Source organism: Actinoplanes sp. NPDC049548, assembly GCF_040676695.1.
In the GTDB taxonomy this organism is placed as follows: Bacteria; Actinomycetota; Actinomycetes; order Mycobacteriales; family Micromonosporaceae; genus Actinoplanes.
Genome location: NZ_JBFAPM010000005.1, coordinates 1 through 57,671, shown reverse-complemented (window position 1 = coordinate 57,671; position 57,671 = coordinate 1). Strand labels below are relative to the sequence as shown.

The 57,671-nt window shown below is 69.6% G+C and carries 42 protein-coding genes and 1 pseudogene (1 of these 43 running past the window's edge); 22 read left to right on the top strand and 21 right to left on the bottom strand.

Going from position 1 to position 57,671, the window contains the following annotated elements; translation table 11 throughout:
• The 6 genes from pglW to AB0J80_RS12110 all read left to right on the top strand — a co-directional run.
• Nucleotides 1–3,096, top strand: the 3' portion of a protein-coding gene (gene pglW / locus AB0J80_RS12135) for a BREX system serine/threonine kinase PglW (protein ID WP_364703842.1). The gene continues 1,044 nt to the left of window position 1, outside the view; the window shows 3,096 of its 4,140 coding nt (coding positions 1,045–4,140); its start codon lies beyond the left edge, outside the window; the stop codon is at nt 3,094–3,096.
• Nucleotides 3,093–6,629 carry a BREX-2 system adenine-specific DNA-methyltransferase PglX gene (pglX, locus tag AB0J80_RS12130; RefSeq protein WP_364703840.1) on the top strand — a complete coding sequence of 1,179 codons (3,537 nt, stop codon included), beginning with the start codon at nt 3,093–3,095 and terminating at the stop codon, nt 6,627–6,629. Before pglW ends, pglX begins: the two co-directional genes overlap by 4 nt.
• A 97-nt stretch (nt 6,630–6,726) precedes the next feature.
• Nucleotides 6,727–10,416, top strand: a complete 3,690-nt coding sequence (locus tag AB0J80_RS12125) for a phage resistance protein (RefSeq protein ID WP_364703837.1) — start codon at nt 6,727–6,729, stop codon at nt 10,414–10,416.
• Nucleotides 10,413–13,085 (top strand): BREX-2 system phosphatase PglZ, encoded by a 2,673-nt coding sequence (pglZ, locus tag AB0J80_RS12120; RefSeq protein WP_364703834.1) that lies wholly within the window; start codon nt 10,413–10,415, stop codon nt 13,083–13,085. The genes AB0J80_RS12125 and pglZ overlap by 4 nt, the downstream gene beginning before the upstream one ends.
• Nucleotides 13,082–14,383 carry a BREX system ATP-binding protein BrxD gene (gene brxD / locus AB0J80_RS12115; RefSeq protein ID WP_364703832.1) on the top strand — a complete coding sequence of 434 codons (1,302 nt, stop codon included), beginning with the start codon at nt 13,082–13,084 and terminating at the stop codon, nt 14,381–14,383. Before pglZ ends, brxD begins: the two co-directional genes overlap by 4 nt.
• Nucleotides 14,384–14,392: 9 nt before the next feature.
• Nucleotides 14,393–16,507: a DEAD/DEAH box helicase gene (locus tag AB0J80_RS12110; protein WP_364703829.1), complete on the top strand. Its 2,115-nt coding sequence runs from the start codon at nt 14,393–14,395 to the stop codon at nt 16,505–16,507.
• Nucleotides 16,508–16,557: 50 nt separating this feature from the next.
• Here AB0J80_RS12110 and AB0J80_RS12105 read toward each other — a convergent pair whose 3' ends face one another.
• Nucleotides 16,558–16,854 (bottom strand): hypothetical protein, encoded by a 297-nt coding sequence (locus tag AB0J80_RS12105; RefSeq protein WP_364703826.1) that lies wholly within the window; start codon nt 16,852–16,854, stop codon nt 16,558–16,560.
• A 45-nt stretch (nt 16,855–16,899) separates the two neighbouring features.
• Nucleotides 16,900–17,142 carry a hypothetical protein gene (locus tag AB0J80_RS12100; protein ID WP_364703823.1) on the bottom strand — a complete coding sequence of 81 codons (243 nt, stop codon included), beginning with the start codon at nt 17,140–17,142 and terminating at the stop codon, nt 16,900–16,902.
• 674 nt (nt 17,143–17,816) lie between these two features.
• On the opposite strand from AB0J80_RS12100, the gene AB0J80_RS12095 reads away from it, so the two are divergent.
• Nucleotides 17,817–19,493, top strand: a complete 1,677-nt coding sequence (locus tag AB0J80_RS12095) for a DUF262 domain-containing protein (protein ID WP_364703821.1) — start codon at nt 17,817–17,819, stop codon at nt 19,491–19,493.
• Nucleotides 19,494–19,532: 39 nt separating this feature from the next.
• Here AB0J80_RS12095 and AB0J80_RS12090 read toward each other — a convergent pair whose 3' ends face one another.
• The 6 genes from AB0J80_RS12090 to AB0J80_RS12065 form a co-directional block, all read right to left on the bottom strand.
• Nucleotides 19,533–19,973: a hypothetical protein gene (locus AB0J80_RS12090; RefSeq protein ID WP_364703818.1), complete on the bottom strand. Its 441-nt coding sequence runs from the start codon at nt 19,971–19,973 to the stop codon at nt 19,533–19,535.
• Nucleotides 19,974–21,237: 1,264 nt separating this feature from the next.
• The gene (locus AB0J80_RS12085; RefSeq protein WP_364703815.1) at nt 21,238–23,067 is read right to left on the bottom strand and encodes a vWA domain-containing protein; all 1,830 of its coding nucleotides are present in this window, start codon (nt 23,065–23,067) and stop codon (nt 21,238–21,240) included.
• The gene (locus AB0J80_RS12080; RefSeq protein ID WP_364703812.1) at nt 23,064–24,287 is read right to left on the bottom strand and encodes a KH domain-containing protein; all 1,224 of its coding nucleotides are present in this window, start codon (nt 24,285–24,287) and stop codon (nt 23,064–23,066) included. Before AB0J80_RS12080 ends, AB0J80_RS12085 begins: the two co-directional genes overlap by 4 nt.
• A complete protein-coding gene (locus tag AB0J80_RS12075) occupies nt 24,284–25,993 on the bottom strand; it encodes a hypothetical protein (protein WP_364703810.1) in 1,710 nt (569 codons plus the stop codon). Before AB0J80_RS12075 ends, AB0J80_RS12080 begins: the two co-directional genes overlap by 4 nt.
• A gap of 31 nt (nt 25,994–26,024) precedes the next feature.
• Nucleotides 26,025–27,356 (bottom strand): caspase family protein, encoded by a 1,332-nt coding sequence (locus tag AB0J80_RS12070; RefSeq protein WP_364703808.1) that lies wholly within the window; start codon nt 27,354–27,356, stop codon nt 26,025–26,027.
• On the bottom strand, nt 27,353–27,808 hold the full coding sequence (locus tag AB0J80_RS12065) for a hypothetical protein (RefSeq protein ID WP_364703805.1): 456 nt from the start codon (nt 27,806–27,808) through the stop codon (nt 27,353–27,355). Before AB0J80_RS12065 ends, AB0J80_RS12070 begins: the two co-directional genes overlap by 4 nt.
• A gap of 131 nt (nt 27,809–27,939) precedes the next feature.
• On the opposite strand from AB0J80_RS12065, the gene AB0J80_RS12060 reads away from it, so the two are divergent.
• From AB0J80_RS12060 to AB0J80_RS12025, 8 genes are all read left to right on the top strand, one after another.
• Complete coding sequence (locus AB0J80_RS12060; protein ID WP_364703802.1) at nt 27,940–29,691, top strand: putative baseplate assembly protein; 1,752 nt, start codon at nt 27,940–27,942, stop codon at nt 29,689–29,691.
• Nucleotides 29,692–29,924: 233 nt separating this feature from the next.
• Entirely contained in the window at nt 29,925–30,674 is a 750-nt protein-coding gene (locus AB0J80_RS12055) for a hypothetical protein (RefSeq protein WP_364703800.1), read from the top strand.
• The gene (locus AB0J80_RS12050; RefSeq protein ID WP_364703797.1) at nt 30,671–32,944 is read left to right on the top strand and encodes a hypothetical protein; all 2,274 of its coding nucleotides are present in this window, start codon (nt 30,671–30,673) and stop codon (nt 32,942–32,944) included. Before AB0J80_RS12055 ends, AB0J80_RS12050 begins: the two co-directional genes overlap by 4 nt.
• Nucleotides 32,941–34,677, top strand: a complete 1,737-nt coding sequence (locus tag AB0J80_RS12045; RefSeq protein ID WP_364703794.1) for a hypothetical protein — start codon at nt 32,941–32,943, stop codon at nt 34,675–34,677. Before AB0J80_RS12050 ends, AB0J80_RS12045 begins: the two co-directional genes overlap by 4 nt.
• Nucleotides 34,678–34,741: 64 nt before the next feature.
• Entirely contained in the window at nt 34,742–35,416 is a 675-nt protein-coding gene (locus AB0J80_RS12040; protein WP_364703792.1) for a hypothetical protein, read from the top strand.
• Between the two features lie 2 nt (nt 35,417–35,418).
• The gene (locus AB0J80_RS12035) at nt 35,419–36,618 is read left to right on the top strand and encodes a protein phosphatase 2C domain-containing protein (RefSeq protein ID WP_364703791.1); all 1,200 of its coding nucleotides are present in this window, start codon (nt 35,419–35,421) and stop codon (nt 36,616–36,618) included.
• Nucleotides 36,619–36,634: 16 nt separating this feature from the next.
• Nucleotides 36,635–37,816: a hypothetical protein gene (locus AB0J80_RS12030; RefSeq protein WP_364703789.1), complete on the top strand. Its 1,182-nt coding sequence runs from the start codon at nt 36,635–36,637 to the stop codon at nt 37,814–37,816.
• Between the two features lie 119 nt (nt 37,817–37,935).
• Complete coding sequence (locus tag AB0J80_RS12025; RefSeq protein WP_364703786.1) at nt 37,936–38,538, top strand: Crp/Fnr family transcriptional regulator; 603 nt, start codon at nt 37,936–37,938, stop codon at nt 38,536–38,538.
• Here AB0J80_RS12025 and AB0J80_RS12020 read toward each other — a convergent pair.
• From AB0J80_RS12020 to AB0J80_RS12010, 3 genes are all read right to left on the bottom strand, one after another.
• Nucleotides 38,535–40,091, bottom strand: coding sequence for a hypothetical protein (locus tag AB0J80_RS12020; RefSeq protein WP_364703783.1), 1,557 nt, complete (start codon nt 40,089–40,091; stop codon nt 38,535–38,537). The genes AB0J80_RS12025 and AB0J80_RS12020 overlap by 4 nt on opposite strands.
• Before the next feature lie 93 nt (nt 40,092–40,184).
• Entirely contained in the window at nt 40,185–41,171 is a 987-nt protein-coding gene (locus tag AB0J80_RS12015) for a phage tail protein (protein WP_364703780.1), read from the bottom strand.
• A 401-nt stretch (nt 41,172–41,572) separates the two neighbouring features.
• On the bottom strand, nt 41,573–41,872 hold the full coding sequence (locus tag AB0J80_RS12010) for a DUF742 domain-containing protein (RefSeq protein WP_364704465.1): 300 nt from the start codon (nt 41,870–41,872) through the stop codon (nt 41,573–41,575).
• 404 nt (nt 41,873–42,276) lie between these two features.
• Between AB0J80_RS12010 and AB0J80_RS12005 the strand changes: the two genes are divergently transcribed.
• On the top strand, nt 42,277–43,101 hold the full coding sequence (locus tag AB0J80_RS12005) for a Bax inhibitor-1/YccA family protein (protein WP_364703777.1): 825 nt from the start codon (nt 42,277–42,279) through the stop codon (nt 43,099–43,101).
• 70 nt (nt 43,102–43,171) lie between these two features.
• A complete protein-coding gene (locus AB0J80_RS12000) occupies nt 43,172–43,486 on the top strand; it encodes a hypothetical protein (RefSeq protein ID WP_364703774.1) in 315 nt (104 codons plus the stop codon).
• Nucleotides 43,487–43,546: 60 nt separating this feature from the next.
• Here the strand turns inward: AB0J80_RS12000 and AB0J80_RS11995 are convergent, their stop codons facing one another.
• The 3 genes from AB0J80_RS11995 to AB0J80_RS11985 form a co-directional block, all read right to left on the bottom strand.
• Nucleotides 43,547–44,791, bottom strand: a complete 1,245-nt coding sequence (locus AB0J80_RS11995; RefSeq protein WP_364703771.1) for an acetyl-CoA C-acetyltransferase — start codon at nt 44,789–44,791, stop codon at nt 43,547–43,549.
• Nucleotides 44,792–44,855: 64 nt separating this feature from the next.
• Nucleotides 44,856–45,662: an SGNH/GDSL hydrolase family protein gene (locus tag AB0J80_RS11990; RefSeq protein WP_364703768.1), complete on the bottom strand. Its 807-nt coding sequence runs from the start codon at nt 45,660–45,662 to the stop codon at nt 44,856–44,858.
• 38 nt (nt 45,663–45,700) lie between these two features.
• Complete coding sequence (locus AB0J80_RS11985) at nt 45,701–46,822, bottom strand: SGNH/GDSL hydrolase family protein (RefSeq protein WP_364703765.1); 1,122 nt, start codon at nt 46,820–46,822, stop codon at nt 45,701–45,703.
• A 152-nt stretch (nt 46,823–46,974) separates the two neighbouring features.
• Between AB0J80_RS11985 and AB0J80_RS11980 the strand changes: the two genes are divergently transcribed.
• Entirely contained in the window at nt 46,975–47,331 is a 357-nt protein-coding gene (locus tag AB0J80_RS11980; RefSeq protein ID WP_364703762.1) for a YkvA family protein, read from the top strand.
• A 53-nt stretch (nt 47,332–47,384) separates the two neighbouring features.
• On the top strand, nt 47,385–48,743 hold the full coding sequence (locus AB0J80_RS11975) for a cystathionine beta-synthase (protein WP_364703759.1): 1,359 nt from the start codon (nt 47,385–47,387) through the stop codon (nt 48,741–48,743).
• Between the two features lie 158 nt (nt 48,744–48,901).
• Here the strand turns inward: AB0J80_RS11975 and AB0J80_RS11970 are convergent, their stop codons facing one another.
• Nucleotides 48,902–49,846 (bottom strand): trypsin-like peptidase domain-containing protein, encoded by a 945-nt coding sequence (locus AB0J80_RS11970; RefSeq protein ID WP_364703757.1) that lies wholly within the window; start codon nt 49,844–49,846, stop codon nt 48,902–48,904.
• A 177-nt stretch (nt 49,847–50,023) separates the two neighbouring features.
• On the opposite strand from AB0J80_RS11970, the gene AB0J80_RS11965 reads away from it, so the two are divergent.
• Nucleotides 50,024–50,338 (top strand): hypothetical protein, encoded by a 315-nt coding sequence (locus AB0J80_RS11965; protein ID WP_364703754.1) that lies wholly within the window; start codon nt 50,024–50,026, stop codon nt 50,336–50,338.
• A gap of 279 nt (nt 50,339–50,617) precedes the next feature.
• On the opposite strand, the gene AB0J80_RS11960 is transcribed toward AB0J80_RS11965, so the two are convergent.
• From AB0J80_RS11960 to AB0J80_RS11945, 4 genes are all read right to left on the bottom strand, one after another.
• Complete coding sequence (locus AB0J80_RS11960) at nt 50,618–51,118, bottom strand: GNAT family N-acetyltransferase (protein WP_364703751.1); 501 nt, start codon at nt 51,116–51,118, stop codon at nt 50,618–50,620.
• Nucleotides 51,090–52,019: a ribonuclease Z gene (locus tag AB0J80_RS11955; protein WP_364703748.1), complete on the bottom strand. Its 930-nt coding sequence runs from the start codon at nt 52,017–52,019 to the stop codon at nt 51,090–51,092. The genes AB0J80_RS11960 and AB0J80_RS11955 overlap by 29 nt, the downstream gene beginning before the upstream one ends.
• Nucleotides 52,020–52,316: 297 nt before the next feature.
• Nucleotides 52,317–53,297, bottom strand: coding sequence for a polyphosphate kinase 2 (ppk2, locus tag AB0J80_RS11950; RefSeq protein ID WP_364703745.1), 981 nt, complete (start codon nt 53,295–53,297; stop codon nt 52,317–52,319).
• Between the two features lie 32 nt (nt 53,298–53,329).
• Entirely contained in the window at nt 53,330–54,757 is a 1,428-nt protein-coding gene (locus AB0J80_RS11945; RefSeq protein ID WP_364703742.1) for a CYTH and CHAD domain-containing protein, read from the bottom strand.
• Nucleotides 54,758–54,823: 66 nt separating this feature from the next.
• Here AB0J80_RS11945 and AB0J80_RS11940 point away from each other — a divergent pair, with 66 nt between their 5' ends.
• Complete coding sequence (locus tag AB0J80_RS11940) at nt 54,824–55,000, top strand: hypothetical protein (protein ID WP_364703740.1); 177 nt, start codon at nt 54,824–54,826, stop codon at nt 54,998–55,000.
• A gap of 71 nt (nt 55,001–55,071) precedes the next feature.
• Here AB0J80_RS11940 and AB0J80_RS11935 read toward each other — a convergent pair whose 3' ends face one another.
• Nucleotides 55,072–55,395: a hypothetical protein gene (locus AB0J80_RS11935; RefSeq protein ID WP_364703737.1), complete on the bottom strand. Its 324-nt coding sequence runs from the start codon at nt 55,393–55,395 to the stop codon at nt 55,072–55,074.
• A 188-nt stretch (nt 55,396–55,583) separates the two neighbouring features.
• Here AB0J80_RS11935 and AB0J80_RS11930 point away from each other — a divergent pair.
• Nucleotides 55,584–55,700: pseudogene (locus tag AB0J80_RS11930) on the top strand (VOC family protein); the annotation flags it as partial.
• A gap of 26 nt (nt 55,701–55,726) precedes the next feature.
• Here AB0J80_RS11930 and AB0J80_RS11925 read toward each other — a convergent pair.
• Nucleotides 55,727–57,007, bottom strand: coding sequence for an EAL domain-containing protein (locus AB0J80_RS11925; protein ID WP_364703735.1), 1,281 nt, complete (start codon nt 57,005–57,007; stop codon nt 55,727–55,729).
• Nucleotides 57,008–57,671 lie beyond the last annotated feature (664 nt).

Sequence of the window (57,671 nt, the reverse complement as noted above, 5' to 3'; positions counted from 1 at the left end):
AAGCCGGAAAGTTCCCGGCCACAGCTGCTGGTGACCGAGTGGCAGGCTGGCGGCCGACTGGCCGACACCACCCGGTTGACCCGGCCCAGCTCCACCGACGGTGCCGGCCTCGAGCTCTTCTTCGATGACGACGTACGCCGCTACCAGGCACCGGAAGCCGCCCATCGGATCGACGTGGCTGGCATCCCGCTGGACGTCTTCTCACTGGGCGCCATCGCGTACCGGATCTTCACCGGCCGTCCGCCGGCCGAAACGCCGGAGGAACTCGTCGCCGCCGTCAGCGACGGCGGGCTGAACCTGTCGGCCGCCGCCGACGGCATCCCGGGCAGCCTGGCCCTGCTCGTCTACGACGCCACCTTCGGCGACCCCAGCCGGCGGATGCCCAGCGTCGCGAAGTTCCGCGAGCAGCTGGAGACGGTGTGGGACCAACTCACCGCGCCCGAGCCCGAGGTCTTCATCGACCCGCTCGAAGCCCACAAGGGCGACGCCCTGGAAGGCGGCCGGGTGGTGCGTAGCCGGCTGGGCAGTGGTGCTACCGCCACCGCCCTGTTGGTCACGGAGGAAACGCCGGACGGTACCCGGGAGGTGGTCCTCAAGGTCGCCCGCGACGAGCAGTACGCCGACCGTCTCACCGCCGAAGCCGGCGTGCTACGGAAGATGCACCAGCACTGGCAGGTCGCCGCGCTGCTCGACGGCCCGGTCACCATCGGCGGGCGCACTGCTCTGGTCCTGGAGAACGCAGGCGAGCGCACGCTCGCCGAGGATCTGCAGGGCGGCCGCCGCCTCGCCCTGGACCTGCTCGAACGCTACGGCCGGGACCTGCTGGACATCGTCAGCTTCCTGGAAGGTGAGGGCGTCCGGCACCGCGACATCAAGCCGGCGAACCTCGCCGCCCGGCCGAGACGCAGCGACCGGCAGCCCCACCTATGCATTTTCGACTTCTCGCTGTCCGCCGGCCCGGTCGAGCAGCTCGGCGCGGGCACACCGCCCTATCTCGACCCGTTCCTCGGTCCACCTCGCCGGATGCGCTACGACGCCGCAGCCGACCGCTTCTCCGCCGCCGTCACGCTGTTCGAAATGGCCACCGGCACGCTGCCGAGCTGGGGCGAGGGCGCGAACCCCGCCACGGTCAAGGATGAAGTAACACTCGACCCGGCGATGTTCGAGCATGCCATCGCCGACCGCCTCATGGCCTTCTTCAGCAAGGCCCTGGCTCGCGACGCGCGGAATCGCTTCGAAACCGCCGAGCACATGGCCGACGCCTGGCGGCTGATTTTCCACGAGATCCCGGAACCGGGCGACACCGGACCGGGTGAGGTCCCGCCGCTGCGCGAGCCGCTGTCGCGGGCGTCATCGCTGGAAACCGTTGGGCTGACCGCCCGCGCTCGCTCCGCTCTCGACCGGCTCGGCGTCGGTACGGTCGGCGAGCTGCTCGACTACGAGTCGTACGCGCTGACCCGGGCCAAGGGAGTGCCGGACGCGACCCGCAAGGAGATCCTCGCCCGAGTCCGCGAGTTGCGCACCGAGCTGGGCAGCTCGGGCACGCCCGCGCCCGACGACGACGATTTGCCGCGCGGCATCGAAGCGGTCTGCGAACGGCTGTTGCCGTCCAGCCGGTCCAAAGACCACGAACCGCTGGCCATGCTGCTCGGCCAGGCGCCCACGGCGGACGGACGGTTCCTGCACTGGCTGGCCCAGTCCGAGGCCGCCACCGCGATCGGCCAAACCCAGCCGCAGGTCTCCACCCTGCTGCGCAAACACGTCAAGAACTGGCGGGACGATCCGGCGATCACCGCCGTACGTAACGAGATCGTTGAGCTGCTCGACGCCCGCGGCTTGATCATGTCGGCCGAGGAGATCGCCGAAGCACTCATCGCCAACCGTGGCTCCTGGTCGCCCGAGCCGAGACGCACCGCCCAGACCACCGGCCTGGTCCGCGCCGCCATCGAGGCGGAACTGCAGCGCGGCGGCGACGCCCGGATCGACATCCACCGCTTCCGCACGTCGACAACAGTGCTGGTGGGTCGCGAGCCGGACGACCCGACCTCGGAGATCCGGGCGGCGGACCTGCTTGCGTACGCCGTCCAGCTCGGCAAGGCCGCCGCCGAGATGAGCGGTGAGGAGCCGCTGCCGACCCGGCAGCGGGCGGTGGAACGGCTCCGTGCCGTCAAGGGCGAGGAAGGCATGCCGGCGCTAAGCGACCAGCGGCTGCTGCAACTCGCCGCCGCCGCCACCCACGGCGTGGCCGACGTCAACGCCCAGGGGCAGCTCTACCCGGTCGGGATGCATGCCGAGCGGGCGTTGAAGTTGGCCATGGGCAGCATCGTCGGCCAAGTACTGACGGTGGAAGCGTTGCGCGATCGCGTGCGCGCCCGGTTCCCGCACGCCGAGCCGCTGCCCGACCGCGTACGCCTCACCGCCCTGCTGGAAAACTTGAACGTGCCGATCCGCTGGGATGGCACCACCCAGCAGTACATGCCCCCGGCGGGCAGCCTGTCGTTCAGCAGCACCCGGATGGCCACCTCGACGACCGCGCCGCTCGCCGGTCCGTCCGCCGTCGCCGACACCGACGACAAACTCAAGACCGTCCTGGACCGGCGCGGCTACCTCGCGGTGCTGACCTCCCTTAGCACCCTCACCACCGCCCGCCGGGCGTTGGTCAAAAGGCTTAGCCTGACCGAAGTCGACGTCACGGCCCTGCTGGTGGAGCGCCTGCGCAAGGCCGAGTTCTCCTGGGAAACCATCGTGGCCGCCGACACGGGCAAGCCGAGCGACCCGGATTTTCGCGCCCTCGCGGAGATCGTGCAGCACGACGTCGTACCCGCCCTGGAACAGCGGCTGGCCACCGACCGGCCGGTGCTGATCACTGAAGCAGCGCCGCTGGCCCGCTACGGCCAAATGCGAGTGCTGCAACACCTCGCCGACCCGACTAGGCCGCGGCCCGGCGCCCGCCTGCTGCTCGCGGCGGCCAGACGGCTCGAACCGCCGATGCTCGACACCGAACAGATACCCCTGACATCACCGGCCAGCCAGTCCCTCTGGCTACCCGACACCTGGATCACGCACGCCGCGCGCGCGGAAAGGACCACCCGATGATCGAGCTCAAGGCGCTGCAAGGCCAGGTGAAAGACCTGGTCGACGACCTCCGCCACGTCGTCGCGGCGAACGACGAGCTGCGATCCTCCCTCCAGAGCGAGTGGAAGGCGGCCCGCGCTGCGCAACGCACCGCGGGAACGTTCGAGTCGTGGCTGGAGGACGCGCTCGACCAGGCTGCCGTCGCGTGGGTGCTGGGCTGTGTGTTCGTTCGCTTCTGCGAGGACAACGACCTGATCCGCAAGGTGTGGATCGGCGGCCCGACCGGGGTGGCGCCTGCAGAGCTGGCGGTGCAGGAACGGCAGGGCTACCTGGTTGCCAACCCGCGGCACAACGACCGGGACTGGCTGCGAGAGGCGTTCAGCTATCTAGGCGGGCTCCGCCCGACCGGCAAGATCTTCGACAAGCACAACCCGGTGTGGCGGTTCCCGATCTCCGGCCTCGCGGCCGAAAAGCTCTCCGACTTCTTCCGGCGCGGCGACGGGTACGCATCCCTGGAGTCACCAGGTCTGAACACCCGCTTCCTAGGAGATCTCTACCAGAACCTCTCGGCACATGCCCGTGAGACGTACGCGTTGCTGCAGACGCCGGAGTTCGTCGAGGAGTTCATCCTCGACCGCACCTTCGAGCCGGCCTATAAGGAGTTCGGCCTCGCTGAAACCAAGGTGATCGACCCGACGTGCGGATCCGGACACTTCCTGCTCGGCGCCTTCGACCGCTTGGCGAAGCGCTGGAAGGACCGCGAACCGGCTACGGACGTACGGGTGCGAGTGCAGCGGGCACTCGACCAGGTCACCGGCGTGGACATCAACCCGTTCGCGGTGGCCATCGCTCGTTTCCGGTTGATGATCGCCGCCCTCAAAGCCTGCGGCCTGAACGACTTGGAGACAGCACCTGCCTTCGACCTCCGCCTGGCCACAGGTGATTCACTACTCGGCTGGGGCCGGGAGCAATCGACCCACCAGGGCCAGCTTGATCTGAACGGCGGCCAGGACGAGGAAAAGACCTTCGCCTACTTCAGCGAAGACTTCGACGACCTCTCCAAGTACCTACGTGCAAGCCAGTACACGGTCGTCGTCGGAAACCCCCCGTACATCACCGTCAAGGACAAAGCCCTCAACGATCTCTACCGCAAGCGGTACTCGGCCTGCTCCGGAAAATACGCGTTGACCGTGCCGTTCGCGCAGCTCTTCTTCAAACTCGCCCGACGCGGCGACAAAAACGGCGATGGCGCAGGATACGTTGGCCAGATCACAGCAAACTCTTTCATGAAGCGAGAGTTTGGCAAGAGGTTGGTAAGCGAATTCTTTGCCGGCGCGGTGGAGCTTACAGAAGTAATCGATACATCTGGCGCGTACATTCCAGGTCACGGAACTCCAACGGTTATCCTAATTGGCCGGAATTGCCTTGTGAGCGGCAGGTACAGCCGTCGCATAAATACGCTTTTCGGAGTTCGGGGCGAGCCGACTCAGCCAGCGAACCCGGAAAGCGGTGAGGTATGGTCGGCGATCGTTCGTCAGATCGACGATCCAGGCACAGAGTCCGAGTGGATCACCGCAATCTCCCTCGATCGCCAACGGCTGCAAAAACATCCGTGGAGCCTGAGTGGCGGCGGCTCGGCCGATCTACTCTTGGCTCTAAAGGAAAGCGGCAACCAACTGATTCGGGATGTGATCGACGGAGAGATCGGCTTTGCCAGCTTTTCTGGCGTCGATGAAATTTTCTACCTCCCTCCTTCGTGGCATCGACGCCACAATATTCCCGGTGAGATAATACGGCCAATGGTGACCGGCGAAGATCTGCGCGATTGGCAAGCGACTCCAGAGTTCGACGCCCTCATTCCGTATGACGCCAACGGAAAGCTTATTGAGCCTGGCTTGGGCGAACAATGGGGCAGGCACCTATGGCGAGCAAAGCAGATACTGGGCTCACTAACGGACTTCTCCAGGCGAACCCGGAAGGACCTGGGTCTTCCCTGGTGGTCTTGGTATCGATGGGTGCAACGGCGTTACGAAACGCCCAACGCTATCGCCTTCTCGCACGTTTCTACGCATCCACATTTCGTATTCTCGCGGGGCCATAAGGCCTTCAACCAGCATGCACCGGTGATCAAGTTGCCGGAGGGGGCGACGGAAGATGATCATCTGCGGCTGCTCGGGGTGCTCAACAGTTCGACCGCCTGCTTCTGGCTCAAGCAGGTCAGTCAGCCCAAGGCTGGTGGCGGGGTTGGGCGGGGCATGCAAGACGAAGGATGGGAGGAGCGCTACGAGTTCACCGGCACCAAGTTGGCGGAGTTTCCGCTCCCGTCGGCGTATCCGCTCGAGCTGAGCAGACAGCTAGATGAGTTGGCAACGATGCTCGCTGCTACCAGTCCTTCCTCGTTGGTTGCCGCTTCAACGCCGAGGAAGGGGGATCTAGAAAAGGCGTGCCTGGAATGGACATCAATCCGGCATCGAATGATCGCCCTGCAGGAAGAGTTGGACTGGGCGGTGTATAGGCTCTACGGCCTAGTTGATGAAGATCTTACGGTTGCCGAGCCGCCGGAGCTGTGCCTTGGGGAGCGAGCCTTCGAGATTGCGCTTGCCCGAGGAGTTGATCTAGGGCGGCAGAAGACTCAATGGTTCGCGCGGCACGGATCTGAGCCAATCACCGAGCTGCCATCGTACTGGCCGACCGCATACCGCGAGATGGTCGAACGCCGAATCGAACTGATTGCCGCCGACCGGCGGCTCGCCTTAATCGAGCGACCCGATTGTAAGCGCCGTTGGTCGATGAAGAAAGACAAGGTTTCCTGGGATTGGGCCGCGCAGCAGTCAGCAGCTTTGTATGAATGGTTGCTTGATCGCCTTGAGTCGGCCGATATCTGGAGTGGCGCTCCGGAGCCGCTGTCGATGGTGCAGCTTGCTGAACGGGTCCGACACGACGAGGTTTTTCAATCGGTGCTGAGCCTGTGGGTGGGTTCGGACCAGCATGATGTCACCAGGACTCTGGCCAAGCTCGTTGCGGATGAGACTGTGCCGTATCTGCCGTCAATGCGGTACAAGCCTGCCGGGTTGCGGAAGCGGGTGCAGTGGGAGCGGACGTGGGAGTTACAACGGCGGGAGGATGCCGGGGAGAAGGTCGACATCCCGGTGCCGCCGAAGTACGGGTCCGGGGACTTCCTCAAAGCGAGCTACTGGCGTAACCGAGGCAAACTCGACGTACCGAAGGAACGGTTCGTCTCTTATCCGGGTGCCTCTCGTGATGGTGACTCGACGCTGCTGCTGGGGTGGGCGGGCTGGGATCACGTGGCGCAGGTGCAGGCGCTGGCGACCATCTACCTGGAGCGGACGCAGGCCGGATGGGGTAAGGAGGCGCTGCTCCCGTTGCTGGCGGGGGTGGCCGAGCTGGAACCGTGGCTGAAACAGTGGTACGACGAGCCGCGTCCCGGGTTTCCCGGCTCGCCGGCGAAGTTTTTTACCACCTTCCTTGACGGGCAGCTGGCGAACCTTGGTGCCGACCGTGCCGACCTACGTCAGTTCCGCGAGCCAGCATGACCGTTCGGGGGAGCGGCGGCGGGCCGTTTCCGTCGGAGCCCAGGCATAGGATCTGCGTACTCGGTCGAAGCGGTGGGCGATCGGTTAGGAGCTAAAGGTGACCTTGCTGCGCGACCTCATCGACATTCCGGTGTCGGTGGGGGATTCGGACTTCGTGGTCACGGCGTCGCAGGGCGCCGACCTCGGTCGCTATGTGGTGACCGACGATCTGAAGCGCAACTTCGACGAGGCGCTAAGCATGGTCGCCCACGCGGTGCAGTCGGGCCGGTCGCAGGCGAAGTTCCTGCACGGTTCGTTCGGCTCCGGCAAGTCGCATTTCATGGCGGTGCTGCGGGAGATCCTGCGGCACAACCCCGATGCCCGGTCCGTGCGTGGCCTGGGCGAGCCGATCGACAAGACCGACCCGGTGCTGAAGGGCCGCAAGTTCCTCACGCTGAGTTTCCACATGCTCGACGCGCGCACGGTGGAGCAGGCAGTCCTGGAGGGCTATCTGCGCCAGATCCGGGTGCTGCACCCCGATGAGCCTCCTCCGGCGGTGCACCGCTCGGATGCATTGATCGCCGACGCTGACCGCCTGCGGCAGAGCCTCGGCGACGAGCGGTTCTTCGCGTCGTTGCGGGGTGGCCCGAGCGGGGCGTCCGGTGGTGGGCTGGCCGTGCAGCGGGCACAGACGGTGGCGTGGTCGGCGGAGACCTACGCCCAGGCGGTGGCCGAGCCGCCGGGCACGCCCCTGCGTGACAAGCTGGTCAGCGCCTTGACGAGCACGTTCTTCACCGGTGCGGTGCAGAGCGCGGAATATCTGGATTTCGATACCGGCCTCGCGGTGATCACCCGGCACGCCAAGTCGCTGGGCTACGACGCGATGGTGTTCTTCCTCGACGAGTTGATCCTCTGGCTGTCCACGAAGATCGCCGATCACACGTTCGTGCAGACTGAGGGTGCGAAGCTCAATAAGCTGGTCGAGTCGTCCGACTCGACCCGGCCGCTACCGATCGTCTCGTTTGTGGCCCGGCAGCGAAACCTGGAGGAGTTCCTCGGCCCGCAGGTCGGCGGCACCGAGCGGGCAGCCCTCGCCGACGTGATGCGCAGCGTGCAGGGCCGGCTCGGCTCCGACATCGTGCTCGCCGACACCAACCTTCCCGAGATCACCGAGAAGCGGCTGCTCAAGCAGGACGACGCGGCCCGCAAGGTGATCGACGAGGCGTTCGCGCAGGTGCGTAACCGGCGTGACGTGTGGGATGTGCTGCTGCTCGGTGCCCAGTTCGGGGATGCCGGCATCGGCTCCGACGCGACCGCGTTCCGCCGGCTCTATCCCTTCTCTCCGGCCCTGGTCGCCACGTTGGTGGCGTTGTCGCAGGCGCTGCAGCGCGAGCGCACCGCAATCAAGGTGATGACCGAGCTTCTGGTCGAGCGGCGTGACACGCTGCAGGTCAACGACCTGATCGGGGTGGCCGCTCTGTTTGAGCCTCTAGTGCTGCGCGGGGAGCTGCCCGACCGGCCGCAGCTGCGGCAGAAGTTCGCCAACGCCCGCGAGGCCTACCGCACCCGGTTCCGGCCGTTCCTGCTCAACCTGCACGGCATCACCGAGGAGGACGCTGCCGGGCACGCCGACTTCCAGATCGACGACCAGCTCATCAAGACGTTGATCCTGGGGTACCTGGTCAGCGAGGTACCGGCGCTGCATAACCTGACGGCGGCGAAGCTCCACGCGCTGAACTTCGGGTCGATCGCGTCGCCGCTGCCCAACTACGAGAGCCAGATCGTTCTCGACCGGCTGCGGCGGCTCAACGCAGACGTCGGCGACCTGTATATCTCCGACGGGCCCGACCCGGTCATCCAGGTGAAGATCGCGGACGACGACTACGAGCGGCTGATCGACTCGGTCCCGCCGCGCGAGACCGCGACCGTCGTGATTCAGCAGCTCGTGCGTGACCTGGTCTGCGACGAGCTCGGGCTGGACAGCCGCGCCGGCACTCTGGGTGAGTATCCGTACCAGCGGGAGTGGCGGGGCCGCAAGCATGTGCTTCACGTGCGGTTCGGCAACGTGCGCGACAAGGACAACATGCCCGACAACGCGCTGCTCGCCGACGGCGACGCGTGGCGGGTGGTGATCGACTACCCGTTCGACCCCGGGCACCGGCGCAACGAGGACTTCGCCCGCATCGAGACCCTACCGAAGGGCTCGCGCACCATCTTCTGGATGCCGTTGTTCCTCAGCAACGAGTCGATGGCACGGGTCGCCACCCTCGCCAAGGTCAACTATGTGTTGTACGGGCCGGACGGCAGCCGGATCGAAACGCTCGCCGCCGACCAGTCCAAGGCATGGCGGGAAGGTGCGAAGGCGTACTTCCAGCAACGCGAACAGCAGCTGCGTTCCGCGCTGCTGACGGCGCTGAAGCAGGCGTACGGTGCGACAGTGCCCGACCCGAGCGTCGTCGAGCCGGACGACGTGGCGATCCTGCACTCGTTGACCGAGGGGTTCCGTCCCGGCGACCCGCGCGGCGGCGTGCTGCGTGACGCCTTCGTCAACCTCACCGGTGAGTTGCTGGCCTGGGCCTACCCGGGTACGCCCGCACTGCCCGACGACGAGAAGGTGCCCACCCGCACCGAACTGGCGAAGATCCTCAAGTACGCGAAGCTTGCCGTCGCCGACGAGACCAAGGGCGTGGCGGTCGACCAGGCTGACCAGAAGACCGTGCGGCGAATCTGCAATCCGCTGCGTCTCGGTGAGCTGGTCGAGCACCGCTACGTGCTCACCGGTGGCACGTGCTGGTGGAGCGGTCACCTCACTCACCGGGCCGCGGCTGAGGGTTACACCGAGCGTTTCCCCGTCCACGTGCTGCGAAAGCTGCTCGACGAGCCGGCCGCACGCGGTTTCGATCGGGAGCTGCAAAACCTGATCATCGCGGTGTTCGCCGAGGAACAGCAGCTGGCCTGGTACCGGCACGGCAGTGCGGCGCCGCTTTCGTCGTTGCAGGGCATCGACGACCAGCTGGAGTTGCACCACATCGCGCTTCCCGACGAGGACCTGTGGAATCGAGGCAGCCGCCGCACCCAGGGCATCTTCGGCGTGGCGACGCAGGGCTATCGGACGGCGGCCGGTGTCGCCTCCCTGGCGCAGACCCTGCGGGAGCAGGCCGGCCGGTACCGGCAGCCGGTGCTCGACCTGGCCGGTGCGCTCGTAGGGCACGCCGGCCCGCTGGGGCTGGACCCGCAGCTTGCGCAGGGCCGGCTGCACCACGCTCGCAAGATCGCCGACCTGCTCACCGACATCGCCAACGAGAAGGACGACCTTGTCCTGATCACTCTCATCGCCGATGTCCCGTTCGACCTCGACGACGTCGCGGTGGGTACGGTCGTCAAGACCGCCGACGCGGTCCGCCGCGCCCTCGACGCCACGCAGTGGAGCCTGATCGAAGCGGTGAACAAGCGCGCGGCAAGCGACCCGACGGCCGCCGCGATCATCGAGAAGCTGCACACCGCCGCTCGCCATGACGCAAATGCCGCCGACCTACCTGCCGCTCTGCGGACTGCCATTGACGAGGCCACCGCCCTCATCGTCGAGCCGCCGGTGGTCCCGCCGCCAGCGGTGGGGCATCCGCCGACCGTCGTGGGACCCACCGTGGTCCACCCGCCGGTGACCGATCCCACTGAGCCTTCGCCAGACGGCGGCCGGAACGGTCGCAGCGTGCTTGCCGACGACAAGCAGCTCGACGACCTGACCGCTCAGCTTCGCGCCGAGCTGAGCGAGGGCCACACTGTCGTCGTCACCTGGGAGGTGCGGTGACCGTGGCCCAGCCGGCCGCGATCAGACGGAAAGTGGAGGCGTGGCTGTCCGATGACGATGACCACGCACCCGCCATCGCACTGCGCGCCGAGCCGGTCTGGAAAGACGAGCCAGCCCTCACCGCCGGTGACACGACCGTGCGGATCGTGCCGTGCCCGACACCGCTGGCAGCCCGAGCAGCCCTGCACGACCGGGTCGACGGCGAGCGGCTGGTGTTACTTACCGAGCTATCCGACGACGAACTCGGCGACGGGCTACTGGCGCACTTGAGTAAGCACCATGTACGCACAGTGCAGCCGTGGGACGTGGTCGTCGCGATGTTCAACGCCGCCACGGTCGACCCGACCCTGGCCGGGCTGGGCCGTTGGGTGGCCGACGCGCTGATCGACCACGTTCCGGCGAGCGAGTGGCCCCCGGCATCCGGCACCGTCCTCACCCGCGATCACGCTTTGCGAAGTCTGGCGGCGGAGCTGTTCGGAATGGACCATGACGAGATCGACAGCGCGGGGCTGATGGAGTGGAGCACCGACGCCGCGCGGGTCCTACGCCTGGGCAAGGTTGCCGATCCGGTGCTCGACGGTCTGACCGGATACCTCGCCGAGGTCGCTGGCGGCGCGGTCGTGCCGGTGCTGACCGCCGCACGCGCCGGCAACGGTGTCGACGCCGTACCGCTCGGTCTGCTCGCCGGAGTGTTGTGGCCCGGACCGACCGGTTCGAAAGCAGCCACGTCCGTCGCCGTCGCCCGGGCCAGGCTGGAACCGTGGTTCGGCGGTGCCAAGCTCGTCGAGGAACAGGCGGTGGCGTTCGCTGCCGCCGCCGAGGCGTGGGTGGACCGGGTCATCGGCACCGGCGACGGGAGCGTCGAGGCCAACCGGATGCTCGCCCGAGCCGAAGCTATCGCCGCTGACGTCGAGGCCACGAGCCTGCTCGGCGGCAGCAACCTACTGCCCTCCGGGTTCGTGCACCGGCTTCGCGAAGTCGCCGCCGCCGTCCGGCTCGCGGTGCCAGCGGCTAATTCGATCACGGCGTCCAGCATCGCAGCCGCCCAGACCGCGCTGGCCCGCGTCGGCGAGCACCGCGGCGGCGACCCCGACCGGCTCAAAACCATGCAGATGGCGGTGCGACTGCTGCGCTGGCTCGCCACCGACGACGCGGAACCCGCCACTCTCCACGAGGCCCTGCACCGCCAGGTACGCGACGATGGCTGGGTCGACCGAGCCCGGCTGGACATCTTCGCGGGCGACCCCGACCCGCAGGTCGCCGAGGCGCTGCACCTGCTGCACCAGGCGGTCGACGCCCGCCGTGCCCGGCACGACCAGCAGTTCGCCGACCTGCTCGCTCCCGCCACCGCGGGTGAGTCGGAGCCAGGCCAGCTCATCCACGTCGAGCACGTCCTCGACCGGGTGCTGCAACCGATCCTCGACCAGGGAAACCGGGCGCTGCTGCTGGTGATGGACGGGATGAGCGTGGCCGCCGCAACCGAACTGGCCGAGTCTTTGACCCGCATGGGCACGTGGACTGAACTCACCCCCGGCGGTGGCCCGCGCACCGGAGTGCTCGCCGCCCTGCCCACTATCACCGAGGTCAGCCGGTGCAGCCTGCTCAGCGGCCGGATCACCGTCGGTCAGCAGGCAGCCGAGCTGCAAGCATTCCAGCAGCGCTACCCGACCGGAGCGTTGCTGCACAAGGCCAAGCTACGCGGGCACGCCGGCGCCGCGATCGCCCCGGACGTGGCAGCGGCCCTCGCCGACCCGGCGATCCCGGTCGTAGCCGCCGTCGTCAACACCATCGACGACGCGCTCGACCGAAGCGACCCTGGCACGACCGTCTGGGGCAGCGACACCATCCCCGGGATCCGCGACCTGCTCACGCTGGCCGCCGGCCGGATCGTGATCGTCCTGTCCGACCACGGCCACGTGGTCGACCGCGGTCCGGAGGCCGTCTACCGGCCGAGCCCGAGCAGCGAGAACCGGTGGCGGCCGGCCGACCCGCCGCCCACCGGCGGCGAAGTGCTGGTCCGCGGCTCCCGAGTCGCCAAGGGTGGTGGCACGGTCGTGCTGCCCTGGCGCGAAGAACTGCGCTACGGTCCCCGCAAGGCCGGATACCACGGCGGTGCGGCCCCCGCCGAAGCAGTCATCCCGCTGCTCGTGTTCACCGACGGCGACGACGCTGCCCTCGACGGCTGGGGCGCCGCACCGGTGCCCAGCCCGGCCTGGTGGCGCGAGACCTTGCCCGCCAAAACGCCTGCGCCCGCACCAGCGAAACGGACGACCTCGCGTAAACCACAAGCCCAGGCCGAAAGCCTCTTCGACCCACCGCTGGCGTCCACCGACCCGGCCGCCGAGGCCGCCGCACCGGAATCTGGCCTAGTCACCGCTTTGCTCGCCAGCGAGCTTTACAAGCAACGCCGCGACCCTCGCGCCCCACTGTCCGACGAGCGCGCCGCCGCACTGCTGAACACCCTCATCGCCGGGGGCGACCGGGCCACGATGGACACCCTCGCCGCCCACGCCGGGATCCCCGCCGGCCGGATCGTCGGCGTCGTCACCGCCCTGCGCAAGGTGCTGCAGGTCGAGGGCTACCCGGTCCTCACCGTCGACCCCGACGGCGTCACGGTCAAACTCGACCGGATCCTGCTCACCGATCAGTTCCACCTGAAGGGCTCATGAGCACCGGCATCTCCGCCCGGCGACGCAAGGACATCATCGACGCCCTGCGCCGCGGCGTCGTACCCATGAACGGCCTCGACGCGCTCGCCGTCGGCCTCGACCGGTTCAACGCCGCGCTCGACGACGACCTCGACCGCGTCGCCGGAGGCGGCAGCGTCTTCAAGGCCGTACGTGGCGAATACGGCGCCGGCAAAACCTTCTTCACCCGCTGGCTCGCCGAACGCGCCAAACGCCGCGGCTTCGCCGCCGCCGAGGTGCAGATCTCCGAACTGGAAACACCGCTGCACCGGATGGAAACCGTCTACCGCAGGCTCGTGGAACACCTGAGCACCGAGCAGTTCCCACCCAGCGCGCTGCGTCCGATCCTCGACGGCTGGATCTTCGCCCTGGAAGAGGACGTGCTGGCCGGTGGCAAGGTGGCCGAGGACGACACCGACGGGCTCGACGCGGCCGCCGGTGCGCTTCTGGAGACCCGGCTCGCCGAGATCTCCCGCAGCACACCCGGCTTCGCCGCGGCCCTGCGCGGCTACCGGACCGCCGCAGCCACCGGCGACCATCCGACCGCCGACGGCCTGGCCGCCTGGCTCGGCGGCCAACCCCACGTCGCCGCGTCCGCCCGCCGCGCCGCCGGGGTCAAGGGCGACCTCGACCACTTCGCTGCCCTCAGCTTCCTGCAAGGCCTACTCACCGTTCTGCGCGACAGCGGACACCCCGGCCTGCTCCTCGTGCTCGACGAGGTAGAAACCCTCCAACGAGTACGCTCCGACGCCCGGGACAAAGCCCTCAACGCGCTGCGGCAGCTCATCGACGAGATCTACGCCGGACGTTTCCCCGGCCTCATGCTTATCATCACCGGCACCCCCGCGTTCTACGACGGCACCCAAGGCGTGCAGCGGCTCGCCCCCCTCGCCCAACGCCTGGCCACCGACTTCGGCGCCGACCCACGCTGGGACAACCCCCGCGCCACCCAGCTCCGCCTGCCCGGCTTCTCGCTGGATGCCCTGGTCGAGCTGGGCGTCCGGGTCCGGGAGATCTACGGCAGCCCGGCCGTCGAGGACCGGATCGACGACGCCTATCTGCGGGAGCTGGCCACCGCGGTCACCGGCAAGCTCGGCGGTCAGGTCGGGGTGGCACCGCGGGTCTACCTCAAGAAGCTCGTTGCGGACGTGTTGGACCGGGTCGACCAGTTCGCCGAATGGAACCCGCGCGAGCATTACACGCTGACCGTCCGCTCCGACGAGCTGACCGAGGTTGAACGCAACGCCGCCTCCGCCGACGACATCAGCCTCCAGCTGTAGGGGGCCGTCGTGGACGTCGCATTGGACCCGGTGCTGCTGCACCACATCGTCAACACGCTGGGCTGGCCCGACCTTCGACCCCTGCAACGAGACGCTGTTGCCCCGCTGACCGCCGGCGACGATGCGCTGCTGCTCGCCCCCACCGCCGGCGGCAAGACTGAAGCGGCGACCTTTCCAATCCTCACCCGGATGGCCACCGAACGCTGGACCGGCACCTCGGTGCTCTACCTGTGTCCGCTCAAGGCGCTGCTCAACAACCTCGAACCCCGGCTGGAACGCTACGCCGACTGGATCGGCCGCCGGGTCGCGCTCTGGCACGGCGACGTGACCGCTGGAAAACGCCGGACCATCCTCGCCGCCCGCCCCGACATCCTGCTCACCACCCCAGAGTCCCTCGAATCAATGTTGGTCAGCACCAACGTCGACCACCGTGCCTTCTTCTCCGGCCTACGGACGGTGATCGTCGACGAGGTCCACGCGTTCGCCGACGACGACCGCGGCTGGCACCTGCTCGCCGTACTGGAAAGACTCACCCACCTCATCGGCAGGCCACTGCAGCGAATCGGCCTGTCCGCCACCGTCGGCAACCCCGACCAGCTCCTGACCTGGCTACAAGGCGCCGCCGCCGGCCACCGACCCGCCAGCGTCGTCGCACCCGACCTGATCACCACCCCGACCACCGCCACCGCCCGGGTCCCACCCGGGGAAATCGAACTCGACTACGTCGGCTCCCTACCCAACGCGGCCAAGGTCATCGGGGCCCTGCACGCTGGTGAGAAGCGCCTGGTCTTCTGCGAAGCCCGGCAGACCGTCGAAGAGCTTGGCCAGCTCCTGCGCGGCCACGGCATCACCACGTTCCTGTCCCACGCGTCGCTGTCGGCCGACGAACGCCGCCGCTCGGAAACCGCGTTTGCCGAAGCCCGCGACTGCGTCATCGTCTCCACCAGCACCCTCGAACTCGGCATCGACGTCGGCGACCTCGACCGGGTCATCCAGATCGATGCCCCGGCCACCGTCGCCAGCTTCCTGCAACGGCTGGGCCGTACCGGCCGGCGAGCAGACACCGTCCGCAACTGCCTGTTCCTCACCGTCTGGGGCGAGTCGCTAGTCGAGGCGGCAGCCCTGCTCCACCTCTGGGGCGCCGGCTGGGTCGAACCCGTCACCCCTCCGCCCGAGCCGCGGCACATCGTCGCCCAGCAGCTGATGGCGCTGTGCCTGCAAGAACATCAGGTCGGAGACCGGCTGTGGCCGCAGTGGTGGAACGGCCTGGCACCCTTCGACCGCAGCGCCGAACCCATCGCCCGGTCCCTCGCCGACCAGGGATACCTCGACAACGACAGCGGCATGTACTACATCGGCTTGGAAGCCGAGAAACGCTTCGGCCGCCGGCACTTCATGGACATGACCGCCGTCTTCCTCGGCCCGCCGGAATTCACCGTCCTGGTCGGCCGCGACGAACTCGGCAAGATCGACCCGTGCCTGCTCACCGAGGAGGTACCCGGCCCCCGCCGCCTCCTGCTGGCCGGACGCAGCTGGCAGGTCACCTACATCGACTGGAAACGCCGCCGCTGCTTCGTCGAACCCGCCGACTCCGGCGGCAAAGCACGCTGGACCACCGGCGGGATCGCCGGGACCGGCTTCGAACTCACCCGAGCTATGCGCGATGTCCTCCTCGGCGCCGACCCGCCCGTGCAACTCACCCGCCGAGCCGTCGACCAGCTCGCCGTGCAACGCGACAAGTACGCGCCCGTAGTCCACCCCGGCGGCACCGTCATCCTCCGTGCCGACAATCACGACCTGCGCTGGTGGACCTGGGCCGGCTTCCGCGCCAACGCCACCATCGCGGCAACCCTCAGCGACGTCGTCGACCCCTTCCAACGCTTCGACGACCAGTACATCCGCCTCCGCGAAGACCTCACCCCCGCAGCATGGCGTCACCTCGTCGCCGACGCCGCCGATCGTCTCTGCCTTCCGGAGGTGAGCAAGAAGGCTCTCGAAGGCCTCAAATTCAGCGCCGCCCTGCCCGAACGCCTCGCCATGGCCACCCTCGCCGCCCGCCTGGCCGACCTCACCGGAGCACAACAGATCCTCACCAAATCGACCCGGTTCGTCTCCGTGGCCTGACCTCGCCTCACGGGACGGCCGATCGCTCGTCTCGGCTGCATTCCGAGTCGCTACGAACGGCGGATGAATTCGACGGTCTCGGCCTCCGTCCGCACACCCCTAGCCTTGAAGCCCGCAGTCGCGATGGCTTTGCCGAGCGAGTTCTGCGAGGAGTACCAGTATGGAAGATGTTTGCGAGCTGACGGCGCTAGCAGCTCACCGATCACGTCTTCGATCTCGCCGAACGTCATGGATACAGAGCCAACGTCCAAGGCGAGGAGGTATTCGGTGAGCGGCTGGTACTTGCCGGCCGGCTCGACCTCCACGCCAAGGCTTGGCGACCGGGTATCCGAGGCAAGAAGGTCCACGACCTCCGGCGGAATCCGAATCGCCGTCAGCGCACCGGCGTCGACCTACACCGACTTCATCATCGGCGCGACAGAAGGCGGAAGGATTCCTTCGGACTGAAGGTTAGCGGTGATCCGGGCCGCCGGCCTGGTGATGCCTCTCAGCATTCGATCGTCACGGTAGTCGCACAGGACGTAAATCTCCTCGCGGCTGATGGAGCCTCCCGCGGCCGCCGCCGCGTTGATGATGTCGGCGATGTCTCGTCCTCCTTCGCCTCGCAACCGCTGCAGCAGCACCTCAACGGCCATTTCTCAGGTTCGCCGATGTTGAGCGGCTGACGTCCGCCGACGCCGAGCCGGTGGTCGGCTGAGAGTGAACAACGCCGGGCACCCGTACAGAGAGCGACGAATGGGGTTCCGCCGACTGCCATCGGCGCGATGGCGCCCGTGGAGTTGCCGTTCGAGCACGGGGGATCTGGTGGCGCAGGGCGAGAGTCCGACGTCCTTGTTGCGGTCGCTTATCGGGAGCAGCGGTCGCAGAGCCAGGGCGTTGGCCACTCCGAGGTAGGCAGCCGAAGCAACACAACGATCATCCTTGCGGAGCGCTCTGCATAGAGCCTCGCCGAGGTCTGGTCGCTGAAGCCAGCCCGGGGTCCGGTCGCACGCCTCGGCAATCGGAATGGCTGTAACCAAAACGGATGAGGTTATCGGCACCCGCAGGGGTACAGGCCGCCCGCGTCGTGCGGGAGTTCCATGATCTACACGGGACGGCCGCGCGGGATGCTGGCGCCGACGCGCTGCTTCTATGGACCCGCCACAACCGGCGTGACTACTCCACAATCGGCTGTACGGTCTTATCTCGGCCTTGTGGCGACCCTGGCTCGATCGAATTTTCATCGATCCCTCCGATATGGTCGGTAGACCTGTGACAGGTAGCCGTCCGGCCGAGGGCAACCGCCTGATCCGGTAGGGATAATGGACCAATGCCACAACTCGAGGCGCATGAAATGCCGCTCCATAAGGTCTTCTGCAGCGATTACAGCTTTAGCATCCCTGACTATCAACGCCCCTATGCGTGGCGTAAGGAACAAGCGTTGCAGCTCTTGGACGACCTGAGCGAGGCCCTCGACCGCGACAGCAAGGAGCCCTACTTCCTCGGATCCGTCGTTCTCGTGAAGGACAAGCAGAATCCGGCGACCGAGGTCATCGACGGCCAGCAGCGACTGACGACCCTAACCATTCTGCTCGCGGTCCTGCGCGATCTGGCCGATGACGACGAGGTTCGGTCAAGCCTCGGCCAGTTGATCTCCGAGCCGGGTGACAAGATCCTAGGACTGGAATCGCGGCCGCGCCTTACGCTGCGGAAACGCGACTCCGCGTTCTTCGCGGAACACGTCCAGCACGCCGGCAGCGTGACGCACCTACTGACTCTCAAGGAAACGGCGGCCAAAAACGACGCCCAGAGGGCCATCCAGGAGAACGCGAACGCCCTCCATGGCCGCCTCGCCCAATGGCAGCCCCATCGCCGCCTTGATCTCATGCGCATGTTGAGCATGCGCACCTACCTAGTTGTGGTCAGCACCCCGGACCTGGCCAGCGCCCACCGAATCTTCAGCGTGATGAACGCCCGCGGGCTCGATCTGCTGCCCACCGACATCTTCAAATCGAACATCATCGGCACTCTGCCGCCGGACGACTCAGATGCTTACGCCGAGAGGTGGGAGAGCGCTGAGGAGTTGGTGGGCCGCGAACTTTTCGCCGAGCTCTTCCAACACATCCGGATGATCTTCGCCATGAAGCGCCCAGAGAAAGAGCTGCTCAAGGAGTTCCCCGAGCAGGTCCTCACCGATTACCTGCCAGGCAAGGGCGCCGACTTCATCGACAATGTGCTAACCCCGTACGCCGAGGCCTACGGCCAGATCCGGGACTACGCTTACGCGGCACCTGTTGGCGCAGAGAAGGTCAACAACTGGTTCCGGAGGTTGGCGCAAATCGACAACAGCGACTGGCTGCCGCCCGCATTGTGGGTACTCCATCGTCACGGTGATGACGCCGCTTGGCTGGACGACTTCTTCAAGGCCCTCGAACGGCTGGCGGCCAGCATGCTCATCCGCCGGGTCTACGCGACCCCACGAGCCCAGCGCTACGCCACCCTGCTGCGCGAGCTCAGGGAGGGGACGGGACTGGACGCACCGTCGCTGGCTCTGTCCGAAGCTGAGAAGCAGGAGGTCGCGCAGAAGCTGAACGGCGATCTCTACCTCCAGGAGAAGGTTCGCCGCTACGTGTTGCTGCGCCTCGACGAACTGCTGGCGGAGGCGCCCGGCGTCACCTACGAGCATGCGCGGATCACCGTCGAGCACGTCCTGCCGCAGAACCCGGCGGCAGCCTCGCTATGGAAGGTTAAGTTCACCGATGAGCAACGGGAGTACTGGACACACCGCATCGCCAACCTGGTGCTGCTGAATCGGACGAAGAACTCGCAGGCCCGCAACTTTGACTTCACGAAGAAGAAGTCCGCCTACTTTGCCGGGAAGAATGGCGTCGCCACATTCGCGCTGACGAGCCAGGTTCTTCTCCAATCCCAGTGGACGCCGGAGGTCCTGCGGGAGCGTCAGGCCGCGCTTCTCAACGTCTTGAAGAAGGCATGGCTGATGGACTGATCACCTCTCGGGAGCAGCTGGTAGCCGCCGCGAGACTGATTAGCCGGCAGCTGACCCCCATTTCTTCACGGTGAAGATCACGTCGAGGCCGTTGTCCGGGTGGTAGGTCCACGACGCGGAGATGGTCGCGTCGTGCATCGGGGGCAGACTGGCCTTGGCCATGGTGCTCTGCAGGGCGGCGACGTCGACCTCCCAGTCCGCGCTCTGTCGGCCCTGCAGGGCCGTCGTCTGGATCATCTGGGTGTAGACGGCTTCCGGCAGCTGGGTGACCATCTTGATGCACTCGACCGTGTAGTCGTGGGCGAAATCGTCCTCGCCCGCCGCCGGCTTCGCGAGGTCGTAGATAACGGTCTTGCCGGCGTCCTTGACGGCGTCCTTCGGCAGGCAATTGAAGTTGGCGAACGAGTACGGCCCGGCCGCCGGAGTCGGCGAGGCCGCGGATCCGGCAGGACCGCTGCCGCACCCGGCAGTAAGCGCCAACAGGGCAAGTGCTCCGGTGACTGTGGTGGTTCTCAGCGTCGACTCCTTTGTTAGTGGCTCGCTCAGATAACCGCCGACCGCGACCGGGGTAACGTGCTGTGCGGCGCCGAACAGCCGACAGCGACTCAGTGCCCGCACTGCGGAAAGCCGCCTGGATCGGCTTGTGAAGGGCCGGGCTGATCGGCCCGGTCAGCTGCTGAGCTCAACGATGCGTTGTTTGCGGGTGCGTTGGGCATCTGCGCCGTTACGAAGGCGTCGCGATGGAGCCCGGTCGTGGGGGACTGGGAAGAGGTGGTGGCGCACATGCCACAGCAGCCCGCGCCGGAGATCGCGATGGAGCCCGGCCGCGGTGACCGGGAAGAGTCGCGCGGGCGAACATGTTCGATCAGGGTCGGGTGTCGCGATGGACCCCGGTCGCGGTGACCGGGAAGAGACTTCGGACATGTGCGCCGGCGCCCGGGTCGATGGCGTCGCGATGGAGTCCGGTCACGGTGACCGGGAAGAGGTTGTTATTCAGCTTGAGATTGCCGGTTCGGGCGCCATGGTTCGGTGGTGAAGAGTTGTTTGAACTGAATACGCATCTAGCACCGAGAGCGTTGGCCTGAGGCCTCCACCCTCGGTCGGCCTATCGAGCCGGCAGGGTGATTTGTTCCCGAATGACGAGCTGGGCAGCTCGCCCGGGCGTAGCCGGCGTTTGGGGTGCTCTGGGTGACCCGCCCCGGGCACCCTCAGCATCCGCACGGAGATCGTCAGCCGTTGGTGGGAGTCCGTTGCGTTCCCCGCTGGGAGCACGCAACGGACCAGCAACGGGATCGGGCGTGCCGTCCGCGAAGTCGAGGATCGCCTTTCGTTCCAGGGTGACCATGGGAACGATGCGGTGACGGATGTCGTGAGCGGTAGCGAGGTGGATCTTCGTCAGGTCGCGTATCCCGCCGCACGACGACGACAGGAAGCGACTCGGCGCCTGAACCTGCTCGCGACAGGCCCTCGCCGGCCGGTCTAGGTTCCCGAGTCGAGGGGATCCTGAAGCTTGCCGAGGAGCAGGCCACCGACCGCATCGCCGAGGCTGAGGCTGCTGTCACCCAGATCGTGGCGCAGGCCCGCGCTGACTCCGAGCGCGCAAAGGCGACCGAGGAGGTTAGCGTCAGCCGATACGTCCCGCGGGACGACGGGTGCATTCATTTGCCGCTGTCCATGCGGCGATCGGGCCCGGGCCGAACGTGGCCCGCCGACGGTCCCGCTCGGAATAGGGGGAGATCGGGCGTCATTCGAAGTTGTCGTAGCCGGCGTACCATTCCTCATCCGACTGCGCGGGGGACGGCGCGCCCGACCGGGCGGCGACCAACAGGGCGTCTCGGATGTCGCCGAGCAGGGCACAGACGGTTTGCGCCAGCTGGGACTGGACCCGAAACCAGCCGAGGGCGTCGTCCTCCGCGAGCGGCGCCTGATTGTCGTCGCGGACCTGGCGCAGGGATTGGCGGCGACGATCGGTCGCCAGGGGGGCCAGCTCGGGGGCCAGACCGGTCGGACGGGGCTCGAAGATCTGCTCGACCAGGTCGATCCACGCCTTCAGCTCCGTGCGGGTCTGTGCGACCGCCTTCAGCTCGCTGAACTGGTCGACGTGTCGTTGCTGACGCAGTAGGCGTAGGTCGGGGCGGACCCCGGCCAGGGTCAGGCATTCGGCGTACCGGTCGAAGATCTCGTCGGCCCCGCGCGCGAACTCCTGCCGCTCGGCGGTGTCCACGCCCAGCTGGCGTTGCGCCAGCGTGGCCAGGTCGGGCTGCGGGGAGGGCAACCGGCCGGCTTCGGCCGGCACACCGATGCGGGTGGTCACGCCACCGCCGAGGCTGCCGAAGTAGTCCTCCAGCACGTCGAGACCGCCGATCCGGCTGGGATCGCCGCCGCCAACCTGGACCAGGTTGGTCAGCAGGCGGTGGTCGGGCACCATCCAGGGCTCGTACGACCCACCGTTCTCGCGGTCGCACCAGCGCTGGAACGCTTGCCGGTCGCTGATGCCGATGGCGTGCAGGCGGATGCCGGCCACCTGGCGCAGCTCGTCCATGAGGGAGACCGCGTCGCGCGTGACCTGGAAGGCCTCGCCGGTGCTGTCGTCACCTTTGGGATTGAACTCGGCGCCATCGCTGACCAGCACGATCAGCCGCTCGTTGCCGGGCACCCCGTGGCGGTGCAGCAGCTCGGAGGCGAAGTGCAGCGCCCCGCCGATGTCGGTGTTCTGGGCCTGCGGCTGGAGGCGGGTCACGGCCGAGCGGAACGTCTGCGCCACTTCGGGGCCGCTGTCGGCGCTCACCTCGGCCATGCCCTCGCTCACCGGGAACATCACTTCGCATGCCGTGCCGAACCGGACCAGCGCGATGCGCGACGGGCGGCCCGACGCGGACAGCCGCGCGTCGAGCAGGCGCAGCAGCGCCCGCTTCTGGGTGTCGGCGCGGGTGATGGTGCCGCCCGAGCGGGTGCCCAGTTGCCAGGCGTACGGGTCCTCGCCGCCGATCGCGGGAACGTCCGCCAGGTTCATCGAGCCGCTGCAGTCGGCCAGCACCACGATGTCGACGCCGGTGCGGCCGCTCTTGCCGTACAGGGAGATCTCGGTGCCGCGGCCGATGCGGACCAGGCCTTCCAGGACGCTGCCGTCGCGAGCGGTGGCCGCGCGTACGCGGAACGGCATGCTCGCGATCTCGATCCAGGCCGAGTCGTCGGCGTCCAAGTGCACCACCCGGCCGGCCAGGTCGGTGGCATGCAGCACGGCCCGGGACAGGTCCTGCATCGCGCCGTCGGTCATCGGCTCCAGCGTGATCCGGGCCGCCTCGGCGGCCGTGTCCGCGGTCAGCGTCCAGGCGGTCTGGTCGTCGGTCAGCAGCAGTTCGGCGGCCCGCCCGGCGGCGATCGCGATCGTGCCGGAGGGCAGCTCGGGGCGGGCGAAGAGACGGACGCCGGTCCGCCGCCCGCCGACAGTCAGCAGGCCGGCCGAGTCGCCGGGAAGATCGCGGTCGCTCACCACGAGCCGGTCGGCGTTGACGAGACCCGGCCCGGGCACGACCACCAGGCGGTGCCGGTCGGAATTCCAGCGGGAACTCACAGCTTCTCCAGGTTGATCTGCAGGCCGATGCGCTGCCGGAGCGCGTTGATGGTGGCTCCGCGCGTTCCGATGAACCGTCCTTTGAGATCTTGAGGCACGCGCACCCAGAGCTCGCCGGCGTGCGGTTTGAAGATCGAGAAAGAGATGCGCGCGACCATGTCACCGTGACCCATCGCGGTCAGCTCTTGCCCGAGCCGGGCGAAGTGGTGCTGCCCGTCGCGCTCGGCGGTGATGGCGTCGGTGCGTTCGCGCTGCCACCCGGGCCGATGCTCGTCGATCAGCGCGGTCAGCGATCGGTCCGCCCGGTAGACCTGATCGGCCAGGTCGTACAGCTGGGGGACGGTCAGCAGCCGCTTTTGCACGTTGATGAAGATGTGTTGAAAGAGCGACAGGCGAGGCAGTTTGGGTACGCGTGACCGCCCCCGCCGCCGGCCGAGGGTGCCGCTGATCACCTGACGCACCAGCTCGTCGGCGGCCAGCGAGGGGAGCCGCTGATGATGGGCGGGACAGAGCACGAGCCCGCGGCGGGCGGGACCGTAGACCTGCCAGCGGAAGGCGTGACCGGGGCAGACCCGGGTGCGGCAGCTTCCGGCGCCGGCCTGGAACTCACAGGAGAGGGTGCCGATGCTCCGGCATCCGCCGGTCGAGCAGTCGGGGAACCGCCGGTCGTAACAACCACGGCAGTACGAGATCAGCTCGTCGCCCGGGTGGCGCCGGCGATGCTGGTCGCACCAGGCCTTCCCGCTGCCGCAGCCGGGTCCCGTGCACCAGAAGCTGGCCGTCCGGCCGCATTCGCAGGCCGGCACGTGGGCGGGGCAGGTGGCCTTCGCGAACGACAGGTCGAGGATCACGACGTGGTCGTCGCAGACGCGTCGGCGGGTGTCGGTGGAGCCGCATCCGGAGCAGAGGAACGGGCCGTACCGGACCTGCCCGGCGTCGGCGCATGGGCCGCAGCGGTAGAGCAGCTTCGGTCGCTCCAGCACACCGCACACCGCGAACGTGGTGTCCGGGCCGGTCCAGCCGGCACCGAGATCGGACTCGAGCACCGTCGCGCCGATGACGCCGCCCGGCCGCCGCACCGTGATCGTCTGATCGGGCCGCAGGTCGCGGCCGATCAGCTCGGGCTCGACCTCGGCCCACAACCGGCGGGAACCCTCCTCGTCGGATGGTGGGTCGGCGTACTCCCGCAGGTCGAGCACGAGCAGGACGGACGGCCTCATCGGGCGGCCTCCACAGTGGTGTCGACGAGCAGCAACTCGATCGTGGCGCACTGGCCGCCGGCCGGGTCACGGTAGGCCGCGTTGGTCAGCAGCAGGACCGCCAGGCCGTCGGGCGGGCGGCGGACGTGGTGTCGGGCGGCGGCGACCGCGGCGTCGCGCTGGGCGGCGGGCAGCTTGACGGTGAGCAGCGCACGGCCGTCCTTGCCGGCCAGCCGCTTCGCCTCGGCGGCCTGGTCGCCCTCCCAGTCGGGCGGGACGGCGGCCGACTGGCGGGTCGACGCTCGACCGGGGCGCAGCGTACGCCGAATCGCCTTGGCCTGATCGCCGGGCAGCTTGCGCAGCGCCGGCAGCAGATCGGCCGTCCCACCACCCCGGGCGTAATCGGCCAGCGCCGCGGTCACCTCTCGGGCCGACAACCGCTCGTCCCCGACCTTGGCGAAGAGTTCGTCGGTGGACGGGCGACGCGGCGACGGCGGGGCGGACGCGCGACGCGGGGCCGGACGCAGCCGGTTCGCCCAGTAGCTGCGGGCCAGCGCCGTCGCGCCCGGATAGGCCTGCGTGTTGGTCGCGGTGACATGGTCCCGCTCGAGCCAGGTCGCGTCGCCGAAGAACTCGGCGCGGTCCAGGTCGGCCCCGTCCTGCGCCCACCGCCGCAGCAGGTCGCTCTCCTTACGGACGGCCGACGCGTGCGTGCCCGCCAGCGTCAGCCCGAAGGCGACCGGCGCGAGCTCGTCCGGCATCACGCGCATCGCCCGCAGCTGCGGGACGACCTGCTCCAGAAGGGCGAGGGCCCGCTCCCGGGCCGGCACGGGGCCGTCCGGCCGCGCTCGATCGGACCGGCCGCGGCGCGCCTTGTCGGAGCGGTCCTGCAGGGGGTCGAAGGTGGCGGCGAGCCCGGCCGAGATGGCCCGGGATCGGTTGCGGTCGAGCACCGCCTGCGGCACGGCGGGCACCCGGCGGCCGTCACGCTCCAGCTTGCGCGCCTCCACCGCGAGGGCCTGCACCAGCAGCGCGTGGGCGAGCACCGTGGTCGGCAACAGCTGGGCGTCGATGCAGCGTACGGCCACATTGGGCACCGTGTCGGCTAGCCCGGCCGGGTTGACGTCCATCAGCTCCAGCCGGGACACGCCCTCGTCGCGACGCAGGCTGTCGCGGACCCGGCCGAGGTGCCGGGGACTGGCCGACGCCAGGTACCGGGTGGACAGGTGCTCGCCCGAGTCGGCCAGCCGGCGTGACCCGGCGCCGTGCACCCGGTCGCCGCCGAAGGAGGCCTGACCGGTCAGCGCGATCAGCTCGGGCGCCCAGGCCCGCAGGAGGTTGGCGCAGATCTCCCGCTGGACGTCGGTGATCGTCTCGACGGCGTGCAGATCGGGGCAGAGCCAGTCGGCCCGGCCGCGGGCGCCGAGCCAACCGCCCGGCACGAGCCGGCCACCGGCGGCCCGGACGGTGGCGGCGAGCGTGGCCGCTCCCGACGCGAGCGTCTGTCGCAGCCGGGTGCGGGCGACCGGGTCGGTGAGCCAGAGCATGCCCGTGTCCAGCCAGATTGCGCCCGGCATCCGGTCGTTGGTGTAGAGGCGCAGCGGGCTGAGGTCGGGCCGGCGTGCGACCACCGCCGCGATCACCGTGGCCGGGTCGTCCGCCGCGACGACGAAGCCCTTGAGGATCCGATGCCTCAGCGGGCCGGTGCGTGAGAAGCTGACGAGCATGAAGCCTCCGAGTGCGTGAACTGCGAGCCGATCACCGGTGCGCGGGCGCGGGCGGCGGCAGTCTGGACAGCCGCTCGCGGCCGAGCGCCGGCCAGGGCGGGTCCCGACGACCGGCGAGCCGCCGGTAGAGCGCGCGGGCGTCGTCATGCCGGTCCGCCTCGCGCAGGGCGTCGGCCGCCTCCAGCGCCAGGGCGGGGTCGTCCAGAGCAGCGAGCGCCTGGCGGTAGTAGCCGAGCCCGGCCACGCGGGTGGCCGGATCGGCCACGAGCAGCCGCCCGAGCTCCCGAGCGGCGGCGGGTGACCAGCGCGGATCGTCCAGTTCGACGGCCTCGCGCCAGGTCTGTGTGGCCCCGCCGGCGTCACCCATGGCCGCGAGCCGGAGGCCCCGGCGGTAGGCGGCCTCAGCGGTCCATCGTGGATCTCCGTCCGCGACGACCCGGCCGTATGCCTCGGCCGCGGCGGCGTCGTCGCCGTCGGCGGTGACGAGCTCGCCGAGGTGCATGGCCGCGAGCGTCCCCCAGGCACCGCCCTCCCGGCTGAGGGTGCGAAGCGACCGTATCGCCGCCACGCGGTTGGCCGAGGCCTGCCGCAGGGCATCCGTCAGCCGGCTGGCCGCGTGGGCCGAGTTCACCACCCGCTGCCGGACGACGCGCGTGCGGCCCAGGGCCACCACGCCGATGAGCTTGTTGCTGCGGGTGGGCCGGGTCGCGCCCTCGGCCCGCATGCGCTCGTCGACGTAGCGGTAGAGGTCGTCGAATTGGACGAAGCCCTCCCGTCCCTTGGCCTGGCCGCGCAAGCCGGCGACCAGATGGCCGGTGAACTGGCTCGGGTGGCCGGGCACGACCGCGTCCCGGCTCAGCCGATCGGGCTGCGAGCTGGTCATCGCGGCCACACCCTTGCCGTCGAAGACGCTGCCGGACCCCTTGAAGCGGTAGTTGCCGGAATGGCAGCAGTCGAGAAAGACGATCTTTGCCGCGGCGAGACTCTCCTGGGCGTGCCGGGCCAGGGCGGCGGCGCTCAACGTGGTGCTCTGCACCGCCCGCATGATCGTGTCCTCGGCGCACAGGAACAGCTCGCCGTCGTCGGCCCGCCAGCCGTGCCCCGAGTAGTAGAACTGCAGCTGATCATCGGCATCCGCCTCCTTGAAGAAGATCTCGGTCGCCGCGGCCATCTCCGAAATCTTGAGGTTCTCGTGCACGATGACGTCTTCCGGGCGATGCAGGCCGTACTCCGGGTCCGTCAGGGCGGCGCGGAGCCGGTCCACATCGATCGGCGGCCCGATGAGCTCCGGCAGCTCGACCGGCTCGCGAGGGAACTGCCAGTTGCCGAGGATGAGGGCGCGGTAGCGCCGGGCGCCGGTCATTCGCCGGCGGGCGGCAGCTCCGGCGGCGTGCGTCCGTCCGCTGTGCGCTCGTCGCCGGTCGAGTCGTCCGTGCCGTCCGCCGGGCCGAGGGCGGCGACGATCGCGGCGCGCAGCGACCCCTCGCTCATACCCTCGCCGACCAGCTCCAACGTCCGCTTACCGGCACTCTCGCCGACGGTCAGGACGATCCGCCGGGTGCTGCGCCCGTTCAGCCAGTGGAGCAGGATCGTGGTGGCCGCGCCGACCGTGCCGGAGCCGCCGAGGGCCAGGATGATCTCGGTCGCCGCGCCCTTCTGCCCGGGCTCGGGCGGCAGCGGCCGCAGCCGTGCGTCGAGGTCGTTGGCCTGCAGCAGCCGCAGCAGCCGGCGGCTCTCCTCGCCCCACTGCCAGTCGCCGGACTCCAGCGCGGCGTCCTCCGGAGTCAGCACCACCGGTATGACGGATTCGGGCACGTATCCTCACCCCACAGTCGACGGATCATCACCTGCGTGCTTACATCATCTGAGAGTGACTTTTCCGGTCCCGTCGGTGATTCGACAGAACCCCTCGGACCGGATTTTGGCCTCCAAAAGGTGGATAACGGATGACCGACCAGCGGCCTCTCTTCGATGATCGGCGATTCCCCGACCTTCTCGACCAGGCCCGAGCGGAATTCCGGCGGCGTCTGGCCGACGCGGGTGCCCACCGTCCGATCAGCACGGACGAGGAAGCCCTGCTGGCCTCGGCCGCGTTGCTGGTCGATCACCTGCACGACCGGCTCGGCGCGCTCTCCGGACGCCTGCACGCGCCGCTGCTGGAGCTGCTCGGGCTGCGGCCGCGAGGTCCCCGGGCCGCGGTCACACACGTGCGTGTCACGTTCGAGGACCCGCTGACCGGCGAGGTCGAGATTCCGGCGGGTGCGGAGATCACATCCGGTTCCGGCGCACCGTTCACCGTCGTCCATCACGTACGGGTGATCCCGCCGCGGCTGGCCCACACCTTCGCGGACCCGACCGGGCTGAGGATCGGGTTCGCCGAGCCGGTCGGCGGCACCACCATCGAGCTGACCGGCGTGGACGCGACCGGCGGCGAGTTCTGGGACGGCCGGGAGTGGCGGCCCTGCCGGCGGCGGCAGAGCCCCGGCGACGCCTTGTGGCTGGAGGTTCCGCCCGGCCACGTACCGCACGAGCTGATGGGTGCCGAGGCCGCGTGGCTGCGGCTGCCCGATGCCCGGCTGACCGAGAACCCGCACGTGCGCACGGTCGAAGCGGTGGTGCTCGCGGTGCACGCCCGGCGCGTCGCCGACGAGCCGCTCGGCGTCAGCGACGGAACCGCCGGCCAGCGGTTCCGCCTGCGCGAAAGCCCGGCCGTGGTGCCCGGCCGGAGTCCGGTGGTGGAGACCTCCACCGACGACGGGTGGCTGGCCTGGCAACCGGTGGAGTCGTTCGCGCGCAGCCGGCCCGGCGACCTTCACGTCCGGTACGACGTCGCGGCCGGCGAGATCGTCTTCCCGCCTGCCGTGCCCGGCCCCGACGGGTCGAGCCGCGCGACGGGCCCGGTGCCGCCGCCGGGCGCCCTAGTCCGCGTCCGCGACTACTGGACCGGCGGCGGATCGGCCGGCAACGTCCCGGCCGGCGCGTTGCATGAGCTGGGGATTCCGTTGCCGGGCGTACGCGTGGAGAACCCGTACCCGGCCCGCGGTGGCAGCGACGCCGAGTCCGAGGCGGACCTCTGGCAGCACGCGCCCCGGCTGCTCGCGGCGGGCGATCGCGCAGTCACCGAGGCCGACCACGAGGAGCTCGCGATGCGGGCCGACGCGTCGCTGGCCCGGGTGCGGTGCGTGGCCGACCAGGCGTCCGGCGCCGTCCAATTGCTGCTCGTGGCCTCGCCGCCGGCCGCGCATGCGAGCCGGCCGTCGCTGGAGGATCTCCGGCCGTCCGGCGCGACCTTCGAGGCGGTACGCACCTACCTGGACGAGCGGCGCCTGCTGGCGAGCCGGCTGCACGTGATGCCGCCCAGCTACCAGGGCATCGAGGTCGAGGCCGAGGTGGCCGTGGCGGAGAACGCCGACGAGCGCGCCGTCCGGGCCGCGGTCACGGCGGCCCTGTACGCGTTCCTGCACCCGCTGACCGGCGGCGACGACGGCCGGGGGTGGCCGTTCGGCGAGGCGGTGCACGAGTCGACGATCAAGAAGTTGCTCTACTCGAGCGACGGCGTACGGGAGGTCGTGCGCCTCGCCCTGTCGCCGGTGGATCCGGCGACCGGTGCGCACAGTCCGGCTCAACCGGTCATCTCTCTCATCCCGACAGCCCTGCCGCTCTCCATCGGTCATCGGGTGCGGATCGTCCAGGTCTGACATCGCACAAACCAAAAGGGACGCTCGGATGCACCCCGACAGAGTGATTTGTCATCCGATCATGCTCACCGTCATGTTCTTGTAGCGGAGAGCAAACTCGGGACCCTCGGCCTACGTTGAGTCGACGCACTCCCCGTCATCACGGCGCTGTATGCCAGATGGCCTGTTCACCGGGGGGGCGTACTGCTCACAGTGGCTATCCGAGATCGCCCTACTCCCGTGGAGGCTTCCGCATGCCCGAACCGGCCGCCGCTACGTCCGAACCGGCCGTCGTCGCGATCGCGCTCGTCGACGTCGAAGGCTTCGGCAAGCGGACCAATCCTGTTCAGCGGCAGGTCCGAGCCGACCTCTACGAGGTGGTCCGCACCGCGCTGACCGAGGCCGGCCTCGACCCGGCCCGCATTGCCCAGGAGGACCGCGGCGACGGCATTCTGATGATCGACCCGGACGCCTCGGTGCTGCGGCTGGCGGGGAGGTTCGTCCGCGAACTGGACGACGGCCTGCGGGAGAAGGCGCGGACCAGCGCCCCGGTCGCGCGGATCCGCCTGCGGGTGGCGGTGCATCTCGGGCTCGCCGAGTGGGACGGCGAGGGCTGGGTCGGCGCGGATGTGAACACGACTGCCCGGCTCGTCGACGAGCCGCAGCTCAAGGCCGCACTGGCCGCGGCCGAGCGGGCGAACCTGGCGCTGATCGTCTCCGGCCGGGTCTTCGACGGCGTGATCCGGCACGACTACCGGTCGGTCGATTCGTCGACCTTCGAACGGGTGACGATCGATGCCAAGGAGTTGCGGGACGAGCCGGCCTGGATCCAGGTGCCCGGGTACGCCTACCCGCCGGGTGTGACACCGGCCGCGGAGCCGGAGGCGGAGAAGCCGAAGAGCGAGAAGCGCGCCCGGCAGAGCGGCATTATCTTCAACGACTCCACCATCGACGTCCGCGGTGATCTGGTCAACAAGAAGGTCGTCAAAGGGGGCGGCCGATGACGACACCCGATCCCGCGCCGTCCCCCGGGGCGCCGGGGCCGGCTGATCCCGCCGCTGGTGGTCCGGCGACGCCCGCGCCTGCGACGCCCACGCCTGCGACGTCGGACCCCCAGCCGGCCGCCAACGGCAAGGGGGAGACGCCGCAGGCGCCCGACAAGCCGGTGGCGGCCGACAGCGCGGGCGGTGCCGAGGTCAAGACCACGGTCGACTCGGCCGATCCGGACGCGTCCCAGGTCGAGGGCCGGGCCGGCCGACAGCGGCACCTTCGCCAGGAGAACGCCAAGGTCAAGGTCGCCGGCGACATGGTGGGCGGCGACAAGCTGGTCGTCGCCCTGGGCGGCGCCGATCCCGCGCCGCTGAAGCCGCTCGACCCGATGATGATCCTGCCGGTCCGCAAGGCGTTCGTTGATCCGGACGGCTGGGCCGAGGTCCGCGGCGCGATGAACGACCGGCGCGTTGTCGTGCTCCGCGCCGAGCCCGGCAACGGCAAGGTCGCCGCCGCGATCCGGCTGCTGCAGTCGCCGCCCGACCGGCGGATCTTCAACCTCGACCGGAGCGTCGACCTGTACCGGCTGGGGGACTGGCTGGAGGCCGACGCGAAGGGCGACGACCCGCTGCCGCGGTCGGCCGGGTTCCTGCTCTGCGAGCCCGTCTCCTGGGGCCCGGGCATCGCCGAGCTGTTGCGGCGGCTGACGCCGACGCTGGAGTTGATCGACGCGCGCCTCGTGCTCACGGTCACCGCCGACGCCGCGCTACCTGATCCGGAGATCACGTCGTACGTGGTCAATCTGCCCCGGCCGGAGCAGTCCGCCGTGCTCGCCGCCCACGTGACCTGGCGGCTCCGCGACGAGCGGAAGAGCACGCGGCTGCTCGCCGACCCGGACCTGCTCGCGTTCGTTGAGCGCGTGTTCACCGTCGATCGGACGATGAAGGCCGCGGCCGACCTGGCCGTGATGATCGGCCAAGAGCTCGATGGTGCCACCGTGGACCTCGTGCGGCTGGAGCGCCGCTGGGCCGAGCGGGCCACCGAGGACTTCGAGATCTGGTTCGGCGGCCTGCCCGACGTTCAGGCCCGCTGCCTGGCCATCGCCTTGGCGGTGCTCAACGGCCTGCCGTACGAGAACGTCGTCCATGCCGCGGGCCTGCTGGCCGAGCGTCTGGACGGCCCGCACGAGGGCGATGACCTACAGCCACCGTGGCGCGACCCGTTCACCACCACCCGAGGCGAGTTGCTGAGACTGCTGCGCGCCCGGATTCGCACGACGACGGTGCGCGGGCCGTTCGGCAACGCGCCGGCCGAGGTCATCGAGTACGAGGCGGAGGACTACGCGTCGGCGGTGCTGATCAGGGTCTGGCACGAGTACCGGATTCAACTCCCGCTGCTGAACTGGCTGAGCGAACTGGCCGAGAACTACTCCGAGGACGTCCGCATCTGGACCGCCACCGCGCTGGGCGTGTTCGCCACCCAGGCCTTCGACTACGTGTACCGGTTGTCCTTGGCGCCGATGGGCATCCACCAGAAGTTCTGGCTGCGTGACGTGGCGGCCACCGCGCTGAGCGTTCCGGCCGCCGACAAGCACCTGCGCCCGCTGGTCGAAGCGGTGGCAGCCGGCTGGCTCGGCAACGGGAACAACCGGCTCGGCCAGGCCACCGCGGCCCGGGTGTGGGGCGTGGCCCTGGGCGAGCACGGCCCCGACCGGGCTCTGAACTTCTTGGAGCGGCTCACCACGATCGACGACCGCCGGGTGGCTCGCGGCATCGGCGACAGCATGGCCGACCTGCTCCTGGCCGACGAGGAGGGTAACGCCAAGCGGGTGCTGCACCGCGTCGGAAGCTGGCTGTTCGACGATCGGCGTGCCCTGACCGGCTCGTTCGTCTTCCTCTGGCTGGCCGAGAACCTGACCGCCGAGCATCCCGCCGCACCCGACACGACGTGGCCGATGCTGCTGCTCCTCGCCGATCAGCGCGACGACCTGCGCCACCGGCTGGTCGAGATGTGGCACCAGGTGCTGCGGTCGGGCCTGCTACAGGTCTCGGTGAACCGCGTGCTCGACCGCTGGGCCGACCTGGCCGAGGCCGACGTCCACGTGCGCAGCGCATTCGCCCGCTCGGTGGCCGCGCTACCCGGCTCGGTGGGCCGTTTCGACCCGATCGAGCAGCAGGTACGCACCCATCTCGCCAGGTGGCTGGCGCACGACAACCTGCAGCCCAAACCGCTGACCGCGTACGCAGTCGAAGCCGAACTCGCGAAGAGAAACGGGGCCCGATGACCAACTCCGTGCCGCTCATCCTCACCCAGACGACCGTGCAGCGCGGGTTCAAGCCCGAGCCCGCACGAAATCCCAGCGTCGCGGCGGTGTACGCGAACGGGATCGGCGACCTGGTCTACTTCTCCGGTCGTACGATGACCCTTGGCCAGCGCCTTTTCACCGACTGCCGCATGCGCTACGACGTGGACATGAGCGATCACCGCCGCAAGGCGGAACTCGCCAGCACGCCGCTGCGGACCCGCGACGGCCACTTCTTCATCGCCAGCGTGGACGTCGCCTTCCGCGTGCACGACCCGTGCGAGGTGGTCCGGCGGGGCATCCAGGACGCCCTTCCGGTGGTCTACAACTACCTGGGCCGGACCCTCGAGGGCGCGGCCTTCGACTTCGTCGTCGAGGATCCGAGCGGCGCCGAACGAGCCATCCGCTCATTGTTCCTCAATCCCGTCGTGCTGCCCGACGGCATCACGATCTTCGAGGTGACGCCCCACCTGCGGCCGGATGACGCGACCGCCGACTACCTCCGGAAACTCCGCGACTCCCGGCGCGCACTGACCACCAACGACATTCAGCATCGGGTCAACGTGCAGGAGCACGAGCAGGCGGCCCAGCTTTCGGCCATGGCCCAGGACGGCCGGCGCGCCGAGCTGGAGAAGGAGCGTGTGGCTTTGGGCGGGCGCGGCCTGACCGCGGCCGATATGGCCCGTGAGCATTTGATGCGCCATCCGGAGGACACCGAGAAGGTGACTCAGATGCTGCTGGAGCACGAGCGGGCGCTCCTGCAGGCGCAGGACGCTCACAGCCAGCGCACCACCGAGTTCATCCAATTCATGATGGACAACGGCGTCGTGCAGCCTGGGCAGTTCCAACCGTTCGTCGAGGGTGCGGCGAGGGCGTACGGCCTGCCCGGCACCGCGGCCGCGATCACCGGTCCGGGTTCGGCCTCGTGGAATCAGGCTCCCGTGCTGCCGGCCATCGGCGGCGCCGCGCCGGCGCCCCCCGCTCAGGCCGGCCCGCCGCCGCGCGAGCAGGTCGTGCTCAAGCCGGACCCGGCCTCCAGTATGTGGGCGCCCACCGACGGCGTACAGCCGGTGTACCTCCTGGTCGACGAGTCGGCCGACGCGTCGGCCTATCTGGACGATCTCGGCGACGGCCTGCGGCGGCTCTTCGACGGCCTGCGCACGGCGGCGGACATCGCTCCGGCGATCCGGCTTTCGGTTCTGGGGTACGCCGACCAGGTCGCCGCCCGGATGTCGATGACCGCGGTGGACCCGAGCACCTCAGTACCTTGGCTGACGTCACGCGGGGTGGCGAGTTACGCCAACGCCTTCGAGACGTTGTACGGGCGGATCGCGCCCGACGTGAGCACGCTCAAGGCCCAGGGCCTCATCGTCCGCCGTCCGCTGGTGTTCCTGCTGGCGGCGGCGGCGCCGGCTGACGACGGGGTGTGGCAGACGCCGTACGCGCGCCTGACCGACCCCGGCACGCACCAGTACGCGCCGAACATCGTGGCCTGCGGGGTGGGCGGCGCCACCGCCCCGCTGATCGCGGCCATCGCGACCAAGCCCGAGTTCGGCTACGTGGCGACGGCCGACGCCGACGTGAGCACGGCGATCGGCGACTACTGGGACGCGTTGACGTGCTGCCTGGTCAAGTACGGCCGGACGATCCTGGCCGGTGCCCCGGACCTGGAGTTCGAGCTGCCGCCACACTTCCGCGTGGCGTCAGCGCTCTGACCGCCGGCTTCTGGCGGCAACCCACATCATCCGGCGGCAGGCCGGAGAGAGCGAGACAGCGAAGATGGCGGAGAACACGGGGAACCTGCTCCCGGTTTACATGGTGGCCGACGAGTCGTTCTCGATGAACGACTACATCGCCAACCTCAACGAAGGACTGGCTCAGCTCCACGACGCGCTTCTCGGCGAGCCGATGGCGGCGGCCAAGGTACGTTTCACGATCCTCGGATTCTCCGACGACGTGCAACTGCGGCTGGCGATGGCCGACCTGCGGCGGGAGAACCAGCTGCCCCAGTTGATGGCGCGCGACCGGACCGCGTACGGGAAAGTCTTCGAGGATCTTCGCGCGCGGATCCCAGCGGATGTGGCGTCCCTCAAGGGGCAGGGATACACCGTGCACCGCCCGGCCGTGTTCTTCCTCAGCGACGGTCAGCCGACCGACGGCAACGGCTGGCGTCGGGTGCGCGACCAACTGGTCGACCAGGCCCAGACCAAGGCGGCGCCGAACATCATCGCCTGCGGCATCGGCAAAGTGGAGGCGCAGACCATGCTCGACGTGGCGACCAAGCCGGAGTACGCGTTCGTCTCGACCGGCGCCGACCTGGGCGCGGAGATCGCCAAGTTCTGCGCCGCGCTGACCAAGAGCATCGTGAAGTCGGGCCGCACCATCGGGTCGGCGGCGCCGGAACTCGTGGTGGAACGGCCGCAGAACTTCAAGATGGCGATCGATGTGGTCTGACGATGTTCGCATCCTTCCTGCGCCACGCGCTCGACTGGTTCATCGACGGTGACGAGAAAGCCGGGCCGGCCGCGACCCCGGAGCCCCGAAGGCAGCAGCGCGACCTCCATCCGCCGCACGTGCCGGCCAACGGCAGCGTCTACCAGGGCGGTGGGCGCCCGCCCGACAGCGAGGCGCCGCCTCAACGGGAGCAGATCTTCGTAGCGCCGGCGGGGCCGCGGGTGACGCCGGGCCCGCCGATGCCATCGGCCCCTCCGCCGCAGCGGCACGCCGCTCAGCCGGAGTCCCCCCCGGCCGCCCGGGCGCCGCAACCGCAGGAGACCCGGCCGCGCCGCCCGTGGGATCCGCCGGTCGTCGGCAAGCCGACCGCGGCTTTCGCACCGAAGCCGTCGATGGCGAGCGCCTACCGTCCCGACTACATCGCCGACGGGTGGGCCACCCGGGACTTCGTCGTGCGGGCGGCCTCGGTGCGGGGCTACTCGCACCGGGTCTCCGGCGATCCCCGGCAGGACGACATCGCCGTCGCCTGGCACGAGGCGAGCGGTGCGGTGCTGTTCGCCGTCGCCGACGGTGTCGGCAACGCCCCGTTGTCGCACGTCGGAGCCACGTCGGCCTGCCGGGCCGCGATCAGCGCGATGACCACCGGGCTGGACTCGCCGACCGGCCGGGTGGACTGGGCCGGCCTGCTGCAGGGCGCCGCGTGGCAGATCTGTGAGCAGGCGCGGATCTCGCTCGGGCTGCGCGAGATCAACAAGCAGGCGGCGGAGGAGCAGATGGCCACCACGCTGGTGGCCGGGATGGTGCTTCCCCATCCGGACGGCCCGCGGGTGGAACTCGTCCAGGCCGGCGACTCGAGCGCGTGGATCCTGAACGTCCGGGCCCGGCGCTACCAGTGCCTGACCCCGACCAAGTTCCGCCAGGGCGAAGAGGTGTTCAGCAACTCGGTCGTCGCGCTGCCCCGGGTGCCGCCGACGGACGTGAAGCACGGGCTCCTCAACCAGGGCGAGATCCTGCTGGTCGGCACGGACGGTTTCGGGGACCCGCTGGGCGACGGCAACAACATGATCGGCGACCACTTCGCGGACGCGTTCCACGAGCTGCCCCCGGTCCTGAAGTTCGCCAACGACCTCGACTTCTCGCGGGAGACCTGGGACGACGACCGGACCCTGTTCGCGCTCTGGCCGCACCGGTCCCGGGGCTGAGACAGTGCCGGCCGACGTGGCTCCCGAGGTGGATCGGGATGTCCTGGGCGTGCTGCGCCGCGTGGGCGATGGCGGCCAGGGCGTCGTCTACCTCACCGACAAGATTAAGATAAACAGGACGTGGTCGGCGGCCTACAAGGAATACCTGCCGGGCACCTCGTTCGACCCGGACGTGCTGAGCCGCATGGTCGGCTTCGTGCCCGAGCTGGACGAGGGCAGCGGGCGCTGGTTGTGCGAGACCACGGCCTGGCCGGCCGCGCTGGTACGCACCGGCGGGCGGGTGACCGGGTTCCTCATGCGCCAGATCCCGGAGCGGTTCCGGATGCCGTGGGGCGACGGCGGCGCCGATGTGCCGGCCGCAATGCAGTACCTGCTCAACCCCGAGGCGTACCTGAAACGGAAGTCGATCCACCTCGACTACCGCCTCCGCTTGCGGCTGCTCGAGTCGATCGCGGACGTCATGGCCCGGCTGCACAGCCTCGACGTGGTGGTCGGCGACATGTCACCGAACAATCTGCTCATCGACCTCAACGACCCGGCCTGCTTCCTGATCGACGCCGACGGCATGCGGCTGCGCGGCCAGGACGTGCTGCATCAGGTGGAGACGCCGGAGTGGCACGTGCCCCGCCCCGGCCGGGAGCCGATCGCCACCAAGGCCTCGGACTCGTACAAGTTCGGCCTGCTCGCGGCCCGGCTCTTCGCCCAGGACCAGATGGGCCAGGACGTGTCGGTGCTGGCCGGGGTCTCCGGCGAGCTCGCGGTCATGGCCCGGCGCAGCCTCGACGTCAACTCCACCATCCGGCCGTCGCTGGGCGACTGGCGAGGCGCGTTGCAGAAGGCCGTGGTCGCTCCGCTTCCGCCGTCGAGGCCACGGGCGCCGAAGCCCTCGACGAGGTCGCGGCCCACCAGCCCCCAGCCCACGAAGCCCCGGCCGCCGTGGATTCAGCCTCAGCCGACGAGACCGAACGGGACGGCGCCGGTGCGCGGCTTCACGTTCCCGGTGCCTACCGGCACCAACCAGTACATCGCGCCGGTCCCGCCACAGCCGAAGGTCGCCAGGCCGACGGCCGCCGTTCCGCAGCAGCGAAGGCCGGAAGACGATCATTCCGTCTTCTCCATGGTGCTCGGCTTTGCCGTCATCCTTCTCGGCCTGGGGTGCGTCATTGGCTTGATCGTCTACATCGTTGGGCTGTTTTGACCGCCGGTGCGGCCCGCGGGCGGACATACCATGAGGGAATGATGACCGGCCACCCTCGTGAGCCGTTCTGGTATGCCTTGCACGAGAGCCAGCGTGCGGCCCTCCTGAAGATGGGATCGATGCGGCGCTACCGAGCCGACGAGGTGCTGGTCCGTGAGGACGACCGGTCCGACTACGCCTTCGTGCTGCTTGAGGGCTGCGTCAAGGTCTCGGCCATCGGCCATCACGGCTACCAGGCGATCCTCGGTCTGCGTGACCCCGGTGAGCTGGTCGCCGAGCTGGCCAGCCTGGACGGCGGCGAGCGGATGGCTACGCTGACCGCGATCACCGAGGTGGAGGTGCTGCGGTTGCCGGCCGCCTCGTTCAAGCCGTTCGTCCGGACGGAACCCGACGTGGCGGCCATCATCCGGCGTACGCTGTCGGCCCGGTTGCGTGAGGCCGACCGCTCCCGGGCCGCGGCCGGCGCCGAGTCCGCCCAGCAGCGGCTCGCCGCGCTCCTGCTGCACCTGGGCCGCCGGTACGGCAGCCGGGAACCCGAGGGCCAGCTGGTCATCGAGCTGGCCCTGTCCCAAGAGGACCTGGCCGGGCTGGTGCTCACCTCGCAGCGCTCGCTCGCCCGCATCCTGGCCCTGTGGCGCGCCGACAACCTGGTCCTCACCGGCCGCCGCCGCGTCGTGTTGGTCCGTCCGGCCGAGCTGGCGAGGTTCGCCGACGACGCTTAGATGTCCTGGTATTCGACCTTGGGGTGCCCGTACGCCGGCCCGACCCGATCCCAAATCTTGACGAACTCCTGCTTGAACCGGCTCGACATCTTCGACTCCTTGTCGCCCAGGCGGCGGTCCGGCCCGTTGCGCACCGAGCGCCCGCAGCCGTGCCGGCTCATCTTCACGCCCCAGCGCTGATAAGCGTCGTCCGCTGCCTTCGAGTGTTTGAAGGCCAAGACCAGCTGGTTCTTCAGCGCTGTGCCCTCGGGCAGGTCAGTGACGTCCAGCGCCCGCGCCGCGGTGAGCGAACGCTGACGGGCCGACGAGGCCAGGCCGAGGTCGGCCGCCGCGCTCTTCGCCCGTTTGCAGTTTTTCAGGCTGCCGACCGCGTTCTTGACCTTGTTCCGCACCGGCACCGAGGCGACGAGCAATGCGGCGACCCGGTCGGCCTGCTCCTGAGCGTCCGAGTGGCCGAGCTCGGAGACCGCCGCGGACGCTTCGCGCATCCAGGACTCGATCTCGTCCGTGTGGGTGAGGCCGTACCCGAGGATCAGAGACAGCACGGCCAGGCGGGCCATGCTGCGACGCCGGACTCCGGCCATGCGGCGCCCGAGACGGACCAGGAGGCCGGGCTGTTGCCGCACCGTCGGGACGAACGGAGGAGCGGCCCTCGGAGGTGCAACGCGCGGGCGCGGGACAGTGCTCTGAGGCACGGCAGCCGGCCGCGGGGTCCCGCTCTTGATCGCGGCCTTGCGCAGCCCGCTCTCCCAGGCGCTCAGACTGGGAAGGCCGTCCGTCTTTCCGGACAGGGCGCGTACGGCCAGCGAGTGCACGCTGGTGCCGGCGCGTTGCAGGGCGTCCGGCTCGGTCGTGCTCTGGTCGCCGGCGAACAGGCGCACGCAGAAGAGCGCCAACTTGTACGCGTCGCTGGTCGCGGTGGCCAGCCCGCCGCCGGCCGGTACCTCCCAATCGGTGGTCTCCACCTGCGGCAACGCGGTCCGGCCGTGCAGGCCCATCGCATCGCAGTCGATGAAGTGGCAGCGTGGCGTGCCGCTGCGGCTGTAGAGCAGGTTGTTCGGCGACAGGTCGCCCACCGTGAGCCCGATCCCGTGGAAGAAGCGCAACGTCCGCGCGATGTCGGCGAGCAGTTCGAGCCGGAGCTGGTCGTTGATCTCGATGCCGACCCGATCCAGATAGTCGGGAGGATTCAACAGCAACTGGGTCTGGCCGAGTTTGCGCTGTACGCCGCGCATCAGCCGGATCGAGGTGTGGAACCGCTTCGGCACCAAGGCCATCGTGAACCCGCAGACACGGCCGCCATCGGTGACCGCGTCACGCGGCCAGGCGGCTGCCGCCAGAAGCTGTTGGCGTTCCGCACCGGACAGCCGCTCGGGCAGCGCGATCAGGTCGGTGAGCACACCCGTGTCCAGCTGGTCCAGTGCCTCAGTGGTGTACGCCTTGTAGACGAGTGGCGGCGACGAGGAACGCGGCAACGCGTACACCGTGCCCTGGCCGCCGGAGCCGAGCTCGTCACCCAGCGGGCCCAGGCTCGCCAGCGTCACCGAGCCCATGCATGCCTCACTCTCCTCATCGGGAATCCGCACCCGTAGAGGAGGTATCCCTTTCGCGGGTGCGTCGCCATGTCATCTGGCGTAGTGACGGGATCAGGCGGGCGTAGCCGCGCGGCGGGAGACCCGGTAGCCGACCCCGGCCGGCAACGCCGACCGAATCACCTCGTCCAGGCCGTTCAGCGGCTCGTCCGTGTCGAGCAGGACGGTAACCGGTTGTGGTGGCTGCCGGACCGGCGTCTCGGGGCGGGCCGACCACGTCGCCGTGCCCGGATCGACGATCTCCGCGGCGACGCCATACCGGAGCTCGATCAGATCGGCCAGCCCCCGGGCCGTGCCACGCTTGCGATAGCAGCGCACGAGCCCGGAGACCAGCCGGCGGCCGTTGCGGTCGTCGAGCAGGCGCGGACTGTCCACACCGAGCACCTGATACATCCAGGCCAACACGTCGGAGGGGGCGACGTCCGGCGACAGCAGCATCGGCAACCGCTCCGCGAACGACGCCACCGGCGCGGCGACCGCGTCGACCGCTTCGGCGACCAGCCGGACCGGGGCACCCGGCGACGTGCGAGCCGCCGTCTCAGCCGCCACGCTGAGCGTCTGCTCCGAGGGGGAAGCGTCGGCCGCCACCGTCTGAACCCACAGCGCTTGACCGCTGCGGTGATCGGCCTCCAGGGTGAGGTCCGCGCTCGGGGCCAGGTGGTGGGCTCCGTCGGTGAGCGCCAGACGTACGGTGAACGGGTCATCCGCGCCGGGCGGAACGGCGATCCGCCGGGCCGACGTCACCGCGTCCCCGTACCAGCCCGAGTCGTCCCGATGGCACAGACCGACGTCCAAGCCGAGCCCCAGCCGGACCCGATCGGGGAGCAGGGCGGCCAATTCTCGCGCGAACCGCCGGCTCAGCCCGGTGACGGCCGCGGGGTGCGCGATGATCAGCAGGTCGGCGGCCGACCGGCTGCGCTCGGTCGCCGGCCAGTCGAGGCCACACCGCCGGAACGCGTCAGGGAGCACGGTGCCGGTCATCTCGTCCCAGCGAGGCGCGGGCTCGCCGGCGGCTATCACCAAGGCCGCTCGCAACGACATGCCTGCCATGCTCTCGATTCTGACGTGGACGGACGTGCGCGGCACCACCCGTACGCGTGGTCCTGGTCGGCTACTCGCACGCGGTTACGGCCCGTATCGGCCAGATCTACGACCTGGCGGACATCACACATGCGCGGGTCCGGCGTGCGGTCAGTCGTACTGCGGTGCTCATCGCAGTCAAGCCCGCGGCACGCAACGGACCCGCAACGGGATCGGGCGTGCCATCCCCAGGGTCGAGGATCGTCTTTCGTTCCCGGGTGACACCACGCTGACGACTCGTGCCTCATCGGGGCAGCCACTGTTGCCAGGTGGAACGGTGGCTGTCGAGCCACCGTTTCGCGGGGCCGCCGCTGATGACGATCTTGACCGCCACTGGCGGCAAAGACACCGCTGCGGACTTCCTAGAGCGCCCGGACACGATCCCTGATCCTTTCGATCGATTCGATGGGCAGCTCGCCGAGCTGCTGCTCGATCCGCAGGTAGCCCTCGGTCACCAGGTCCGCGACGGTCACCCGCAACACGCCGAGCGGCAGCTTGAGGCCCACGGCCAGGTCGGCGACGGACATCGGCGCCTGGCACAGCTCGACGATGCGCCGGGGTTCGAAGCGCAGGGGCGCCGACAGTACGGCCGGGGCGGCGTGCAGCATGGTCTCCACTCGCAGGCCGTGCTGCAGCGGCCGGGTCCGGCCCCCGGTGAGCATGAACGGACGTACGACGACGTCGTCGATGTCGGCCTCGGGCGCCCGGTGAGCGGGTCCGGGTTCGCCCGGACCGGCGTACGGGATCACGTGTGGGTCCGGTCCCCACTCTCCCCGGTGCTCATCGGGGCAGGTACTGCCGCGCCGGACTGTCGCCATAGGACTGCCGCTAAAGCGACAATGATCAATGCCTCGGCGAAGGTTCTCCTCCAGCGGACCCCAATAATCCGGGCATTCGGTACAGAAAGGCGCTGAGGGTGCGACAAGCATGGTCCGGTGCGCGAGATAGCCCGGTCATGCGGGGTTTTCAGGTCGTTCACAGCTTCCTATGACCGCTTTGAGCTGGGACTGCACTTACTCTGGAAGAGCACGACCCTGCGTGCCTCAACTCAAGGGAGCTGGACACAGTGAAGACTTCGAACCCGGTGCTCTCGCGCCTCGGCCAGGCGGCCGAGCGGGAGCGCGCGGCCGGATACGGACCGTACGGACCGCCCGCCGGTCAGCCGGGTTACGGTCAGCCGTACCCGTCGGCCACGGGCTACCCTGCCGCCCCACCCGCGGTGCAGCCCATGACGATCGACGACGTCGTCGTCAAGACCGTGACGCTGCTCGGCATCACCGGTGTCTCCGCCGTCGCGGCCTGGAACCTGATCCCCGACAGCCTGATGGGTGCCGCCTGGATCGGTGCGGCGGTCGTCGGCCTGGTGCTCGGTTTCGTCATCTCGTTCAGCCGGATGGCGAACCCCGCCCTGGTTGTCACGTACGCGGTGGTCGAGGGCGCCTTCGTCGGCCTGGTCAGCAAGTTCTTCCAGGTGATCGCCGGTTATCAGGGCATCGTCCTGCAGGCGGTCGTCGCCACCTTCGGCGTCTTCTTCCTGATGGCGTTCCTCTACAAGGCCCGGGTGATCCGGGCGACCCCGAAGTTCGTCCGCGGCATGATCGCGGTGATGGCGGGCCTCTTCGCCGTCATGCTGATCAACTTCGTGCTGGCGCTCTTCGACGTCAACACCGGCCTGCGTGACAACGGCCCGCTCGGCATCGTCTTCAGCCTGGTGTGCATCGTCGTGGCGTCGCTCAGCTTCATCCTCAGCTTCAACGAGGTCGAGGAGGGGGTCCGGATGGGCCTCCCGCAGCGCTACTCGTGGACCGCGGCGTTCGGCATCCTGGTGAGCCTCATCTGGCTCTACATCGAGATCCTGCGCCTGCTGAGCTTCCTGCAAGGCGACGACTGACGATCAAGGCGACACGACGCCCGGCCCGCCTCAGGCGGGCCGGGCGTTTCGCTTTCGGTAGGGTCGCCGGGTGGCTGCCGAAGAACTCCGCGTCGCGGTCCAGCGCTTGCTGACCCAGGTCGGCCACTGGGAGACCGGCCGCTGGGCCGCGTCCGCCGGCGACGGCACCCGCGGCGACCTCGTGTTCGGCCTGGTCCAGCGCCTCGCCGACCTGTCCGCGGCGGCCGAGCGCCGGACGCCGCGGCCGGTGCCCCGCGACCACGACATGATCCTGCCGGACCAGCTCCGCGTCATGACCGACGACCTTCTCGCCGCGGACGCAGCCGAGGATCTGCTCTGGGCCGCCGCGGACGACGTTCTGGCCGTACGCAAGAGCCTGAAATGAGATCCGCCGGAGCCGGCGCCCCGTTCGGCAGCCGGACCCGGCGGAAGATCAGTCGCGGCGTCAGCTCAGCCGCTCGAGCACCATCGCCATGCCCTGGCCGCCGCCGACGCACATCGTCTCGAGGCCGATGCTCTTGTCGTGCCACTCCAGCGAGTTGAGCAGGGTGCCGGTGATGCGGGCGCCGGTCATGCCGAACGGGTGGCCCACGGCGATCGCGCCGCCGTTCACGTTCAGCTTCTCCAGCGGGATGTTCAGCTCGCGGTACGACGGGATCACCTGGGCCGCGAACGCCTCGTTGATCTCGACCAGGTCGACGTCGTCGATGGTCATGCCGGCGCGCTTGAGCGCCTGGCGGGACGCCTCGACCGGGCCCAGGCCCATGATCTCGGGGGAGAGGGCGGTGACGCCGGTCGACACGATCCGGGCCAGCGGGGTGATGCCCAGCTCGCGCGCCTTGGTGTCGCTCATGATCACCACGGCCGCGGCGCCGTCGTTGAGGGGGCAGCAGTTGCCGGCGGTGATCCGGCCGTCGGGGCGGAAGACCGGCTTGAGGCCGGCCACGCCCTCCATCGTGACACCCGGGCGCGGCCCGTCGTCGGTGGAGACCACCGTGCCGTCCGGCGTCGTCACCGGGGTGATCTCGCGCTGCCAGAAGCCGTTCGCGATGGCCTTCTCGGCGAGGTTCTGGCTGCGGACACCGAACTCGTCCATGTCCTCGCGGCTCACGTCGTACGCCTGGGCGAGGTTCTCGGCGGTGTAGCCCATGCCGAGGTAGATGTCGGGGAGCTGACCGTCCTCACGGGGGTCGTGCCAGACGCCGCCGTTCTTGGCCGCCTCGGTGGTGCGTACCCGGGCTTCGGCGAACTTGGGGTTCTCCCAGCCGCCGCCGACGAGCTCCTGGGCCTCCGGCGGCAGGCCGTCGGAGTTGCCGCGGAAGAAGCGGGACACGGTCTCCACGCCGGCCGAGACGAACACGTCACCCTCGCCGGCCTTGATGGCGTGGAAGGCCATCCGGGTGGTCTGCAGCGAGCTGGAGCAGTAGCGGGTCACGGTCGCGCCGGGCAGCCCGTCGAGGCCGAGCAGCGTGGCCACCACGCGGGCCATGTTGAAGCCCTGCTCGCCGCCGGGCAGGCCGCAGCCGAGGTAGAGGTCCTCGATGAGCGTCCGGTCGAGCTGGGGCACCTTGCTGAGGGCGGCGTCGACGATGGTGGCGGCGAGATCGTCGGGGCGCAGGTCCTTGAGCGAACCCTTGACGGCCCGGCCGATCGGGGAGCGGGCGGTGGCGACGATGACAGCTTCCGGCATGAGCCAACGTTAACGCGCCAGTAACTTAACGCGGAAGCATTACTTCGTCACACCGAAATGTCCTTTACTCCTGGATCGAGCGGCGGCCCGCCGCCTGGGCGGCGTCCAGCACCGCGGGGTAGAGCGCGTGCGCCCACACCCGGTATCCGTCCGCGGAGGGGTGGAAGCCGTCGTAGCAGAGCGTGCCGGCATCGGCCCGGAACACGGCACCCGTCTCGTCGGCGAGGTCCACGACCACGCCGCCGGCCTCCTTCACCGCGGTCGCCTGGGCACGGGCCGTCCGGCGCCCCTGCCAGGCTGCCAGCTGCCGCAACGGCTGGGCGATGGAGCGTACGGCGCCGAGGTCGGGACACGTGCCGACGACCACCTGCACGCCCGCGTCGCGCAGCCGGCGCACCGCGTTGCCGAGATGCTGGGCCGCCTCCTCGGGCCCGCGCAGACCGGTCGCGTCGTGGGCGCCGATCAGCACCACCGCCACGTCCGGGCGGTCGCCGAGCAGCGCCCGGGCCACCTGGGTGGCGAGGTCGGTCGAGCGGGAACCGGCCACACCCACGCTGGACAGCAGCACGTGCCGCTTCCCCGTCTCGGGGGTGCCGTCGGCCAGCAGCCGGGCCAGCTGGCCGCCGACCGTCTCCGACAGCCACTCCACCCCGACGCCGATCGCGGCCGAGTCACCCAGCAGGACCAGGCGCAGCGCCGGCGCGGCCGACGGGCCCATCGACGTGCGCAGCGCGAGACCCATGGTCGGCTTGGCGTACCGCCGGCTCTTCGCGGCGATCGCCTCGCCCGCGAGCAGGGCGACACCTCCCACGGCCGAGGCGAACAGCGTCGTGGCCGCCGCCCTGCCGATGCGTCCCGTCAGGCCCGTCATGTCGCCTCCCTGCCGCCGTACCCGTGCTCCGGCTGCCGTCAGTCGACGGCCGCTTGATGATCCTCCGGCCTCCAGCCTACGGCGCCCGCCGCCGACCGGCTGGTCCCGCGCGTAACACCGGACAACCCGGGGATGCCCGAGGAACCGGAGAGCAGCGCTGCCGCCCGGTTGCCGAACCAGGTGTGCGGCTCGCCGAACCACGGGTGCCGGCGCAGCTGCGCCCACCGTCCCGCCGGCCCGCGCTCCCGGCCGTCCACCTTCGCCGCGCTCACCTCGGTGCCCGCGGCGCGCACCGCCTCATGCGCCGCCTGCGACAGGCTGCGCACCCCGTCGGGCCCGCTGGCCGGCTCCCGGTGTTCCTCACCGAGCACCGCCATGAGGGTCGGCATGATGACCGCCGCGGCTCGGGCGTACCCCTCCACCGACGGGTGGAAACGGTCGGCGCCGAACATGCGTACCGGATCCGCTTCGAACGTGGGGCCGAGCAGGTCGCCGAGCGAGACCGTGCGTCCCCCGGCCTCGACCACCGCGACCGTCTGCTGGGCCGCGAGCTGGCGGCTCCAGGAGCGCGCCAGCCAGCGCAGCGGCGGCTTGATCGGCTGGATCGCGCCGAGGTCGGGACACGTGCCCACGACGACCTTGCAGCCGACGGCGCGCAGGCGGCGGACCGCGTCGCTGAGATGGCGGATGGCGGCGGCCCGCACGGAGGCGTGGGTGACGTCGTTGCCGCCGATGATGATGACGGCCACCTCGGGGTCGTACTCGAGCGCCGCGTCCACCTGGTGCGGCAGCCCGGCGGAGGTGGCGCCGACCACGGCGACCCGGTGCAGGCGCACCGGACGGCGCAGGCGACGGGAGACGCCCGTGGCCAGCAGGGCGCCCGGTGTCTCGCGCGGGCGGTGCACCCCGTAGCCGGCCGCGGTCGAGTCGCCGATGATGACCATGCTCAGCGGCTTGCCGGGGAACTTCGGGCCGTACAGCCCGTCGCCGCGTGGGGGAGGGGCCTCGGCCATCGGGATGATCCGGCGGGCGTCGGCCGCCTGGCGCAGCAGCACGCCCGCGGAGAGGAGTGTGAATCCCGCCGCGGCCCCCGTGACGCCGCCCGCGACCTGGCCCGCGAGCCTGATCCGGCGACGATCCGCCTCTGTCCAGTTGCGCACCTTCTGCACGCTGTCCCTCGCTCTCGCTCGGCTTCCGGCGATGGTGGGGCCTTCGAGATTAACGCGGGTGTGCGACACGCGGCTGAACCCCGCGCCGAGGGGGCATAACTAGCGCATGGACGTCATGCTGAGGACGGCGAAAGGGGACGACCATGGCTAGAACGTTGCGCCGGACCGCTGCGTTCACCGCCCTCGCGAAGGCCCTGATGAAGGGCAACCGCGGGGGCCCCTCGATCGGCAAGCGGCTGGCCGCGCTGCCCCGGATGATGAAGGCCACCACGCGCGGCGAGTACGACGGCGGGCTGCGAGTGGCGATGATGGCGGCCGCGACCGCGTACGTGATCTCGCCGATCGACGTGATCCCCGAGGGCTTGTTGCTGGTCTTCGGGCTCGTCGACGACGCCGCGATGATCGCGTGGCTGGCGGGCACCGTGCTCAGCGAGACGGACCGGTTCCTGGAGTGGGAGCGGGAACGCGCGTCCATCCTGCCCGGGACCGTCGTGCCCTGAGACGTAGGCTGACCTGACAACACACTGGTCAGCACCGAGAAGGGCACAAAGACGTGCGGTACTACGACAACGTCGTCGAGATCATCGGGGACACCCCCCTCGTCCGGCTGCGTAGCGTCACCGACGGCATCGCGGCGACCGTCCTCGCCAAGGTGGAGTACTTCAACCCCGGCGGCTCGGTGAAGGACCGGATCGCCCTGCGCATGGTCGAGGACGCCGAGAAGGCCGGCATCCTCAAGGAGGGCGGCACGATCGTCGAGCCGACCAGCGGCAACACCGGCGTCGGCCTGGCGCTGGTGGCCCAGCTGCGCGGCTACCGGTGCATCTTCGTCTGCCCCGACAAGGTCAGCGAGGACAAGCAGAACGTGCTGCGGGCGTACGGCGCGGAGGTGGTGGTCTGCCCGACCGCCGTCGCCCCCGAGGACCCCCGGTCCTACTACAACGTCTCCGACCGGCTGGCCCGCGAGATCCCCGGCGCGTGGAAGCCGGACCAGTACAGCAACCCGGCGAACCCGCGCTCGCACTACGAGGAGACGGGCCCGGAGATCTGGAAGCAGACCGAGGGCCGGATCACCCACTTCGTGGCGGGCGTCGGCACCGGCGGCACGATCAGCGGCGTCGGGCGCTACCTCAAGGAGCAGGGCGGCGTGCGGGTGGTCGGCGCCGACCCCGAAGGCTCGGTCTACTCCGGCGGCACCGGCCGGCCGTACCTGGTGGAGGGCGTCGGCGAGGACTTCTGGCCGACCACCTACGACCGCGGCATCTGCGACGAGGTCATCGAGGTGTCCGACTCGGACTCGTTCGAGATGACCCGCCGGCTCGCCCGCGAGGAGGGCCTGCTGGTCGGCGGCAGCTGCGGCATGGCCGTGGTCGCGGCCCTCGAGGTCGCCCGCAAGGCAGGCCCCGACGACGTGGTCGTGGTCCTGCTCCCGGACGGCGGCCGCGGCTACCTCTCCAAGATCTTCAACGACACCTGGATGGCCCGGTACGGCTTCCTCTCCACGGGTGACGGATCCCCGACGGTCGCCACGGCGCTCGAGGCCAAGGGCGGTGCGATGCCCCCGCTGGTGCACGTCCACCCGACCGAGACGGTCCGTGACGCGATCGACTACATGCGCGAGTACGGCGTCAGCCAGCTGCCCGTCCTCAAGGCCGAGCCGCCGGTCGTGACGGGCGAGGTGGCCGGCTCCATCGCGGAGAAGGCGCTGCTGGACGCGCTGTTCACCGGCCAGGCGCACCTGCACGACACCATCGAGCGCCACATGGGCGAGCCGCTGCCCATGATCGGCGGTGGCCAGCCGGTCAGCGAGGCCGTCGCCCTCCTCGAGAAGGCGGACGCCGCGATGGTCCTCATCGACGGCAAGCCGGCGGGCGTGTTGACGCGCCAGGACCTTCTGGCCCACTTGAGCTGAGGATCAAGATCAAGGTCAACTTCTGGATGTCGTAGCGTGTGGTGGGTACGGACCGCAACTCCCGTCGAGGGCCGGGGCAGGCCGAGCACGGGCGCAAGGCGCCCGGAACGCTCGGCCTGCCCCGGCGACGTGCGTGAGTGGTTGCGCCCCCAAGAGCGTCAGTTGAGTTCGGTGGGGACGGAGACGACGTCCACCAGGGCGTTCTTGCGGAGGACCGTGATCGGGAGGTTCTTGCCGATCGCGGGGCCGAGCATGAGGCGTTGCAGGGCCTGGACGGTCTGGACCTGTTCGCCGCCGGCGGTGATGAGGATGTCGCCCAGGTAGATGCCCGCGGTGCCGGCCGGGCTGCCCGGGACGACCTCGACGACGCGGAGGCCGAGTTTCTGGTCGAGGCGTTCGGCCAGCGGGGGCGGGAGGGGGACCGGGACGCCGGCGACGCCGAGCCAGGCTCGGCGGACGCGGCCGGTCGCGACCAGCTCGCCGATGATCTGGCGGGTGGTCTTGTTGACGGGTACGGCCAGGCCGAGGCCGTAGCCCGCCACCGCCGTGTTGACGCCGACGACCGTGCCGGTGGAGTCGGCCAGGGCGCCGCCGGAGTTGCCGGGGTTGAGAGCGGCGTCGGTCTGGATGACGTTGTCGATGATGCGGACCCGGCGGCCGTCGCGGGCGGGCAGCGAGCGGCCCAGCCCGGAGACGACACCCGCCGTGACCGAGCCGGCCAGGCCCATCGGGTTGCCCACCGCGACGACCAGCTGGCCGATGCGCAGCCGGTCGGCGTCGCCCAGCGGGGCAGCGGGCGCGCCCGGGTTGTGCACGCGCACGATGGCGAGGTCGGAGAGCGCGTCCGCGCCCACCACGTCGAACCGCGTCTCGGTGCCGTCGGCGAACGCGGCGCTGCCCCCGGAGGCGCCGGCGACAACGTGCGCATTGGTGATCAGGAAGCCGTCATCGGTGAAGGTCACTGCCGAGCCCGCGCCGGCGCCCCGGGCGGTACGGACGCTGAGGGCGGCGACGGAAGGAAGAAGGCTGGTGGCGACGCCTGTCACCACCTGGCTGTAGGCATCGAGCGCCTCCGTTTCGACACCCGTGTGTTCGGTATCCATGGACCTGTCAACATCGCCCCCGCTCCCATTGATGTCGGTACCCCGTCCGCCCACGGCGAACAAAGACGGTCACAGATAGTTGCGAGGGTCGCACACTCAGTCCGATCGGCGTCCGGGGGGCGGGGGTTGTATGGGGTACGACAGAGCCGCGCACCGCAGGACGGAGGTTCGTACACCATGGTCATCGTCGACCAGGCCGCACCGGCCGGCATCGTGGACCGGCTGCTCTGGCAGGACGCCCAGCGGATGCTGGGGCGCCACGCCGAAGCGGGCCACGACGGCAACTGTGTCTGGTGCGGATGGCGGTGGCCCTGCGCCCCCCGGCGCATCGCCGAGCGAGCGGATGCCGCCTCCCGGCGCCCGTGGCGCGAAGCGTGGACCCTGCGCCACGACCTCAACAGCATGCGCGACATCCCCGGGGTGTTCGACGACAACCGGGTCCGCCGGGAGACGCGCAAGACCGACGACCTCAACCGAGGCCGCTTCGACTGATCCGACCAGGCGTCGGCCGGGAACTTGACCGTCCCCCGGCAAGGATCCGACTCTCCTCGGCCCGGACCCGACGCCACACCGCGGTGCCATCGCCGTAGCCCCGCCAGCGCGAGCGATGTGCCGCACCCGGACCCGCCCCGCCGATCGACCGGCACGCCTCCGCCGGTCGGCGCCTCCGGCCAGGCGCAAACCCGGCAGGGGCGGGCGCGGTAGGCGGGAGTGCGTGACCACAGGTTCCCCCGCATTCACTCGGTCACGCGCTCCCGCCCTCCCTTCGACTCAGACCGCTCGTGAGTAGCGGACCTGGTCCACCGGCTCGGTCCCGATCGTCTCGACGCGGGTGACGCCGTCCGCTGTCCAGCCCCCGCGCTCGTAGAAGCGTCGCGCGCGGCTGTTGCCCGCCAGCACCCACAGCACCGCACGCGGGGCGATCCGGCTCAGCGCCGGCAGCGCGTCCAGCATCAGTGCCCGCCCGACCCCGGTGCCGACGAAGGCCGGGTCGGTGTGGATGGCGCTCAGCTCGGCGACGCCCTCGTCCAGGCTCGGCCCGAGATAGGTGAAGCCGGCCAGGACATCCCCGGCGACCGCGACCGTGAGGCGGTGGGTGTCTCGCTCCCACTTCCAGCGCTCCGCCCACCATTCGCCCATCGCGCCCGGGCCGCCGAACGTCAGCGCGGCGGGGGAGAGGATGCCGGCGTACGCGCTGGCCCGGGACCGGAAATGCAGGTCTCCGATCTTCGGCAGGTCGTCGTCAGCCGCGGGCCGTAGCTGCACGTTCATGCGACGAGCCTAGGCGCGGGGGCACGGGCACCCGCATCAGGTCCTCGGCGATCACGATGTCGCCGTCGAACTCCGCCCGGGCCTCGTCGAGGAAGCGGGTGCTGTCGGCGTACCGCTGGGAGAAGTGGGTGAGGACCAGCGTGCGCACGCCCGACTGCCGGGCCACCGACGCGGCCTGGCCGGCGGTGAGGTGCCCGACCTGCGCGGCCATCTCGGCGTCCGCGGCCAGGAAGGTCGACTCGATCACGAGCAGGTCGGCGCCCTCGGCCAGCGCGAAGACGTTGTCGCACAGCCCGGTGTCCATGACGAAGGCGAACTTCTGGCCGGGCCGCGGCGCGCTGACGTCGTCGAGGGTGACGGTGCCCGAGCGGCCCGTCCGCTGCAGCTCGCCGACCGCCGGGCCGCTCATCCCGTACGCCTCCAGCAACGCGGGAACCATGCGGCGCCCGTCGGCCTCGGCGAGGCGGTACCCGTACGTCTCGATGGAATGCCGGAGGGGCAGCGCGGTGAGCGTGCCGCCGGAGGTCTCCGCGCGGAAGCCGCCGGACACCGGCTCGGGCCGCAGGTCGGCGATGTCGTAGAAGCTGGTCGCATGCCGGAGGCGGTCGAAGTAGTCCTGGCCGCCCGCGGGGAAGTGCACGCGCACCGGGTGCGGCACCTTGTCGAGCGAGATCCGCTGGATGATGCCGGGCAGGCCCAGCGAGTGGTCGCCGTGGAAGTGGGTGATGCAGATGCGGGTGAGCGGGGTCACGGCGAGGCCGGCCTGCAGCATCTGGCGCTGGGTGCCCTCCCCGGGGTCGAAGAGGATGACCTCGTCGTCCCAGCGCAGCTGGTAGCCGTTGTGGTTGCGGTGGCGGGTCGGCACCTGGCTGGCCGTGCCCAGGATGGTCAGCTCGCGCATCGGTGCTCCCTGCCGGCGGAAATGAAGCGACCCCCGGGGACTTCCACGCGCCTTGCGGTGCGTGGTCCGGTCGGACAAGGCCGGATCCCCGGGGGTCGGGTGGCTGTCTGGTATTCGCCGCACCGCTGCCACACGGTCTCGACGTCCTGCAGAAAACTTTCTCGAAGCTGTCGAGGACAGCGGCTAGCGGACAGCCACCTCACGAGTCCCGTTGCTATACAACTTCGGACCACCTCCCTTCACGTGTACGGCCACGTTAACCACCGGGAGGGCCCGACGACAACGCCTTATTTCTCACTACAGCCGAGGGAATACCCGGGGGGACATTTCGGTCCCTTCGACCGCCAGGGACGCCGGGCCGACGATCTGCGGGTCGGGCGTGCCGACGACCTCGGCGTCCTTGTCGTCGTAGTCGAAGCGATCGAGCACGAAGCGCATGGCCTCGAGCCTGGCCCGCTTCTTGTCGTTGCTCTTCACCACGGTCCACGGGGCGTCGGCGGTGTCCGTGTAGAAGAACATCGCCTCCTTGGCCTCGGTGTAGTCGTCCCACTTGTCGAGCGACTCGAGATCCATCTTCGAGAGCTTCCACTGGCGTACCGGGTCGACCTGGCGGATCGCGAAGCGGGTGCGCTGCTCGCCCTGGGAGACCGAGAACCAGAACTTGACCAGGTGGATGCCCGAGCGGACCAGCATCCGTTCCAGGTCGGGAGCCTGGCGCATGAATTCCAGGTACTCGGCGCGGGTGCAGAAGCCCATCACCCGCTCGACGCCGGCCCGGTTGTACCAGGACCGGTCGAACATCACGATCTCCCCGGCGGCCGGGAGGTGCTTGATGTAGCGCTGGAAGTACCACTGGGTGCTCTCGCGCTCGTTCGGCTTCTCCAGCGCGACCACCGAGGCGCCGCGCGGGTTCAGATGCTCCATGAACCGCTTGATCGTCCCGCCCTTGCCGGCGGCGTCGCGCCCCTCGAAGAGGATCACGAACCGTTCGCCGGTGGCCTTGCACCAGTTCTGCAGCTTGAGCAGCTCGATCTGCAGCAGGCGCTTGTGGTGGTCGTACTCGGGACGCGACAGCCGCTCCTGGTACGGGTAGTCCTCGCGCCACGTGTCGACCGGGCTGCCGTCGGCGTTGAGCAGCACCGGGTCGTCGTCATCGTCGTCGGCCACCCGGTACCCGCCGAGCTCGGCGATCGGCCCCTTGTAAGGCGGCGTGGTGATGTCCTCGCCGGCCTGTCCCTGCTCCTGCTCCTGCTCTTGCTGTTCCTGCTCGGCCTCCATGCCCATTTCATACCCCGCCGTGAGGGTCTGACTCAGCCGAGCCAGGAACGCAGCTTCTTATGGCGCGAGGCCGCGATCACGGCGGGCAGCTCGTGGAAGGTGTCCTCGCCCACGCGCTGCTGCCGGGCGTACAGGACGCCGTAGTCGAAGGCGTCCGGCGCCGTCCGGGCCACCTCCCTCAGCACCTCACGAGCCACCACCGAGTCCTGGTGCGCGCCGAGCACGTCCTGCAGGTCGGTCAGTGCCGAGATCAGCTTCTTGCCCGGTTTCCCGGCCGCCGGGGCGAACACCTCGACGGCGTACCGGGCCTGCTTGTACTTCTTGCGGGCCTCGTGCAGCTCCGCGTCGACCCCGTCGGCGACCGCCGTGTCGAGCAGCGCATCCGCCCGGTGCAGCACCTTGCGGACCCGGCGCAGCGCACCCCCGTCGTCGGGGCGCCCCTCGTCGACGAGCGTGTCGACGGCGTCCAGCAGGCCGAGATACCGGTCGCTGTCCAGCGCCTCGACCAGCGCCTGCCGGCCGCGGGTCACGTCGTCGTCGAGCTTCGCGCGGATCCGGTCGGCCACCTCGGGGAACGCCTCGGCGGCCGCCACCAGCTTGCCCTCGAGGACCTGGCCGTCGCGGACCGCGCCCAGGCAGTGCGCCAGCCACCGCAGCTCACCGTTGAGGAACTGCGCGCGCTCGGGATCGAACGCGTCCTTGAACGTCTTCAGCGTGCTGCGCAGGCGCCGGGTTCCCACGCGCATCTTGTGCACGGCCTCGGCGTCTCCGGCCCGTACCGCCTGATCCTGGGCCTCGATGGCATCGCGCTGCTCCCGGGCGTACCGGAGAACAGGGTCGGTCCTGCGCCGTTTGCCGGTCTTCGGGACGGCGAGGCGATCGCCGAGCGCGCGCGCAAGCTTGGAGGGTCCGGCCGCCCGGGTGGCACCGGCCGCCGCGAGCAGGCCCTCCACGGCCTCGAGCACCTCCGGGCCACCGTCGACCAGCTCGACCTCGAGCTCCTCCCACCGCTGGGTACCGTCGTCGGTCGACGCCTCCACCTGATCCTGAGCGACCAGCGCGAGCGTCCGGCCGTCCGCGTCGCAGAGCGGCGTCTCCACCCGCCGCGTCCGCAGCGTGGCCACCGGCCGCAGCGGCCGCGTCCGGGCCACGCTACGGACCATGGCCACGAGCTCGGCGGGCACCTCGTCGCCGTCGGTCAGCGGCAGCCGGTGCTCGGTCCGCGCAGAACCGTCGCCGGGCGTCTTGAGATGCCACCCGGCATCCGTCCCCCCGGTACGCCGGCGCAGCGTGAGCTTGTTGCGGGCCAGCCGGAGATCCTCGGTGTCGAAGTACGTCGCGTCCAGTTGATGGGTCTCGGCCTCTCCGGCCCCGCTGACACCGCCGGCCCCCGCCACCTCGGGCAGGGCGAAACCCGACGGTACGTCGTACTTGCGCTCGTTCTCCGTGGCGGTCTGCATGCGCCCCAGTCTGGCGGATGTGAAGCGGCACAGCGACCTCTCAGGAGCCCGAGGCACCCTTGCGCCATGCAGGAACCAGAACGACGCAAGGTCTCCCTCGCCGGCCTCGGGCTGATCAGCGCCGGTGCCGTGCTCGGACTGGCGCTGGCCGGGCCCGCCACCGCACCCGACGACGCCGCCGCGGGCCCGCCGGCCGCCACGGCCCCCGCGGACCCGCCCGCCCCGCCGAAGGCTCCTAGCTGATCCTTCTCAAGACCCCTGGGGAGCCCCGGCGCGCGTCCCCCCGTGCGTGCGCCGGCTCCCCAGGCCATTCCTCACACCCGGGCCTCGCCACGACTGCGCAGATACTGCGCGCGCGAATAGTGGGCAGCGGCAGCCCCGTAGTACATAGTCGCCAGCGACACGTGGAAGCTGTTGTCGGTCAACGCGTTCTTCGCCTGCGCGGTCTCGGACCACCGAATCTCCGCATCGGACTCACTGATCCCGCGCCGCGCGCACCGGACCCGGTTCATCTCCTTGCCGATCCGCCACGTCTCGAGAGCTTCCTCGGCGTTCCGCATCATGGCGCGGGCCTTCTCGATCAGGGACTCGGCGAGGAGCCAGGCGGCATGCTCGTCATCGTGGTGGATCGCTTGCATGGTGGCACCTCCCGAGGGCTACCTCCTGAATTGTCGGTCCATTCAGTGTGTGAGACGCCTTCGGCGCCTGTCGATCTTTTCCACCCGCACGTGTTACACCCGCCGCCCGAAACCGGACAGTGGTCATGAACTGCCTCAGCGTGCGGGCTGTCGGCGCCAAGTGTGACCCGGCCGTGCCTACCCTCCCCGGGGAACGCCAGGCTGCAGCCGTCGGCAATCACGCGGCCGGCCGAGTCGGGTTCTTTCTTCGGGTCGACGACTTCGACGCCGCGTACCGAAGGAAGGTGGAAGCTGGGGTGACGTTCGGCCCCTGACCCGGCCGCTGATGGGTTCACCAGGTGTCGAAGCGGCGCATGATATTTCGGATGATGCCCTGCACGACTTGCCTGTCACGAGAGTGCACGAATTCGATGAGGCCTTGTGTGTCGGAGTCCTCCGGTCCGGCGGCCCTCATGCACAGCGCCGTGGAGAAGTCTTCGGTGAGTAGGGCGATGGTGGTCTCTTCCCGGAGGGAGTCCCGATCGTCGAGCCGTTGCGCGTGCACGTCACCTACGTCGGTCAACGCTGAACCGCCGAGCAGGCCGAGGTAGGTGACGCGATCAACGGCAGCGGTGAGCCTAGGCAGCCATCTCGGCGGCTGTCCCGGCTCATTGACGACGCACAGCAAGATGCCTCCGCGGCCGCGATCCAGCGTTGTCGCTACGACGTGGTCGACTACCGCGTCGGCCATGTCCGAGTTCGCCGTGCGTACGGCGTGCCGACGGGAAGCGATCGCGAACGGTGTGTCGAGCTGCGCCGCTTGGATGTGCGGCTGGGGCCTGTTCGCCAAGTCGGGCGCACTACGGTGGCGACCCATCATGGCCTCCAGCGGGCCCGGTCGACCGAAAAGCCACCCCTGGCCCCATCGGGCGCCCAGAGCCACGGCGTTCACCGCGTCTTCCGAGGTTTCCACGCCTTCGGCCAGTACGGTGGCGCCGCTACGGTCGGCATATGCCGAAACCGCGGCGGCTGTCGCTTGTGTATCCGCCGAGTACGGATCACGAACCAGGTGCATGTCGAGCTTGACCACCTCAGGCTTGACAAGCGGGAGAAAGGCCAGTGAGGCGGGGTCAGCGCCTACGTCGTCCAGGGCGACGGCATTCCCGGCTCGGTGTACGAGATCAGCGAGGCGCAGCAGCGCTGCCGGGCGGCTGGTCAGCGCGCGCTCGGTGAACTCCAGCACGATACGGAACGGCAGGCCGCGGTAAATCAGTTCGGCAAGGTCTGCGGACAGCGGCCGGCTCAGCCCGGCCGGTTCGGCGTTGACGAAGAGCAGAGCCGGCGTCAGCGGCCCGGCTTCAAGGGCCGTCTCCAAGGCGCGTGCAAAGCAAAGTTGATCCAGTTCCGTCAACAGGCCGGCCGAGATCGCGGCGGCGAACAGCGCGTCGGGAAATTCCAGCGGAGAACCCGCCGGGCCGCGTGCCAGCGCCTCAACCGCAACAACCTCCTCGGTGGCGAGATCCACGATCGGCTGGAATACCGGATAGACGGCACGCTCAGCAATGATCCGCTCGATCAGCGACCCGGACGAGCGCCGCAGCGCCGAGACCGTACTCGGCTGTTGCCGGACCATCCGCTGCCCCCGATACGCTGCCAGTCGTCCTTGCCACTATCGCGCTTCGGGGCGCAACCTGAGCGTCCAACTGCCAAATCCGACCGTCCGCTGCCGTGCACCTACGCAGGTCAGCAAGGCAAGCGGCAAGTGCAGACAAGGGACCAGCGACTCGCGTGCTTGTCGCCGGTCCCCTTGTCATGCGGCTTGTCCGCTGGTCAGGACGGGTCTCCTGAGCGTTCCGGAGGGGCACGGTAGCTGAGCCCTGTCGGGCCGTGGTTGCAGTAGCCGCCCGGGTTCTTGCTGTCGGACAGGTACTGCTAATGGTAGACCGTTCGCTAGGTAATTTTGAAGCCCCTGACCTGCGGTATCAGCGCATCGTGTCCGCCGCCGTCTACTGCGCTCCTCGGCCATTGTTACTCAGTTGGTGGTTCGCGGGCTTGGGTCACTCTCGGGTGTTCGTGCCATGTTGTCTGTTTGATCGCTGTGTCATCGTGGTGGCACGTTGTGTCGGGTGACCGGGGGTGGGGATGGCTCGGCTGGTGGTGGCCGTGGACCCGGTCGTAGGTGCGGACCGGGCTGCATTGGCCAAGGCGTGGGCTGGTGATGAGGAGGCCGCCGCGCTGGGTACTGCCTCGTTGCGCCCGTCCGCTCCGGGCACGTTCTTTCCCGATGTGGCGGAGTT

Coding starts and splice junctions, on each gene's coding strand:
- pglX (WP_364703840.1), top strand. CDS start 3,093: ATGATCGAGCTCAAGGCGCTGCAAGGCCAGGTGAAAGACCTGGTCGAC.
- brxD (WP_364703832.1), top strand. CDS start 13,082: ATGAGCACCGGCATCTCCGCCCGGCGACGCAAGGACATCATCGACGCC.
- AB0J80_RS12100 (WP_364703823.1), bottom strand. CDS start 17,142: ATGGCCGTTGAGGTGCTGCTGCAGCGGTTGCGAGGCGAAGGAGGACGA.
- AB0J80_RS12095 (WP_364703821.1), top strand. CDS start 17,817: ATGCCACAACTCGAGGCGCATGAAATGCCGCTCCATAAGGTCTTCTGC.
- AB0J80_RS12080 (WP_364703812.1), bottom strand. CDS start 24,287: ATGAGGCCGTCCGTCCTGCTCGTGCTCGACCTGCGGGAGTACGCCGAC.
- AB0J80_RS12075 (WP_364703810.1), bottom strand. CDS start 25,993: ATGCTCGTCAGCTTCTCACGCACCGGCCCGCTGAGGCATCGGATCCTC.
- AB0J80_RS12070 (WP_364703808.1), bottom strand. CDS start 27,356: ATGACCGGCGCCCGGCGCTACCGCGCCCTCATCCTCGGCAACTGGCAG.
- AB0J80_RS12060 (WP_364703802.1), top strand. CDS start 27,940: ATGACCGACCAGCGGCCTCTCTTCGATGATCGGCGATTCCCCGACCTT.
- AB0J80_RS12055 (WP_364703800.1), top strand. CDS start 29,925: ATGCCCGAACCGGCCGCCGCTACGTCCGAACCGGCCGTCGTCGCGATC.
- AB0J80_RS12050 (WP_364703797.1), top strand. CDS start 30,671: ATGACGACACCCGATCCCGCGCCGTCCCCCGGGGCGCCGGGGCCGGCT.
- AB0J80_RS12045 (WP_364703794.1), top strand. CDS start 32,941: ATGACCAACTCCGTGCCGCTCATCCTCACCCAGACGACCGTGCAGCGC.
- AB0J80_RS12040 (WP_364703792.1), top strand. CDS start 34,742: ATGGCGGAGAACACGGGGAACCTGCTCCCGGTTTACATGGTGGCCGAC.
- AB0J80_RS12035 (WP_364703791.1), top strand. CDS start 35,419: ATGTTCGCATCCTTCCTGCGCCACGCGCTCGACTGGTTCATCGACGGT.
- AB0J80_RS12025 (WP_364703786.1), top strand. CDS start 37,936: ATGCGGCGCTACCGAGCCGACGAGGTGCTGGTCCGTGAGGACGACCGG.
- AB0J80_RS12020 (WP_364703783.1), bottom strand. CDS start 40,091: ATGGGCTCGGTGACGCTGGCGAGCCTGGGCCCGCTGGGTGACGAGCTC.
- AB0J80_RS12015 (WP_364703780.1), bottom strand. CDS start 41,171: ATGTCGTTGCGAGCGGCCTTGGTGATAGCCGCCGGCGAGCCCGCGCCT.
- AB0J80_RS12010 (WP_364704465.1), bottom strand. CDS start 41,872: ATGCTCACCGGGGGCCGGACCCGGCCGCTGCAGCACGGCCTGCGAGTG.
- AB0J80_RS11995 (WP_364703771.1), bottom strand. CDS start 44,791: ATGCCGGAAGCTGTCATCGTCGCCACCGCCCGCTCCCCGATCGGCCGG.
- AB0J80_RS11990 (WP_364703768.1), bottom strand. CDS start 45,662: ATGACGGGCCTGACGGGACGCATCGGCAGGGCGGCGGCCACGACGCTG.
- AB0J80_RS11980 (WP_364703762.1), top strand. CDS start 46,975: ATGGCTAGAACGTTGCGCCGGACCGCTGCGTTCACCGCCCTCGCGAAG.
- AB0J80_RS11970 (WP_364703757.1), bottom strand. CDS start 49,846: ATGGATACCGAACACACGGGTGTCGAAACGGAGGCGCTCGATGCCTAC.
- AB0J80_RS11965 (WP_364703754.1), top strand. CDS start 50,024: ATGGTCATCGTCGACCAGGCCGCACCGGCCGGCATCGTGGACCGGCTG.
- AB0J80_RS11960 (WP_364703751.1), bottom strand. CDS start 51,118: ATGAACGTGCAGCTACGGCCCGCGGCTGACGACGACCTGCCGAAGATC.
- AB0J80_RS11955 (WP_364703748.1), bottom strand. CDS start 52,019: ATGCGCGAGCTGACCATCCTGGGCACGGCCAGCCAGGTGCCGACCCGC.
- ppk2 (WP_364703745.1), bottom strand. CDS start 53,297: ATGGAGGCCGAGCAGGAACAGCAAGAGCAGGAGCAGGAGCAGGGACAG.
- AB0J80_RS11945 (WP_364703742.1), bottom strand. CDS start 54,757: ATGCAGACCGCCACGGAGAACGAGCGCAAGTACGACGTACCGTCGGGT.
- AB0J80_RS11940 (WP_364703740.1), top strand. CDS start 54,824: ATGCAGGAACCAGAACGACGCAAGGTCTCCCTCGCCGGCCTCGGGCTG.
- AB0J80_RS11935 (WP_364703737.1), bottom strand. CDS start 55,395: ATGCAAGCGATCCACCACGATGACGAGCATGCCGCCTGGCTCCTCGCC.
- AB0J80_RS11925 (WP_364703735.1), bottom strand. CDS start 57,007: ATGGTCCGGCAACAGCCGAGTACGGTCTCGGCGCTGCGGCGCTCGTCC.